Source organism: Haloferula sp. A504 (genome assembly GCF_044385805.1).
Classification (GTDB): Bacteria; Verrucomicrobiota; Verrucomicrobiia; order Verrucomicrobiales; family Akkermansiaceae; genus Haloferula.
This window is the reverse complement of record NZ_JBISBU010000027.1, coordinates 1-57,671: the sequence shown is the minus strand read 5'-3', so window position 1 is coordinate 57,671 and position 57,671 is coordinate 1. Positions and strand designations below refer to the sequence as shown.

The 57,671-nt window shown below is 63.7% G+C and carries 35 protein-coding genes and 1 pseudogene (1 of these 36 running past the window's edge); 12 read left to right on the top strand and 24 right to left on the bottom strand.

Annotated features, from left to right (window positions below; translation table 11 throughout):
- The 7 genes and pseudogenes from ACG2LG_RS13505 to ACG2LG_RS13475 all read right to left on the bottom strand — a co-directional run.
- Positions 1 to 1,390, bottom strand: the 5' portion of a protein-coding gene (locus tag ACG2LG_RS13505) for a glycosyl hydrolase 53 family protein (protein ID WP_396259791.1). The gene continues 1,241 nt to the left of window position 1, outside the view; 1,390 of the gene's 2,631 nt are visible here — the first part of the coding sequence; it begins with the start codon at positions 1,388 to 1,390; its stop codon lies off the left edge, out of view.
- Between the two features lie 132 nt (positions 1,391 to 1,522).
- Complete coding sequence (locus tag ACG2LG_RS13500; protein ID WP_396259796.1) at positions 1,523 to 2,143, bottom strand: hypothetical protein; 621 nt, start codon at positions 2,141 to 2,143, stop codon at positions 1,523 to 1,525.
- 9 nt (positions 2,144 to 2,152) lie between these two features.
- Positions 2,153 to 2,269 (bottom strand): annotated as a pseudogene (locus tag ACG2LG_RS13495) (type II secretion system protein); the annotation flags it as partial.
- 89 nt (positions 2,270 to 2,358) lie between these two features.
- Positions 2,359 to 6,363, bottom strand: a complete 4,005-nt coding sequence (locus tag ACG2LG_RS13490; RefSeq protein ID WP_396259789.1) for a LamG-like jellyroll fold domain-containing protein — start codon at positions 6,361 to 6,363, stop codon at positions 2,359 to 2,361.
- Between the two features lie 107 nt (positions 6,364 to 6,470).
- The gene (locus ACG2LG_RS13485; RefSeq protein ID WP_396259787.1) at positions 6,471 to 7,130 is read right to left on the bottom strand and encodes a PEP-CTERM sorting domain-containing protein; all 660 of its coding nucleotides are present in this window, start codon (positions 7,128 to 7,130) and stop codon (positions 6,471 to 6,473) included.
- A gap of 34 nt (positions 7,131 to 7,164) precedes the next feature.
- The gene (locus tag ACG2LG_RS13480; protein WP_396259785.1) at positions 7,165 to 7,854 is read right to left on the bottom strand and encodes a hypothetical protein; all 690 of its coding nucleotides are present in this window, start codon (positions 7,852 to 7,854) and stop codon (positions 7,165 to 7,167) included.
- Positions 7,855 to 8,047: 193 nt separating this feature from the next.
- Positions 8,048 to 9,019 carry a hypothetical protein gene (locus tag ACG2LG_RS13475; protein ID WP_396259783.1) on the bottom strand — a complete coding sequence of 324 codons (972 nt, stop codon included), beginning with the start codon at positions 9,017 to 9,019 and terminating at the stop codon, positions 8,048 to 8,050.
- 251 nt (positions 9,020 to 9,270) lie between these two features.
- On the opposite strand from ACG2LG_RS13475, the gene ACG2LG_RS13470 reads away from it, so the two are divergent.
- Together ACG2LG_RS13470 and ACG2LG_RS13465 are read left to right on the top strand one after the other, a co-directional pair.
- Positions 9,271 to 9,810, top strand: coding sequence for a sigma-70 family RNA polymerase sigma factor (locus ACG2LG_RS13470; protein ID WP_396259781.1), 540 nt, complete (start codon positions 9,271 to 9,273; stop codon positions 9,808 to 9,810).
- Complete coding sequence (locus ACG2LG_RS13465; protein ID WP_396259779.1) at positions 9,807 to 11,300, top strand: LamG-like jellyroll fold domain-containing protein; 1,494 nt, start codon at positions 9,807 to 9,809, stop codon at positions 11,298 to 11,300. The genes ACG2LG_RS13470 and ACG2LG_RS13465 overlap by 4 nt, the downstream gene beginning before the upstream one ends.
- Before the next feature lie 31 nt (positions 11,301 to 11,331).
- Here the strand turns inward: ACG2LG_RS13465 and ACG2LG_RS13460 are convergent, their stop codons facing one another.
- The 5 genes from ACG2LG_RS13460 to ACG2LG_RS13440 all read right to left on the bottom strand — a co-directional run bounded on the left by ACG2LG_RS13460 (position 11,332) and on the right by ACG2LG_RS13440 (position 18,646).
- Positions 11,332 to 14,133, bottom strand: coding sequence for a family 78 glycoside hydrolase catalytic domain (locus tag ACG2LG_RS13460; protein ID WP_396259778.1), 2,802 nt, complete (start codon positions 14,131 to 14,133; stop codon positions 11,332 to 11,334).
- A 35-nt stretch (positions 14,134 to 14,168) separates the two neighbouring features.
- A complete protein-coding gene (locus ACG2LG_RS13455; RefSeq protein WP_396259776.1) occupies positions 14,169 to 15,278 on the bottom strand; it encodes a hypothetical protein in 1,110 nt (369 codons plus the stop codon).
- Positions 15,279 to 15,281: 3 nt separating this feature from the next.
- Positions 15,282 to 16,037: a hypothetical protein gene (locus ACG2LG_RS13450; protein WP_396259774.1), complete on the bottom strand. Its 756-nt coding sequence runs from the start codon at positions 16,035 to 16,037 to the stop codon at positions 15,282 to 15,284.
- 59 nt (positions 16,038 to 16,096) lie between these two features.
- Complete coding sequence (locus tag ACG2LG_RS13445) at positions 16,097 to 17,389, bottom strand: MotA/TolQ/ExbB proton channel family protein (protein WP_396259772.1); 1,293 nt, start codon at positions 17,387 to 17,389, stop codon at positions 16,097 to 16,099.
- A 168-nt stretch (positions 17,390 to 17,557) separates the two neighbouring features.
- A complete protein-coding gene (locus ACG2LG_RS13440; RefSeq protein ID WP_396259770.1) occupies positions 17,558 to 18,646 on the bottom strand; it encodes a helix-turn-helix domain-containing protein in 1,089 nt (362 codons plus the stop codon).
- Positions 18,647 to 18,788: 142 nt separating this feature from the next.
- On the opposite strand from ACG2LG_RS13440, the gene ACG2LG_RS13435 reads away from it, so the two are divergent.
- The 8 genes from ACG2LG_RS13435 (at position 18,789) to cls (ending at position 35,551) form a co-directional block, all read left to right on the top strand.
- The gene (locus ACG2LG_RS13435) at positions 18,789 to 21,521 is read left to right on the top strand and encodes a beta strand repeat-containing protein (RefSeq protein ID WP_396259768.1); all 2,733 of its coding nucleotides are present in this window, start codon (positions 18,789 to 18,791) and stop codon (positions 21,519 to 21,521) included.
- A 61-nt stretch (positions 21,522 to 21,582) separates the two neighbouring features.
- The gene (locus ACG2LG_RS13430; protein WP_396259766.1) at positions 21,583 to 21,918 is read left to right on the top strand and encodes a hypothetical protein; all 336 of its coding nucleotides are present in this window, start codon (positions 21,583 to 21,585) and stop codon (positions 21,916 to 21,918) included.
- Positions 21,915 to 23,714, top strand: a complete 1,800-nt coding sequence (locus ACG2LG_RS13425; RefSeq protein WP_396259765.1) for a fibronectin type III domain-containing protein — start codon at positions 21,915 to 21,917, stop codon at positions 23,712 to 23,714. The genes ACG2LG_RS13430 and ACG2LG_RS13425 overlap by 4 nt, the downstream gene beginning before the upstream one ends.
- 29 nt (positions 23,715 to 23,743) lie before the next feature.
- Positions 23,744 to 25,249: an arylsulfatase gene (locus tag ACG2LG_RS13420; RefSeq protein WP_396259763.1), complete on the top strand. Its 1,506-nt coding sequence runs from the start codon at positions 23,744 to 23,746 to the stop codon at positions 25,247 to 25,249.
- A 152-nt stretch (positions 25,250 to 25,401) separates the two neighbouring features.
- Positions 25,402 to 26,979: an SLC5 family protein gene (locus ACG2LG_RS13415; protein WP_396259761.1), complete on the top strand. Its 1,578-nt coding sequence runs from the start codon at positions 25,402 to 25,404 to the stop codon at positions 26,977 to 26,979.
- A gap of 37 nt (positions 26,980 to 27,016) precedes the next feature.
- Positions 27,017 to 31,102 (top strand): DUF5107 domain-containing protein, encoded by a 4,086-nt coding sequence (locus ACG2LG_RS13410; protein WP_396259759.1) that lies wholly within the window; start codon positions 27,017 to 27,019, stop codon positions 31,100 to 31,102.
- A 42-nt stretch (positions 31,103 to 31,144) separates the two neighbouring features.
- A complete protein-coding gene (locus ACG2LG_RS13405; RefSeq protein ID WP_396259758.1) occupies positions 31,145 to 33,988 on the top strand; it encodes a sugar-binding domain-containing protein in 2,844 nt (947 codons plus the stop codon).
- A 57-nt stretch (positions 33,989 to 34,045) separates the two neighbouring features.
- Positions 34,046 to 35,551, top strand: coding sequence for a cardiolipin synthase (cls, locus tag ACG2LG_RS13400; protein WP_396259757.1), 1,506 nt, complete (start codon positions 34,046 to 34,048; stop codon positions 35,549 to 35,551).
- A gap of 389 nt (positions 35,552 to 35,940) precedes the next feature.
- Here the strand turns inward: cls and ACG2LG_RS13395 are convergent, their stop codons facing one another.
- The 11 genes from ACG2LG_RS13395 to ACG2LG_RS13345 form a co-directional block, all read right to left on the bottom strand.
- A complete protein-coding gene (locus ACG2LG_RS13395; protein WP_396259755.1) occupies positions 35,941 to 36,939 on the bottom strand; it encodes a sialate O-acetylesterase in 999 nt (332 codons plus the stop codon).
- Between the two features lie 150 nt (positions 36,940 to 37,089).
- The gene (locus tag ACG2LG_RS13390; protein ID WP_396259754.1) at positions 37,090 to 38,181 is read right to left on the bottom strand and encodes a sulfatase; all 1,092 of its coding nucleotides are present in this window, start codon (positions 38,179 to 38,181) and stop codon (positions 37,090 to 37,092) included.
- 39 nt (positions 38,182 to 38,220) lie between these two features.
- A complete protein-coding gene (locus ACG2LG_RS13385) occupies positions 38,221 to 38,910 on the bottom strand; it encodes a hypothetical protein (RefSeq protein ID WP_396259752.1) in 690 nt (229 codons plus the stop codon).
- Between the two features lie 51 nt (positions 38,911 to 38,961).
- Entirely contained in the window at positions 38,962 to 40,743 is a 1,782-nt protein-coding gene (locus ACG2LG_RS13380; RefSeq protein ID WP_396259751.1) for a hypothetical protein, read from the bottom strand.
- Between the two features lie 153 nt (positions 40,744 to 40,896).
- Positions 40,897 to 42,432, bottom strand: a complete 1,536-nt coding sequence (locus ACG2LG_RS13375; RefSeq protein ID WP_396259750.1) for a hypothetical protein — start codon at positions 42,430 to 42,432, stop codon at positions 40,897 to 40,899.
- 220 nt (positions 42,433 to 42,652) lie between these two features.
- Complete coding sequence (locus tag ACG2LG_RS13370; RefSeq protein ID WP_396259749.1) at positions 42,653 to 44,062, bottom strand: sulfatase-like hydrolase/transferase; 1,410 nt, start codon at positions 44,060 to 44,062, stop codon at positions 42,653 to 42,655.
- A 1-nt stretch (position 44,063) separates the two neighbouring features.
- Complete coding sequence (locus ACG2LG_RS13365; protein WP_396259747.1) at positions 44,064 to 44,822, bottom strand: metallopeptidase; 759 nt, start codon at positions 44,820 to 44,822, stop codon at positions 44,064 to 44,066.
- Between the two features lie 19 nt (positions 44,823 to 44,841).
- Positions 44,842 to 48,186, bottom strand: a complete 3,345-nt coding sequence (locus ACG2LG_RS13360) for a DUF6797 domain-containing protein (protein ID WP_396259745.1) — start codon at positions 48,184 to 48,186, stop codon at positions 44,842 to 44,844.
- A 68-nt stretch (positions 48,187 to 48,254) separates the two neighbouring features.
- On the bottom strand, positions 48,255 to 49,880 hold the full coding sequence (locus ACG2LG_RS13355; protein WP_396259743.1) for an L-serine ammonia-lyase, iron-sulfur-dependent, subunit alpha: 1,626 nt from the start codon (positions 49,878 to 49,880) through the stop codon (positions 48,255 to 48,257).
- 140 nt (positions 49,881 to 50,020) lie between these two features.
- Positions 50,021 to 50,665 (bottom strand): DUF1080 domain-containing protein, encoded by a 645-nt coding sequence (locus tag ACG2LG_RS13350; RefSeq protein WP_396259741.1) that lies wholly within the window; start codon positions 50,663 to 50,665, stop codon positions 50,021 to 50,023.
- A 235-nt stretch (positions 50,666 to 50,900) separates the two neighbouring features.
- The gene (locus tag ACG2LG_RS13345; RefSeq protein WP_396259740.1) at positions 50,901 to 51,716 is read right to left on the bottom strand and encodes a YdjY domain-containing protein; all 816 of its coding nucleotides are present in this window, start codon (positions 51,714 to 51,716) and stop codon (positions 50,901 to 50,903) included.
- A 217-nt stretch (positions 51,717 to 51,933) separates the two neighbouring features.
- On the opposite strand from ACG2LG_RS13345, the gene ACG2LG_RS13340 reads away from it, so the two are divergent.
- Positions 51,934 to 54,708: a family 78 glycoside hydrolase catalytic domain gene (locus ACG2LG_RS13340; RefSeq protein WP_396259739.1), complete on the top strand. Its 2,775-nt coding sequence runs from the start codon at positions 51,934 to 51,936 to the stop codon at positions 54,706 to 54,708.
- 77 nt (positions 54,709 to 54,785) lie between these two features.
- On the opposite strand, the gene ACG2LG_RS13335 is transcribed toward ACG2LG_RS13340, so the two are convergent.
- The gene (locus ACG2LG_RS13335) at positions 54,786 to 55,964 is read right to left on the bottom strand and encodes a M24 family metallopeptidase (protein WP_396259737.1); all 1,179 of its coding nucleotides are present in this window, start codon (positions 55,962 to 55,964) and stop codon (positions 54,786 to 54,788) included.
- A 218-nt stretch (positions 55,965 to 56,182) separates the two neighbouring features.
- On the opposite strand from ACG2LG_RS13335, the gene ACG2LG_RS13330 reads away from it, so the two are divergent.
- Positions 56,183 to 57,604 (top strand): aminopeptidase C, encoded by a 1,422-nt coding sequence (locus ACG2LG_RS13330; RefSeq protein ID WP_396259736.1) that lies wholly within the window; start codon positions 56,183 to 56,185, stop codon positions 57,602 to 57,604.
- Positions 57,605 to 57,671: the final 67 nt, after the last annotated feature.

The following is a 57,671-nucleotide window of genomic DNA, read 5'->3' as shown; positions in this document are numbered from 1 at the left end:
TTTTCAGCAGTGCGGGAAACACCGTAGTGCCAGGTCGCATGGAGTAGCCGTAGTCGGCCAGACCGAGGTGGCCGGTTTGGTGGGGGTATTGTCCCGAAAAAAGGCTTGCCCGGGATGGACTGCAAGTGGCCGAAGCGCAGTAAGCGTTCTCAAAAACCGTGCCTTCCCTCGCCAGACGATCGAGCCCTGGAGTGGGAATTTGCGCTTCCCCATATGGCCCGACCTGCAGGCCCAGATCCTCGGCAAAGATCAGCAGAATATTCAACGGCTCCGTGGTTTTCGAATGGGCCACGACAACTTGCGCCGCCTCGGCAGCCAGCAATTCCTCCTCATGCCGCATCGCATGGATGGCCGGCAAAGCGGCACCTTTCCGGTCGAAGAGCGCGTTTTTTCCACCATGCCACTGATGTTGGATTCCTTCGGGGAACCAGTAGAATATCCCGCGACCATTCGGAAACGAGGCCACCATGCGGGTCAGGTCCCGCAGATAGCGATACTGTCCCCCCGGCGAGTGGCTGTAGCCGGTGGAATGCAATCCATCCTTCTGCGGAAGCGGGGTGTGCGGGTGCGCCGTCTCGACCACCATGAAAGGCAGTTTCAATTCCTCATCGATGTAAGCGAATGATTCGCGAAGGTCTTCCATCGTGTTGTGAAGAAACGGATAGTGGCTCAGTCCGATGATCTCAAAGTCCACATCATGCGGCAGCAGACCGGTGAAGAACCATTTCACGACCGCCTTTCTTCCTCCCCGGTCGATATGGATCATGCGTTCCGGGGTATTGTCGGGAATCGCCGCAGGGACGGCGCTTGAGGCTGCCTGAAGCAGTCGGGCGAATTGGGCCCACTGTTTTCCATCTTGGAATCCCTCGCCGCCAACCCGCCCGTCGGGCCAGAGCATCCCCGGAGTGATTTCGTTGCCGAGTTGGACCATCCTTGGAACCACTCCAGCCTCCTTGAATTCGATCAGCACCTCCCTGGTGTAATCGTGGACTTGCTTGACCAGCGAGTCGAAGTCGAGTCCGGCCCATGCTTTGGGCTTGCTCTGATTTCCTGGATCCGCCCACGTGTCCGAATAGTGCAGCGCAAGAAGAATGGGGAAACCCGCCTGCTTCACGCGCTGCGCAAGAGCAAGGGTATGCTTCAGGTCATTGACCGCACCCCAGCGCCCATCGGCCTCGACGAAAAGCCGCAATCGCACCATTTCAAATCCAGCTTCATGGATGATCTCGAGCACGGGAAGCTGCTTCCCGGCGAGTTGGTAGTTTGCTCCACGGCGCTCCATCTCAGGGATGCCGGACAAGTCCACTCCCCGGATCAGATCCCGTCCATCCACAAGTTGGCAGGCAAGCAGTCCGGCAAGTAGGATGGCGGAGATGAATTTTGGATTCATGTGCATAACAGCGTTTGGGAGGATGAAGGCCGTTGAAAGAGTCGTGCCACCACGGGTTGGAACGACAGCCCGGCCAAGTCGCAAGCGTCATCACTTCGCTGCATCTGGCGGTGGCAGGTGACGGCCGGAGAATCAGTAGTTGATCGAGAAGTGCTTCGCTTTCAACTCTCCCTTCTTGAAGGCTTGGATGTGTCCATCGACGAAGACCATGTGGGCCTTACCTCTGTTCCGGTATTCCGGTTGCCCGGCCTCCGCACCGGTATGGAAGGTGGCGGTTTGCCGTCCTGCGGCAGGGGTGTCCGCAGCGAGCGTCGCGCTTGTCGGAGTGAAGTTCGCATGCCCGTTCTTGTGAGGCGTGAACTCGGCGCCGGCCTTGGTGGTCACATCGCCAAGCAGAACCACTTCGCCGGCACGCCTGATGTTTGCAGGACGCACGCGTCGCCCTCCGGTCCGGTAGCACACGGCGACATTTGCGGCGTAGTTCAACGGCTGCCACGTCAGCTCCGGCTGAAACACCGATCGCTTGGTGGGAGATAAATACTCTTCCCTGGGCGGTTTCGCACCGGAGTCCTCCATCAGGATCTCCGGCCAGCGGTTCGTGGCAAAGCCGGAGGTGGCAGGAAAGTTCTTGTCGAATCCCGGAGGAAAATACCCGTGGTCCGCCGCAAAGCTTTGCATCTGGGTGGCCAGCGAGCGGAGGTTTGCCATGTTGCGGGAGGCGTTGGCGGAATCAATGGCCCTGCGGGACATCATGAAGACGATCACGGCAAGGACTGCGATAATGGTGATCGTGACAAGGATCTCGACGAGCGTGAAGCCCCTCTCTCGGGCGGAACGGCTGAGGGAGACTCTCCGAGGGCGTCCCCTCGACGCGCCCATCACGGAGGGGGCGTGCCATCGTCTTGCAAAGCGATCGTCTTGGGAATCTTGAGGCCGTTTCACATGAAGAAATGTTGGACGATCATTCCCTACGGAGTTTCGGTGAGGCGGTAGAAGCGGCGGCCCGGGAGGGAGTCGTAGGTGAGGACGTGGGTCGTGGAAGCCCCTTGGGATGGGACGCTTTCGCCACCGGGTTCGGGATCCCAGCCGGAGAAGTCGTCGGAGCCCTCGATCAAATAGCTTGCGCCGGGCAGCGAGTTCCAGGTGAGGGTGACTTGTTTCCCGACCGTGTTCATCGTGGGAATGTCCGCGCGCAGGGAGCGCTGGAAGGCGTCGGGCTGGGTGGTCATGCCGGCGCCTGCGGCGAGTGGGGTGAGAAAGTCCCCATCGAGATCATAGGCCGTGCCGGGTGCGCCGCGCAGGTCGGCACCCACGTAGAACCAGGTGGTGCCGTCGATCTCGACACCCTCGCCACGGCGGAAAGCCTTGAGCAGCGGGTCGGCCTTGGCGACATCATAGGCGAGGCTCGAAGAGCCGAAGGCGTGGAGGAGCGAGATCTCGGCGGTCGAAAGCGCGCGTCCCCAGATCACGAAGTCATCAAGCTCCCCCACGAACGGTGAGTCGTTGTTCAAGGTGTGGCGACCGATCCGAAGCTTCCCCTTGGAGGATGTCGTCTTGGTGAAGATGTTGATGTCCGGGTTGCTGGTCTCGGCCGGATAGGCGACGCCGTCGACCTGGAAAAGCACCTCGCCCAGTGTGGATTGGTCCCAGGCGGGAACAACGATCGCACAGTGGTGCCAGTTGCCATCATTGATCACCGGAGCACCGAGAGCGACGGCGGTGTAGGCACCGATGTCGAGTTGCAGGCGCCCGTCGGAGGCGACCTGCGCTCCGAATTCGCCGTAGAATCTCTCGATGTCACCGAACCCCGCGATGTTCATGAAGCCGCTCTGGGAAGTCTTGATCCAGAAGGCCATGGTGCGGGGCTTGTTGATCGGAGTCGGGCATTCCCCTGCATAGATTTCGTCGGGATCACCCGTGACGCCTGCGAAGCGAAGGGAGTTCCCGAACTTGCCCGCGACAAAGTCCTGAGGCGAGAGCCAGGCCGCATCAAGATCGCCGCGCCACTTCCTCTGCCCGTCGGCATTCACATCGGGCAGGCTCCCTTCGTTGGACATCTGACGGGTTCCGGAAGGATGATCGAAAGAGTAGTGGAGCAGGTAGTCGTCGTGCTCGATGTTGGCCAGAAATCCCGTGCCCTCCGAAATCACGTCTTCAGGACCGGACTTGTCGATCACGATGGCACCCGCCGGCTTGAATGATTCACGCATCTCGGCGAAGCCGGCCCGGTTGTCGCCGCTCTGGGGCTGCCAGTAGGGGATGGAAGTGTCGCGATGTTGACGACCTGTCTTGATCGTGCAGTCGAGCTTGTCCGGATGCACGCGGACGACCAGGTGGTTCAGGACGCGGGAGCCCGGCGGCGAGCCGTGCACGATCTGCTGCACCCCCATGTGCCGGGAGGCGGCGATGTCGTGAACCTCACCGGAGAAATGAAGATCCACACCATGCGCGGCCATCGCTTGGAACAACGCGCTGGATTCCCCATTCGCATAGGTCATCCCCGAAGACGCCGTGGTCAGCACCGGTTGAAGAATCGGGGGGTGGCACTGGGTGACGATGTGCCGAATGCCCGGGTCCGCCTCCGCCTCGGCGAGCAGGCTCTGCACCCAGGCAAGCTGGCCGGCCTCAAGCTCGGGCTTCACCGTGATGCCGTAGGGGTAGAGTTCGGTCGAGGGATCCGTGTGCTGGAAGACATCCATCGAAATGATGAGCGTGTCCTTGTGGCGGACGGCGAAGGCGGTCTGCTCGTGAGGCGAACCGACGGGGCGATCCGGATAGATCAGCGGGGCCGGCGTGTCGCCGAAATCGGGAGACGTGCGATCCGGTCGGCCGAGCGGCGTGTAGGTAGACCACTGACCGATCGGAAAGCGCGTGAACCAGCGCGAGAACTCGTTGCGCATGGTCGGAATGAGCTTGGTGTTGACGCCATTGAGGGGCCAGTCGTTGTCGCCCAGCTCGTGGTCGCCGACGCAGGCGATCACCCTCAGGCCGTTGGCCTGGAACCACGCGTTCTGGTAGTGACCGTAGTAGTAGTAAGAGCCTTCGATGAAGGCGATCTCACGATTGGCATCCGTGTCCACCGGGCCGATCACCTGGCGCCCGGCGGCATCCTTGAACCACTCGCCTTCAACAAGGTCACCGGCGACGAGGAATAGATCGGGCGCTTCGGAGGTCATCGACTGGAAGAACGCGAGAAAGCTGTCTTCGATCTCCGCAGTGGTGCCGTTCTGTCCCCCATCCCAGCCGGAGCTGGCAGGCACGCCGGTGATGGCACCGGACATGTCCGCGATGTCCGCATTGGTGAAATCGGGCGCGGAAACAAAGGTCCACGGCTCGCTGTCGGGGTCGAGCGGATGGCCGGCGAGTTCGAGCCGGTCGAGCAACACGGTCTGATCCTCGTCGTCGGCCGAGAAATCGATGAAGAACCCGAGGTTGGTGATTGGCCCGGAGAGATCGGACGCCGGCGCGGCCCCAAGCGTCGCCGAATTCTCCCCAAGGGCGACTGCGAGCCAGCTGGAAGCGGCGGGGTTGAAGGAGATCGTCTCGGTGGCGAAGGGCGAGCTGTCGCCCGCAACGGGAAACGCCGTGGCCGAAGCGAACCACTGGCCGCCGACTTCGACCATGGGCCGCACGGCGGTGTTGGCACCGTTGGCACCGCCAGCCTGCTCCCAGCGGAGTTCGAGACCGGTGTAGCTTGCGGGGTCGTGGTCGATGAAATCCTCCTCGGTGGAGACGACCGCCTTGCCGTTGCCTTCCCCTTGCGCGGCGAAGACTTCGACGTAGTCGTCCCCAAAGACGCCGGCGATGTGAGCGGTGGATGCACCGGAGGCCGAAGCGGCACGATAGGTGATCGAAGGAATCCCCACTCCTCCGGCACCGCCGTTCGCGGTGTCGCAACGGACATTCAGAGCGCTGACGACGACGGAATTGGCAAAGGTCACCGAGGCTAGGGAACTGAAGCTGGTGGAGGTCAAGGTGACGGAATCACCGCTGAAGGCGGCGGTGCCATTGTCCAGGCTGGCACCGGGGTCGGCGGGAAATCCGCCGAGCACCACGGGCGAATCCGAGGGGCCGAAGCCGGAGATCGTGACCGCATCCACGACCAGTGAGTCGGCGGCGGTAACCTCGAAATTCTCGCCTTGGCTCAGGGTCGTGTCCTTGAAGGAGCCAAGCGTTCCCAGCGACAGGATCCCCCCCTCGGAACCAACGAAGAGGTTGCCGGAGTTGCTGGTGAAGGTGAGCCCACCCGCGGCAACGCTTGCACCGAGATCTCCGCTGCCCAGGGTGCTGGCCGAAACCACGGTCTGGGTCGGCGAGATGGTTGCTCCAGAGTTTGTATTGATCGCAGCGGCGCCATCCCATCCGCAATCCTCGAGAGGTCGCGCGCTGCGCATGCCATTGGGGAATTCCTCGCGGTAGAGCACCTGTGGCTGCGGCGTGTGATCGAGGCGGGCAAGGGCCACGCCATTGGCACCGGCTGAGGGGTTGGGAGCAGACAAGGCAATCATGTCGCAGGCCTGCGGACTCGAGAACGAAACGGTGGCAGAACTTGCGAAGCTGGTCGCAGTCAAGCTGAGGGTGCCGTTGGCGAAGCTCGCACTGCCGTTGGACAGCGATGCACCCGGATCTGCCGGAAAGCCGGAGACCAGGAACGGAGAATCACTGACTCCGAAATCGCTGATTTCGAGCGAGTCGATCCGACTTTTTCGATCAAAGGAAATCGTCAGGACTTCCGCGCCCGATACGGTGCGGTCATCCAGGCCTCCCGTGACGCCAAGACTGGGAACTCCGCTTAGATTGCCTCGATAAAGGTTTCCGCCGCCGGGCGCATAGATGCGGAGCGTCTCGTGGCGAATGACCTGGGGCAATACGCCCGATGAACCGAGGTCCGCAGGCAGCAGGGTATCTGCCGCCACCGGTAGGGCAAAGGGCCAGAAGACCGCCAGCGTTTTGAAGAATCGGGACTGGTTCATGGGAAGCCGGGTTTTGGAACCGTGCGACGACAATGGCCGCAGTACGCCAAGTTCGACTGCCGAGCAGGAACCTGGCAGCCGACACTTTCCGGACCGAGTCGCTGTGACTAGCGCCGGCGGCGAAGCAGGCAGAGCACTCCGAGACCACCGACCAGAGCGCTGGAGGGCTCGGGGACGTAGGTGACATCTACAAAACCAACACCAGCCGCGCCCCCCGTCACGTTAGAGGCAGTGATCTCAAGGGAAGTGACATCCACCGTAGAAGCGAAATTCACCGTGTAGGTTTGCAGGTACCCACTGTTGCCGTTCGAATCGATGGACACCGCACCGGCAGCGTAAGATACCGTCCAACCCGCCGGCAGACCGGTGACAGACGCGCCTGGATCACTCGAGAAACCACTGATGACGGCATCATTGTCGTTCGCTCCGTGGTCGCCCAGCGAAAGCGAAACCAGGCTGACGGGGCTGGTGAAGCTGAGAGTCAATTGCTCGCCCCCCTCGACAGTCCGTCCTAAATTGATGCCCGTCGTGCCGATGAACTCCGGATTGCTGCCGAAGGCGCCCCAGCCGAGGTTTCCCGCGGTTCCCGTCGACGCGATCGTGAAGTCTCCGATTGTGATCGAGACATCACCGAGATTTGCCGTGTCGGGATTGGTCGCCGCAGCGGAAATATCACCGGAAGTGACAATGGTTGCGCCGTGAAGCGAGGATGTCCCGGTGCAGAGGATCGCAACGCCAGGAAGGATGTGCTTGTATGATATTTTCATATGGTTGGTTGTTAGATATTGTTTCTTGGGAATTTTACGTTGATTTTCTTCGATGTTTCAGACGAGGAGATGTCCGGAATCGGCGGCGAAGGAACAGAAGAGCGCCGATGCCGCCAAGGAGGGCGGTGGAGGACTCGGGGATGACAGTCAGTGATACATCATCAATCACGGGGAAGGATCCACCGGCTTCTGGTTCAAACATGATCCCGACCTTCGTTCCGTCCATCGCGGCAGTCGCCGTACCGGTCAGGGTGACCTCCTGGAAAATGCCGGTAAGATTGCCTTGCGTGGCTCTATCCCAGACAAAATCATCGGTGGCTAGGACCTGGGACGTGTTGCCGTAGATCAAAGAATAGCCAAATCTGGTGTCTTGTCCATCCCATGTCGTGGAAGCATAGAAAGTCAGTGTGAATGTTTCACCGATCGTAATCGTGTGGTCAGTCAACTGGTAGAACCCTCCGCCACCAGCTGAACTGTTCATCTTGCCGGCGAAGCTACCTGTCCGCTTTACTTCGTTCGTGATGCCGGAGTCGTCGTCAATCGGAGTGAGGCCCGTCCAAGCTGCAACGTCAGCCCATGCGTCGCCAGCAGTCTTGATCGTTACAGAGCCGGTGTCTTCAAAACCCGCGTCAGCTACCGAGATGCTGGCGGCATTGGCCGATCCGGCGGTGAGGGCGGCAAGCGCAAGGGCGGTTAGGCAGGCAGGGATTGACGTTTTCGTCATCTTCACAAGGTTCTATTCAGGTGTCTTGATTCAACTACTGTCGGGAGCAGAATATTGGGCCCCTCCGGCTACTGCAGGAATTTGCTTCTGAGGCAGGCGCCTGAAACAGCCGTTGGGCCGGACCGGAGGACGGGGAAAAGGGGGTTGAGACTGGTTACCAGGATTTTTCTTTCGGTGTGAATTCAGCGGGTCATCACTCGGATACCACCACCTTGAGGCGGGTGAAGATTCTGCCGGAGGCTCCGATCATCGAACGCTTGAGTTTGACCACCACCGTGTCTTTCGGTGAGGCATCGGTCACGGCGATGATCACATCATCGCCATCGTCCACCGCCGGGGTCCAGCCAACAAGGTCGTTGCCGTATTCCACACTGATGGCGGTGCTGGGGTCGGCCTCTGCAAGATCGCTGCGCTCGAAGGTGAAAATCATGTAGGTCGGGTCGCTGGTGTTGTCCAGGGTCGGCAAAAGTCCGATGGCGTTTTCGTTGACATTTGCCGCGCCCAGCGCCCAGGCCACCGCGTTTCTCACGCCGTCGCCGTTCGTGTCGGTGTCTGCGTCGGCACCGCCGGACCAATCGGCGTAGGTGGTCATCGCCGTGAAATCGACCGAGAAGTTGTCGAAGGCGTAGCCTTTCTGTGTAGCGGGGTCGTCACCCGTGTAGAACTTCGCCCAAAAGCCGAGATCCTGGCCGATGACCGAGGCACCTGGAGCTACGGTGTAGGTGAGCGTCCAAGTCTCAAAGCCTTCCCCCGTCGGGGTGGGAGTGCTGGAGACCAATGAAACATCGCCAGCGTCGAGGGTGTCGAGGAGGCGCGCGCCGTCATCGCCGTTGATATTGGCCGACGAACTCAAATTTCCTGTCAGGCCGATGATCGGGGTGATCCGGTCCGCAAAAGCAAAGTCGCTCCTGATGCCGATGTCGAAGGTGACGACGTAGGTGCCGGCTGCGACCTGATGAGTGCCGAGAGCGGCGTCGTAGAAGCCGCGTTGATTAAGATTGTCTGTCGTTGCAGCCAAATAGGCACTTCCCGCTGTCGGGCTGGGATTGGTTGAGGGATAGAAGCCCCCGAAGATCCGAGTCCAAGTCCCGTTATCCTCGACGGCGTCGCTGTAGATCACGGTGCCATGCGCCAGCGTCACCGAGCACGAGACGGCGCCGATCATCGAAAATACGGAGGATTGGCTCGGTTTCATCAGTCGTTCGTGGAGAGCACCCATCCTGAGGGGTAATGCTCGGGACGACGCATTCGTTTCGAACTTTTTTCTCCTGATGGTCAATAGAATCGCTTTCCCCAGGACTCGGGCTCTTGGGGACCTCCGGTCTGCGGTTCCGATTGCCCTTGGATGGGATACGATACATTAGAAGAGAAACGTTTCCGCTTCCCGAGGCATTCCTCGGTGAGCGATCGCTTGTAATGGACGAAGAACCAGTGGACCCGATGCGCGAATTCGTTCGCGAGTTGACCGAGCACCAGCAGGCGCTGCGGACCTTCGTCGATTACCTGATGATGGGCGCTCCGGGGGCGTCCGACGTGGCTCAGGAGGTCAACCTGTTGCTATGGGAGAAGCGGGCGCAGTTCAAGCCGGGGACGAACTTCCGGGCGTGGGCTTTCACCATGGCGCGTTACGTGGCCCTCGGCCACCGGCGCAAGCTGCGGCGGGACGGGGCACTGGTGTTCGACCCGGACCTGATCGAGCGACTGGCGGACGAGTGGGAGGCCGAGCCCGATGAGCGGGAGCGGAAACTCGCCGCTCTCGATCACTGCTTGGAGCAGCTTCCGGATGAGGATCTCAAGCTGGTGCGTGCCCGCTACGGGAGCCACGGGGAAATCGAGCGCCTCGCAGGAGAAATCGGCAAGACCTCTGGCAGCCTGCGGCTGCGATTGTTCCGGCTGCGGGCGGCGCTCAAGCAGTGCGTGCGCGCCGAACTCAAGCTGGAAGGAGGCTTGGGATGAGCCGCAAGGAACTCGAGCGCCTGGTGCAGGCGATGGCGGACGGCACCTTGAGCGAGACGGAATTCGCCACCCTGCAGGAGGAATTGGCCGCGAGTGCCGAAGCACGGGCATTCTTCCGGGAGTCCATGGAAATCGAACTGCTTCTGCGGAGTTCCATCGGCACGAAATTCTCGCTGCCGGCCTCGGGTCACCGAATGGAGGCGCTCCTCCGTCGCCAGCAGCGCTCGCACCTGCGCCTGGCGCTGGTTGCCGCCGTCATCGCCTTGATCGTCTCGGCCGCGGTCTTCCACCGCGTTTTCATCAAGGTTCCCGACTCGAGCGTGCGGATCGCCTTCACTTCCGGCACCTCGTGGACCGGTGAGATCGAGGGTGACGCCCTCGAACACGGAAGAACGATGCAGGTGGAGTTCGGTGTCGCCGAAGTGACCTTGCCACAAGGGGTTCGGGGCATCATCGAGGGACCCGCCCGCTTCCGGGTTGGAAACGCCAACGACATGGAACTGCTCGAGGGACGGGCGTGGTTCCGGGTCGAAGAAGCGGCCCGCGGTTTCCGGCTGCGCACGCCACAGGTCGAAGTCACGGACTTGGGCACGGAGTTCGCAGTCGTCACCCGGGACAATGAACTCGATGTCGTGCACGTATTCCAGGGACGGGTGCGGGCAGCGGCACGCTTCGGGCTGAAAATGGAATGCGCGTTGAGCAAGGGAGAGGCCGCGGAAGTCTCGCCGGTCGGGCGCTGGATTGAGCGCGAATCAGACGACAGCGGCTTTTTGACCACCCTTCCCCCCGAGTTGCCCGGCATCCGCTTCGGCTTCAACAGCGAGAATCCCCTGAGGGCCGAAGGAGCCCATCCCGCCGTGGACTCGATGGTGGTCACGAGGATTGGCGGCGGAATGCCCGAACTGGTCGATGGCGTTCGCGGCAAAGCACTGGCGGTGCGGTCCTTTGAAGATGTCATCACCACCGACTGGCCCGGCATCGGAGGGGTCGAGCCGCGAACGATTGCCTGCTGGATCCGTCGAAACCCGGATGCCAGTGACTACGCGAGCGTCGTTTCCTGGGGAGTGCCCGACGAGGACCTGCCCGGCCGCTGCAAACTGTTGGTGGCGGAATCGCCCGGTCGCGGACACGCTGTACTGAGGTTCTCGCTGGGACACCATGTGCACTTCTCCGGATCCACCCCGCTCCAAGCGGATCGGTGGCATCACATCGCGGTGGTATTCCGCGGACTTCACAGTGACCGAGGTGAAATGGTTGAACTCTACGTCGATGGTCAAAAGGAACGGGTCGATCCCGAGTTTTCACAGCCACCACGGGAGGATCAAAAGCTCGGAACCATCATCGACTCCAAGAACTCCTCTCCCCTGCGTATCGGCACGGGGCCGGAAACGGACGCCCCTCATCCCTTCCTTGGAGAGATCGACGACGTCTACGTCTTGCCGCGGGCGCTCGTCCCTCGAGAAGTGCAGGCATTGATGGCGCTCGAATAAAACCCGGACTCAAGCCCCCAGGCGCCACTCCCTAATTCACCTCGAAGCGGTGCGCGCCGGGGCTCAGATGCAGTGTCTGCTCCCCACCCACATCACCGCTCCACGGCGAACGCTTCGGCAGGATGAGTTCGGCCGTCGTGTTCGGCGGGACGGTCGCCTCGTAGAGCAAGGATCCATCATCCTGCCGCTTCCAGTGGATCGCGATGCGACCATGCGGCGAGTCGTGGTGCGCCTTGATCCACGAGATCGTGTCGGTTTCCGAAGTGGCATCGACCGACGGAAAATGCGGCTTGAGCCGGATCTTCGAGTAGCCCGGTTCGGCCGGTGCGATTCCCGCGAGATCCCTGAACATCCACTCGGTCACCGCACCGAAGGCGTAGTGCGAGAACGAATTCATTGCGGCGTTCATCTTGCCATTGGGCCCGCCGAAGCCATGTTCCTCGGTGTAGGAATTCCAGCGCTCCCAGATGGTGGTCGCGCCGTTCTTCACCTCGTAGCCCCACGACGGATACTTGCGCGACTGGAGCGTCGCCACCGCCAGGTCGAGATGGCCCGTGTCGGCGAGCACCGGCAGCAAGGGCTTGGTGCCCAGGAAACCGGTGGTCATGCCGGTGCTTTTCGGACCGGCCTTGGCGCGGATGAGTTCCGCCAACCGCGCCCCGGCCCGCTGCCGCTCCGCAGGATCGGTGAGCAGGTCGCAGTCGAGCGCCATAACGTAGGCGGATTGTGACTCGGGCCGGATCGTGCCATCGGCCTGCAGGTACTGCCTGCGGAAATTCGCCCGTAGGGTTTCGGTCCAATCCCGGTATTTCGCAACCTCCTCTCCGCTCTTCGCTGCGGCCGCCATCTCCATCATCATCCGCGTGCACTTGGCGAAGTAGGCGAGCTCGACGTAGGGATGCGGTGTCGGATCGTCGAGGTTGAGCCAGTCGCCCCACGGCGCGCCGAAGGCCTTGCCCTCGAGCTTCGGATCCTGGGCCTTGCGAGCTTCCATGAAGCGGGTCATCGCCTTCCAGTGGTCGCGGAAGAACGAATCGTCGCCGGTGGCCATCCACAACGCGTGGGGCACGATGATCCCGGCATCCGACCAGGCACTGCCATGCACGCCGCCACCGTGGCCGAAGGGGTAAGGCGCGTAGGACGGATAGTAGCCCTCCGGAGTCACGTCATCTTCCAGCTCGCGCAGCCACTTGCGGAAAAAGGCGGCGACATCGGCATGGATCGCGGCCGAGGCGGCGTAGATCTGCGCGTCGCCGGTCCAGCCCATCCGTTCGTCCCGCTGCGGACAGTCGGTCGGGAGATCGATCCAGTTGCCACGCTGGGTCCAGATCGCATTCTGCCAGATCTTGTTGACCACCGGATCGGAGCACTCGAAGCCGGAGGTCATCGGGGTGTCCGAATGCAGGACCAACCCAGTGATCGTGTCCAGCGGCGGCTTCTCCTCGAGCCCGGTCAGTTCCACAAACTGGAACCCGTGAAAGGTGAAGCGCGGCGTCCAAGTCTCGCCCGCCGGATCGCCCTTGCAGATGTAGGTGTCCGTCGCGCGGGCCTGGCGCAGGTTCTCGGTCATCAGGCGACCGTCCGGATGCAGCATCTCGCCGTAGCGCAGGACGATCTTCTGCCCTGGCTTGCCCTTCACCTCGAGGCGGATGTTGCCGGCGATGTTCTGGCCGAGATCGAAGATGAAGACCCCGGGCTTGTGCTCGGTCACCGACTTGGCGGGAAGCTCCTCGATGATCCGCACCGGCTGCGCGGGGTAAGCCTGAAGCACCGGCGGGCGCACGAAGCCGAACTCGCGCTTGTCGTTCTTCACGAACTTGTCGCTGAAGGGCTCGATCACGGAGCCGTTCTTCTCGGCGAGGATCGCCGGCTCCCAGTTGGAGTCGTCGAAGCCGGCCGTCGACCAGCCGGGGATCTCCTTCCGTGCGTCGTAGCCCTCGCCCATCAGGAAGTCCGCCTCGAACTCCGGGCCGGTCGAGGTCTTCCAGTCTTCGCCGGTCCGCACCACCTCGCTGGTGCCGTCGTCGTAGGTCAGGTGCAGTTCGACCATCACCGCGGGCGTCTTGCCGTAGATGTTGCGGCCGGTTTTGTGCGGGCCGTAGCCGACCAGCTTGCCGTAGCCGACGTAGCCGGCATACCAGCCGTCGGCAACCACCGCGCCGATGCCGTTCATTCCGTCCTTGATAAGCGGCGTCAGGTCGAAGGTGTTGTAGTAGGCACGCTTGCGGTAGTTCGTCCAACCCGGCGCAAAGAAGACATCGCCGACCTTCGCTCCGTTGACGTGCAACTCGTAGATCCCGAGCGCGGTGGCGTGGGCCACCGCCCGCACCACCTTCCTGTCCGGCTTGAACGTTGTCCGGTAGTAGCGCGCCGGCGGCAGGTGCAACTTGTTCCGCTGCTTGTGGAAGGGCGCGGTGTCCTTGAACGAGATGTAGGGGGCGGACGGCGCCCCGCCGATGATGCTCGTCACCACGCGTTGGGGCTCGCTCCACTCCGAAGCCTCTCCACCGCTCCAGGTACGGACCTTCCAATGGAACTCGGAGGACGAAGGCAGCGTCTCACCCTCATACCCGACCCATGCCCTAGGAGAAGCCAACTGGCCGCTGTCCCAGAGATCCGCCTTTCCGGGCTCCAGCCATCCGGGCTTCGTCGCCACGAGCACCTGGCAGGCGGTTTGTGCCAGTTCCGCGGTGTCGCCCTCAAGCCGCCACGACAGGCGCGGAGCGGAGTCGTCCATCCCGACCGGCGCCTCCCGGTGCTCAATCTCGAGTCCAACGGTCAGGTGTGCCAGTGCCAGGTTGGCGCTGAAGAACAGAAGCAGGACAATCTTCATAGGCAGGCGGACTCAGTCTTCTCCGTGTCCGGGCTTCAGTCGAGCGTCGGATCCAGTTTGGGAGGCTGGGGACCCTTCGGGGGCCCACCCGCCGGCTCGGGCGGCTTGGCGGTCGGCTTGATGCTCAGGTCCGGGATCACAAATTCGTAGGTCTTCCCCCACCATGCCTCCCAGCCCGCCGGCAGGTTCACGATATCGGCAAGCGGTCGCGCCGCGAGGTAGGTATCGAAGGAGTTCGGGTGGACCCGGAACATCAGCACCGCATTCCTCACCCGTGCGAGGGATTTGACCGCCTGATGGAAGGGCGAGTTTCGGTCGGCCAGCTCCTCGGTCGTCGTTCCGCCGCTGGAGGCGTTGGGCGTGATCCGGATCCTGAGGTGGCCCCAGTGGGGCTGGGAGACCAGCTCCACCTTCTGCCCGCGCCGGTTGCCCCAATCGAAGCCCTTGAAATGGTTCATGATGCGGCCCGCGCTGTATCGATAAACGTCCGCGCCGGGCCGCTTGATCCGCTGGACCTCCCAGTCGTTCTTCTCCATCCGAAACTCCCGCTCAAAGAGGTCGAGCGGCGTGAACGGATCGATCAGGTGGACGCGTCCGTCGAACACGTAGGCGTAGTAAATCTTGGCCCCTTCGGGAATCGGCCGACTCGCCGGGATCGTCACGACATCGGGCTTGCTCACCTTCACCGGTGTCGCATCGAGCATCGCCTCGAGCTTCGCAATCTGCTCCTGCAGCTTGTCGGTCTTCTGCTTCTCGGCATTCCGGTCCTGGCGAAGCTTCTGCTCGAGCTTCACCACTTGCTGGCGGTCGGCGAGAAGCTTCCTGTTGTCTCCCACCTCCTTCTCAAGAAGCGCCAGCTCCCGCTTCTCCTGTTCGATGGCCCTCGGGTCGGGCGCGGCCGCCTCCAGGATCTCCAATCGGTTTTGTCTCTTGTCCTTCAGGCTCACCACCCGTTGCCGGGCCTGCTCGACCTCCTCGGGGGTGGCCGGTTTCAAATCGTCGATGAAGCGCTGAACCGTCTGGGAGACGTCTGCCTGCACCAACACCAGCACCAAAATCAACACCGCGACCACATTGGTCATCGCGTCCATGAGCGAGTCGAGACTGACCCCTCCCTCGGATCCGTTGCGGCGTCGGCGTGCCATGATTCAGTCGAAAAGGGTGAGGTCGATCGGCCCGTTGTTGGGCAAGGGGAGCTTGCCGGTCCGCAGCTCGAACTTCTCCTGGGCTTCGTGGGCGGCCCATCGGTAGGGGTTGTAGCCTTCTTTTCGTATCAAGAAGAGAACCATTGGATTGCGCTCTTTTTTTACGCGCGCAAGGAAAGCCTTGAACTCGGCACTGTTCGGGATGGCGGCGGTCGTCACACGGACCGGTTTCTTCCCCCTATCGAGCAGATTCAGCCCCGTGGAGTGGCATTCCACGAAATAGATGACCGATGCCATGTCCAGGCCGGTGCCGCCCGGGCGGACCTGCACGGATTTCGGCGGCTCGGGGGCCTCCTTCCGCTCCTTGAGCTGCTGCTGCAGATCGGCGAGCTGCCTGGCCAGCGCGGGTTGCTCCTGCTTCAGCGCGGCGAGTTCGCGGCGGAGCAGTTCCGCCTGCTTCTGGAGTTCGACGTCCGTTGCCCCCTTGGCCTTGGTCAGATCCTCCAACTGGTCGCGCAGCACGATCTGGCGGTCCTTGAGCTTCTCGAGTTCCGCGGCGCTGGCACGTTCGGTCTTCATCCGCTCATCCAGCTTCGCGATCTCCTGCTCCAGCTTCTTCGCCTCGGCCACCAGATCCCGGCGTGCCACCGCCCTCGCCATTTCCTCCTCGGTCTTGCCCTCCTGATCCATCTCCTTGAGGCGGCTCATCACGCTGATCATGAGCGTCAGGATCCCGATCAGGCACGCAAGGATGCTCATGAAGGGGAACAGGGAGACCCCTCCATCGTCGCTGATCCTGCGTCGTCCCATGGCCTTGTCTAACGTCGGAAGATCCCCTTCCGCTTCTTGCCGGGGTTCGGCAATTGCTTCTCACCGAGGTCACGCAGCGCCTGGTTCATCAGGTCGATGCCATTGGCGAGGTTCTCAAAGGTCCGGTTCAACTCGCGATCGGAGCGGATGAAGATCTCGCTGCTGGTGTCCGACAGCTTCTTGACCGCGTCCTCGAAACCCTTCTCCACCGTCGAACGATGCTCGTCGAGCCCCTCGCGCAGCGCCTTTCCACTCTCTGCAAGCTGCTTCGTGCTCTCGTTGAGATTCTCGAGGAAGGTCTCGTGGGCATGCGCCAGCGAGGACACCAGCTGCGGAATGCTCTCCGCCTTCTCCAGCAACTTGTCGGTGCCGGCGTGCTTGCTGTCGTTGAGCTTCGGCAGGACCTTCTCGTTGCAGAAGGCGTCGATGATCGTGAGCGTCTCGTCCTCACGCTTCTGCACGGCTGCCATCGGAAAGCTCATCAGGATGCTGAGAATCAGGCCGAGCAGGGTCGTGTCGAAGGCCAGGCCGAGACCGCCGGTGAGACTGTTGATCGCTGCCTTGAGAGCCTCGGGATCGGAATTGTCTCCCATCGAGAGCGAGCCGACCGCCGTCGAGAGGCCGATCACCGTCCCGATGAAACCCAGGATCGGAATCGCCCAAAGGAAGACCTTGATCAGGGCGTAAGAGCCGGTCGAGCGGTTGGCATCGAGCTCCGACTGGGTGTTCAGGAAAGTCGCGACTTCGGTGTTGTTCGGGCGCGCCTCGAAGAGTTCGAGCGCCTTGCGGATGCGGTTCACGATCAGGCTGTCCCGCAGGCTCAGGGGCACCTTGTAGATGTTGTCGATGAAGCCGGAGACGGTCTGGCGGTTGATTTCCCGTCCCAGCCGCTGCGGAAAGAGGTCGAGCAGCGCCGCGCGTTCCTGACGCTGGTTCATCCGCCACTTCATCGCGAGGATGGCCAGCCCCCAGAAGAAGAGGAAAGTCTCGGCGTAGTTGACCCACCCGCGGTCGAGGAAGATCCCGCCCAGGCGCGTGTCCCGGAAGGGAACCATCAGCACCAGGAAGACCGCCGTGACCCCGATCCCGATGCCCAGGCTGGCTCCGAAGTTCGGATTGGCGTGATCCTTCTCGTGCCAGCCCTCGCGCTCCGGCCTGGTCGGCTCTCCACCGGTCGATGCCTTTTCTTCCGGAGGCGAGACGGTCAGCTTGCCCTTGCAGGCGGGACATTGGACGGTTTGGCCAAAATGTTCCGGCGCAATGTCGAGGCCGGTTTGACAGTGGGGGCAGTTGATGAGCATGGCTTCGAGGTGGCGTCCTCTAGGGAACGCGATGGTTCTCGCAGGGACGGCGTTCCGTCACAAGAAGTTAACACCCGCGGCTCCCGCTCCCAGGTTCCCCGTCGCCCGCGGTCATCATTCCCTCGAAGACCCAACCGCGGGGAGTCGAAACTTCCGGACGATGAAGGCCTACCCCCGCCTTTCACTCCGGAATGCTCCCGGCGTCACGCCCACCTCGCGCTTGAAGGCGGTGGTGAAGTAGTGGACCGAGGAAAAGCCACACTCGATCGCCACCTCGGTCACGGTCCGCTTCGCGCTGCCCAGCAGCCGCTTTGCTTCATCCATCCGGAGCTTCGTTTGCAGCGCGTGAAGGGTCATCCCCGTCTCCCGCCGGAACCGCATCTCAAGGGTCCGCCGCGACACGCCGGCGAGCCGCGCAAGTTCCGCCACGCCGAGCGTTCGTCCCGCGGACTCTCCAAGCAGGTGAATGACCTTGGCCACCACTGGATCACGGCTCCCCGCCACCCCCGTGCTCTCGCGCCGGACCACTCCCACCGGCGGCACCCGGCGGATCGAGCAGCTTCGCGCCTCCCCGATAATCATCCGGTGGAGCAGCCCGGCCGCCTCGTAACCCTGCTGCCAGAAGTCCGGCACGATCCCCGTGAACGGGACCGGCGCGAGTTCGGCGTTCCGCTGCGGATCCTTGTCGACCACGATCATCGCCAGGTCCTGCGGCACCCTCACCCCCCGCTGCACCAGCAGGTCGAGCAAGTCGATCATCCCCCCGGCATGGGGAAGGAAGAGCCCGCACGGAAACCGCAGGGCCGCCACGGCGTTCGCCAACCCCTCCACCGCCGACGTCCAGTCGACCCCCTTTCGCCCCGGCGGGAGATCGATGAACTCCAGCCCCTCGCGCCTCGCGCCAACCCGCAGTCCCCGATAGGCACGCCAGTCGATGCTGCTCCGCACGCCGTTCCTTCCGACCACCCGGCTGAGCCCGAGCCGCCGGAACTCCTCGGCCGCCAGCACCCCGCACGCCGCATAATCGCACTCGACCCGCGGCAACGCGCGCTCCGCGAACCAACCACTGAGGTGCACCATCGGCACCCCGAGCGCTGCCGCCCGCAGGTAGGCGCTTTCCATATCCACCAGGTGCACCAGCACGCCATCCCAGCCCGGATGCTCGGGCATCCAGTCCGCCCGAACGCTCCACCGCGCATCCAGCCGCAAGCCATGCTGGCGCGCATACGCCCCCGCACCGTCGATGATCGCCGGCATCAAGAAATCCATCAGCAACCCGACAACCGGCACCCTGCCCATGCGGTGCTTTTCCCAGCTTTCGGACGACTGCGCAATTTCAAACCAGAATCACGCAAGATCGAAAAGACAGAGGCCCGATTCCTGATACGCTCACCGGATCATGAAAATGCCCAACCGTTTGCTCTTGTCCGCCATCGTCGCCCACCTCGTGGTCACCGCCCCGGCGGCCGAACTTGCCCTGGAGCCATTCAACGGGACGGCAGGCACCCCGCTCTCCGGCACCGGTGGGGGCACGGGGTGGGCCGCGGCCAGCACCTGGAGCGGGCCCTCCGCCACCACCTACTCGACGGGCAACGCGTTCATCGCATCCGGCACCAACTCGGTTGGTGTCGTCACCTCTTCCGATCAGTCCGCCGCGCTCACGAGCGGCAACGACCATGCCCGGACGCTCGGCGCCGTCTACACCGTCGGAAACGACACGGGAGCCGGAGAATACCCGGTGCTCTATTTGTCCTTCCTTCTCGAAAATCCGGGACCCATTGCCGCTGGACATGCCCACAACGTCCGCCTCCGCACCGGCACGACCGATGTCCTGACCTTCGGCAAGAGGATCAACGCCCGCTGGGTCCTCGAGGACAGTGATCAGACGGTCAACTTCACGACCAACACCGGCAGCTCGAATCTCGGCAACTGGTTTGCCGTCGTGAAACTCGAATACGACGGCACCGACACGGTCGTCACCGGATACCTCGCCGAGGACTCCGATGCCAACCTCGACCTCACCAACCTCGCAAGCTATGCCCGCACCGGCAGCGTCACCATCCCGGGCAAGGCCAGTTTCGACTCGGTCTACATCGAGTCCCACAACACCTCCTCGGCGAAGGTCGACGAGATCCGCATCGGCGACGATCTGGCGAACGTGAGTGCCACTCCCGATCCCCTGCTGGTCGTCGACGACCCCGCCACGTTCACGACCGCGGACACGGCCACCGATCTCGATCTCGCATTGTCGAACGCCGGGGCGACCAACGACCTGACGATCACGGCCGTCACGCCGGGCGGCACCGACGGGTCCGCGCTCTCCGTCGATCCACTCGACCTGCCGCTGACCATTCCAGTTGGTGGAGACGACATCCTCCCCATCACCTTCACTCCTTTCGGCACCTATCAGGCCAGCTATTCCGCCACCCTTGAAATCGTCTCGAATGAGTCCGCTTCGCCCAGGACCATCAACATCGACATCTCGAACAACCCGGACCCCTGGATCCAGGCCGCCGCCACGGTAAATCTTTCCAACAACGGGGCCGCCGATTCCTATTCGATCCCCGTTTCCAACATCGGTGTGAACGAAACGCTCAACATCTCGGGCGTCACCGTCGATGGACCGGATGCAGAGACCGTCTCCGGACTGACCTTCCCCGCCGCAATCGACCCCGGACTCTCCGGCAACATCGACTTCACTTTCACCCCCGACCTCGGTCTCGGGGCCTACGACTTCACGCTGACCGTTGCCTCCGACGATCCGGCCACTCCGTCCACGCTCATCAACGTTACCGTCACGGTCGCCGAACCGCTGATCTCGGTCGCCATCGGAACCCTGGATTTCGGACTCCTCGCCAACAATCCGGGACCGGTTGATCTGCCGGTCACGATCACCAACACGGGGGGAACCCTCGACCTGAACATCAGCAACACCACGGCCATCACCGGCAGTGGAACCTTCAGCATCCTGTCCCCGGCCCTTCCGGTCGCCATCAGCCCCGGCGGCAGCACCGACCTCGTCGTCCGCTTCGACCCCGGGACTGCGGGTGGTCGTTTCTCCGGAACGCTCACGATTCAGTCGGATGACAGCAACAGCACCGTTCCCACCGTCGCTCTGGAGGCCTTCGTCGATCCTGCCGGCACCGTCGTGTCGCGCTTCGACTTCGACCCGAACCAGCAAAGCGGCACCGTCGTCGATGTCGACGGATCGAGCCAGACCGCCTGGACCACCGGTGATTTCGTCGATGAGGCCACCGGCACCGGTGCCATCGGTGCCAGCAACCAAGCCACCGCAAACCGCGACCGCACTCCCGGCTTGAACGGAACCTACCTCAACTTCTCGTGCGCCCGCGAAAGCGACGCCCAGACGCCCGTGCTCGCGGGCGGCAACAACGAGTCCACCTGGACCACCTTCACCGTCACGCCGGATGCCGGCGGCGGCGAGATCGACTTCACCGGCGGCGCCGCAGTGGTCGACACCTACGCCAACACCGACCAGGGCTCCAACACCGCCGCCGACTGGACGCTCTACTATTCTACCGACGGCGGCACTAGCTGGACCTCGCTCGGCACCCAGACGGGGCAGGCGACCGCGGTCAACGGCACCTTCGGCCCCCTTGGACTGAGCTGGGACCTCACTCCGGTCGGCATCCGCACCGCACCGGTCGACTTCATCCTCGACCCGGTGGCGACCGGCGCCACCAACGGGATCACCAGCCAGCGCGGGGTCGGCTTCGACAACCTCGTGATCACCGCCGGCTCGGTCACTCCCGGCGCGGCGAACTTCGCCAGTTGGGCCTCCGGCTTCGGCATTCCGAACGACCCGGACTACGACGGCTCCGACTTCGACGGCATCCCGGCCCTCGTGGAATACGCGCTGGGCCTCTCGCCCCTCGTCGCGGAGGGCTCGCCCGGCACACTGACCGGTGGGGTGCTGAGCTTCTCCAAGGGAACAGAAGCCGTGACCAACGGCGACATCACCTATGCCATCGAGGAATCCGACGATCTCGGCGTCGGTGATGCGTGGGATACCGTCACCCCGGATGTGAACGACGCGAGCGAGATTTCCTACACCCTGCCGATCGGCCAGCCCCGGATCTTCGCACGGCTGGCCGTGACGCAGAATCCCTGAGCCAATCCGTCGGACCGACGGAGTCGACGTCACCCGGGCACCGATCCGTCGGCTCCCTTGCATGAATCCGGTTCTCGCCATTCTCCGTCGACCTTTGTGTGCCGCGCTCGGCATGCTCTTGACCGGGGCGGCCGAGTCGGCCAGCCAACCCGAGCCGCCGGTCGAGATCATCGAGATCGGCACATGGAACATTGAGATCTTCCTCGACAGCCCCAGCAGCGGCGTCGAGTTGATCCTGCGCGTCGGCACCATCTATCAGATCCAGACCTCCACCGACCTCGGGATCGTGGATCCGAGGACTGCGGTCGTCCCCGACATCAATGACCTTGATCGGATTCAGGACGAACTACCCCCGGGTGGAAGCCGTCGCTTCGCCCGCCTCGCCGTCACCCCATGACCCGCACCCCGATGCTCCTGCTCCTGATGACCTGCGGGCTTCATGCCGATGCCGGCCCCGTTCTGCTCGATCCACCCGTCGAGTTCCCGTCGGCCGGACCCGGGTCGCCCTCCCTCGTCCGCTATCTCGGCCAGCCCGCGAAGGACGGCCGCATTGATCTCACCGCCACCAACGGCTTCTTCGACCGCTGCTTCCGCGCCGAAGACCAAGGCCCCGTGCTGCCCGGCGACGAGGGGCTGATCTCCGCGGCCTTCGACCACCTCCGCGGGTCCGGGTCGGGCGGCGGCACCGCCCGCTGGCACCTGTGGTGTCCCGAGCCCGGCGAGTTCCACGCCACCTTCCACCTCACCGTGCCCACCACCGACAACGGTCACCAGTGGACGATCCGTTTCGACGGCCAGTCGCAGACCTTCACCGCAAGCCCGGAGGCCCGACCATCTCTCACCTTCCACGTCACCCGGCCCGGCACGCACGTCATGACGATCGATGCCACCGCAACCCCGCCGCCGCCCGGCACCCGGATCCATTTCGTCACCCTCGACGGTCCGGCCATCGCCAGCGTCCACCTGCTGCGCGCCCGCTGGCGCCCGGCGGCCGTCCACCAGAGCTTCGAGGCCCCGCCGGAATGCGGGCAACCCAACCTGTGGGTCTTCGAAACCCGCGCCGTCGCCGCACCCCCGAGCTACTCGCCGCTCACCACCCCGTTTGGCTACTACGGAACCAGTTTCAACGCGGAAGGCAAGGTATCGCCCGGGGCTTCGTTCAACTTCTCCATGTGGCTGGCACGCCGCGGTGCCGAGCACCCCCCGCCGATCGACCGCATGCCTCGGATCCTCGCCACTGGACTTCCGGACGCCACGTTCGGATGGTTCTCGCACGAGGGCACCGGCGTGAAACTACGCGGTGCCGTCGCCTACCCGGATGGTGCCGACCGCACGATCCAGGCCCTGCGGGTCGAGCATGCCGATGGTCTGTGGACCTACTACGGCTACTTCTACGACGAGGGCGCGGAGCGCTGGAAACTCTTCGCGGCCGGACGCCAGCTGGCGAAGTTCGGTCGGGCTCCCGACCCCTCCCACGACCTTCTCCGCCGCACCGGGTCGTTCTGCGAGATTCCCGGGCCACCCGCCCGCGAGCGCTCCGGCGACCTCGTCCGGGTGATCAAGCGCCGTGGCTGGTTCCTCGGTCCCGACCGCATTCCTCACCGCGCCGTCATGAGCGCGCCCCGGACCGGAAGAACCAAACCTCTCGCGCGACCTCAGAGGACCTACTACGCGGACGACTATCAGACGCAGGGCTGGATGGTCATGGCCACCGGCGGCATCGAACACTTTCTTCCCACTCCCCCCGGCGACGCCCCTACCGCGGACACACCGGAACAGACGGCACCCCTCCCCGACTATCTTGCGCCCGAAAAGCTTGCCCAACTCGACTCGCTCCCCGTGCGCTTCGGAGAGCCCGCGGTGACAGGGATCTCAACCAGCCGTGCCGTCATCGACTATCCGCTGACTGAGACCGGCCCGAATTCCAAGGCGAGCCTCTACTACGGTACCATCGACGCCATCACCTACCCTGCCACGAAGATCAACGGGGGCTCTCCCGCGGTTCGGGAGATGTTCGCACCCGAGCGCACCTGGCAGCACGCGACTCCGTCCGCTCCCGTCAACGCAGGTCCGAACCGTTTCCAACTTGATCAACTCAAACCCGACACGACCTATCACTTCCGCCTGCGGGTGGAGCACGATCACGGCAAGAGCTGGGACTTCCGATCGGCAAGCTTCCGCACCCGACCGTGAAGGACCCATTCGCTGAAGAATTCAAATTCATGAAAGTCCGATCCATTCACCTCACGGCCGTGTTCCTGCTCGGTCTCGCCTGCCTCGGCCCTCCGGCCGCCGCCGCTCCGAGAAACGTCGTCTTCATCCTCGCCGACGACCTCGGCTGGGGGGAACTCGGCTGCTACGGACAGCAGAAGATCCGCACCCCGCACATCGACCGGCTCGCCGCCGAGGGAACCCGCTTCACCCGCCACTATTCCGGAGCTCCGGTCTGCGCGCCCGCGCGCTGCGTCCTGCTCACCGGAAAGCACCTCGGGCACGCCGAAATCCGAGGCAACCGGCAGGCGCACCTTTCGTTCCCCCGATTCAAGGAAGGCCAGCATCCCATCTCGTCTGCGACCGTGACCCTCGCCGAGGTGTTCCGCGACGCCGGGTTTGCCACGGGAGCCATGGGCAAGTGGGGACTGGGTCCGGTCGACTCGACGGGCGACCCCAATTCCCAGGGCTTCGACCTGTTCTTCGGCTACAACTGCCAGGCCGTCGCGCATTCGTTCTATCCGAGGTTCCTGTGGCGGAACGACCGGCAGGTCGAGATCAACCCACATCCGATTCCCGGACACGGCAAGCAAGCGGAGGGCGAGGTGAAGATGGAGGACTGGATTGGCGAAACCTATGCCTCCATCCCGATCCGCGAGGCGGCACTCAAGTTCATCCGCGACAACAAGGACCGGCGCTTTTTCCTCTACCTTCCCTTCACCGAACCCCATGTCGCCATGCACCCGCCCGTCGGGTCGGTCGACGAGTACCCAGAGGAATGGGACGACCGTCCCTACCGCGGCCAGTGTGCCTACCTGCCGCACCCGCGGCCCCGGGCCGGATATGCCGCGATGATCTCGGATCTCGACCGACACGTCGGAGACGTGGTCAATGAACTGAGAGGCACCGGCATCCTCGATGAAACCCTGATCATCTTCACCTCCGACAACGGCACTACCCATCGCTGCCGCAACGGGGAAGAGAAGCAGTTCGGCATCGGCGGGGTCGACGCCGACTTCTTCCACTCCACCGGCGGCCTGCGCGGCTTCAAGGGAAGCGTCTATGAAGGCGGCCTGCGGGTCCCCATGATCGCCCGCCTTCCCGGGACCGTGCCGGCCGGTGCCACCAACGATGTGCCCTCGTATTTCGCCGACTGGTTCCCCACGCTCTGCTCCGCCTTCGGGCTCGAGAACACGACGGCGCACGATGGCGATGACCTGTGGCCCGTGATCGGCGGCAAGGCTTCCTCGAAACCGCGCAAGCCGATGGTCTGGGTCTATCCGGAGTACGGTGGCCAGGTCGCCGTCAACTTCGGCGAGATGAAGGTCGTCCGGCAACGACTGAACTCCCGCAATCCCGGACCCTGGGAGGTCTACGACCTCGCCAAGGACCCAGCTGAAACCACCAACATCGCCGACGAGAACCCTGAAATCGTCGCCAAGGCCGTGGCCGTCCTCAAGAGGGAGACGAACGCGAACGACCTCTTTCCCCTGACCATTCCGGGGGTGAACGACTGAGGCCCGGGAGCACCGGGGTGGAGCCGGATTGGAGCCACGAGCCGAAATAACCCCTCGATCCACGCCTTGGATCGGCATAAAAACCGGCAACCCATCCGATCAAACAGACCATCGCGCTCCCCCGATGGTCTGGATCACCATTTTCCGCACCCGTGGAACCGCTCACCCTCACCACCTTTGTTCTCTTCTTCGTCATCGTCGTCGGCTTCTCGATGTGGAAGAGCCGACGCCGGCCCGGGGTCGCCGAGGACGAATCCGGATACTTCCTCGGCGGACGTTCGCTGACCTGGCCCATCATCGGCATTTCCATCGTCGCGGCGAACATCTCGTCGGAGCAGATGGTCGGCATGGCCGGTGCCGGCGCCGCCAACCAGGGCCTCGCGGTTGCCGCCTGGCAGCTGATGGGCTCGGTGTTCATCGCGATCATCGCGATCACGCTGCTGCCAAAGTTTCTCCGGGCCGGGATCTACACCATGCCCGAGTTCCTCGAGTACCGCTACGATGCGCTCACCCGCAGCGTGATGGCCTTCCTGACGGTGGTCATCTACGTCGGCGTGCTGCTCACCGCGGTCCTCTACACCGGGGCCACCGCCCTCAAGATCCTCGTCGGCATCGAAATGGGAGTCGGGGTCTGGATCATCGGCGCGATCGGCACGCTCTACGCCGCGACCGGCGGACTCAAGGCCATCGCCTACGCCGACCTCATCCAGGGTCTCGCGCTGCTGATCGGCGGAATGGTGATCTTCTTCCTCGGCCTCAACGCCTCCGGCGGCTGGGAGGATTTCTCCACCCAGAATGCGGACAAGCTGAAGCTGCTGCTGTTCAAGGGTCACCCGGGCTATGACGAGCTGCCCTGGCACACGGTATTCAGCAGCATGTGGATCGTGATGCTCTACTACTGCGGCCTGAACCAGTTCATCGTGCAGCGAAACCTCGCCGCCAAGACCCTTAAAGACGGCCAACTTGGGATGGTTTTCGCCGGGGCGCTGTGGCTGCTGGTTCCCTTCGCCATCGTCATGCCCGGGATCATGGCCGCGAACCTCTTCCCGGAACAGATCGCCCAGAAGGCCGACGGTGCCTACCCGATCCTGATCCGCGAGCTCGTCGGACCGGGCCTGCGGGGCTTCATCTTTGCCGCCATCGCGGGCGCCATCGTGTCCACCCTCGCCTCGCTGCTCAACTCGTCGTCCACCATCGCCTCCATCGACATCTATCAGCGGCTGATTCGCCCGAAAGCTTCGCAGGGGTCGATCGTCCTGCTCGGGCGCATCCTCACGGTGGTCTTCGTGATCATCGGCTGCATCACCGCCCCCCTTCTCACCGATGGGGTGTTCACCTTCATCCAGCAGTTCCAGGGGTTCATCTGGCCGGGTGTGGTCGCCGCCTTCCTCGGGGCCTTTCTGCTGCCACGGGCTCCGGCCATGGCAGGCTTCGTCGCGCTCATCCTCGGGCCGATCGCCTACTCCTTCTTCCAGATCGCAACGCAGCAGGGACTCTTCTCCAAGGTCCTCAAGGAGCCCTGGTTCGAAATGCACTACCTCACCCAGGTGCTGTGCTCGTTTGGGGTGGTTTTCGGAACCATGATCCTGCTCACGCTGATCAAGCCGCTTCCCGAACCCCGCAAGCTCCCGGTCCGCGACGACATCGCCCTCCAAACCGAACCCGTCGTCAAGATCGCCGCCTTCGCGGTCATCGCCGGCGTCGCCGCCCTCTTCCTCATCTTCCGCTGACCGATTTCTGACTCCTGATCCCCGACCCCTGACTCCTGTGCCTGTCATTGCCCGCCTCGAACCCCGCGTCATTCCCACCTATCCGGTCGGTGCACCGGAAAGGAATCCCGTCTTCTTCGAGAAACGCGTCTATCAGGGCAGCAACGGCAAGGTCTATCCGGTGCCTTTCATCGACAAGGTCCACGACGACCCCGTCGACATCACTTACCAGTCGGCGCTCCTTGAGAACGACTACGTCCGACTCGTGATGCTGCCCGAGATCGGCGGACGAATCTTCCTCGGTCAGGACAAGACCAACGCCGACTACGACTTCTTCTACCGTCAGGATGTCATCAAGCCGGCGCTGGTCGGCCTCGCAGGCCCCTGGATCTCCGGCGGGGTCGAGTTCAACTGGCCGCAGCACCACCGGCCCGGCACCTTCATGCCGGCCGATGTCCACATCGAGGACGAGGGCGACGGCGCGTTCACGGTCTGGATGTCCGAGCACGACCCGATCCACCGCCTCAAGGGCATGCACGGCATCCGCCTGCGGCCCGGTTCGTCGCGGGTCGAACTGCGGGCCCGGCTCTACAACCGCACCCCCTTCGTCCACACCTTCCTGTGGTGGGCCAACGTTGCCGCCCGCGTGCACGACCAGTACCAGTCCTTTTTCCCGCCCGACGTCCACTACGTCGCCGATCATGCGGTGCGGGCGATGTCATCCTTCCCGGTCGCGGAGAATCCCTACTACGGCATCGACTACCAGAACCGTCCCGGCTCCAACGACCTGTCGTGGTACAAGAACATCCCGGTGCCGACCTCCTACATGGTCTGCCAGACGGCATTCGACTTCTTCGGCGGTTACGATTTCTCGAAGAACGGCGGCTTCGTCCACGTCGCCAACCGCCACATCGCTCCCGGGAAGAAGCAGTGGACCTGGGGCAACGACCGCTTCGGCTACGCATGGGACCGCGAGCTGACCGATGCCAACGGTCCCTACGTCGAACTCATGGCCGGCGTCTACACCGACAACCAGCCGGACTTCTCCTACCTTCTTCCCTACGAAACCAAGACCTTCTCCCAGTCGTGGTGGCCGATCCAGAACATCGGCCCGGTCCAGCAGGCCAACGAACGGGCCGCACTCGCCCTCTCGATCCGCGAGGACCGGCGCATTAAACTCGGCCTCTGCGTCTCCGAGCCCTTCGAGGGCGAACTCCTGCTTTCGAGAAACGGCGAGACCGTCGCACTCATCCCCATCGATCTCGAACCCGGAGATTCCTTCGAGAACGCCGACACCCCCTTCGCCGGCGAGAACGCCCACGAGTTGGTGGCCGAGTTGCGCGACACCAGCGGGGCGCTCCTGCTGGCCTACCGGCCGGTGGAGGTTTCCACCCTTGCCCGCGACCGCACGGTCGCGACCGAGCCGGCCGCGCCGGCGGAGGTGACTTCGAATGATGAACTCTTCCTAACCGGCGAGCACCTCGAGCAGTACCGCCACCCGACCCGTTCGCCCGAGCCCTACTGGGAAGAGGCCCTGCGCCGCGATCCCGGCGACGCCCGCTGCCACACCGCCCTCGGCAAGCGCGCCCTGCTGCGGGGGGAGTTCTCGCAGGCCTGCGATCACTTCGAGGCCGCCGTGGCCCGGCTCACCAGCCGCCATCCCAATCCGGTCACCGGCGAGGCGCACTATCACCTCGGCCTCGCGCTGCGATTCCTCGGCGACGAGCACCGGGCTTACGCGGCTTTCTACAAGGCCACCTGGAACTACGAGTGGCGCAGTGGCTCCTACTACCAGCTTGCAACCCTCGACTGCCGGCGCGGCGACTGGACGGCCGCCCTTGAGCACCTCGACGACTCGCTCGCTGCGAATCGCGACCACCAGAAGGCGTCCACGCTCAAGGCCCTCGTCCTCGGGAAGCTCGGAAGCCGCGACGACGCCATGGATCTCCTTGAGTCCGTGCTCGCGACCGACCCACTCGACCACTGGGCGCAAGTGGCAGCGGATTTCATCCGCCAGGCCAAGATCACGACCCCCACCAACTCCCGCAACGACGCCCAAACCATCCTCGACCTCGCCTTCGACTTCTCCGAAGCCGGTTTCCGCGACGAGGCCATCGCCCTCCTCGACGCGCACCACGATACTCCGGTCGATCCCGTCGCGGTTCCCAATCCGCTCGAGCGCAGCCCCATGACCCACTACGTCCGCGCCTGGCTCAGTGGTCAGCCCGATGACCTCGCCGCCGCTCGCGCGCAATCCGCCGATCACTTCTTCCCTTCCCGCTTGGAGGAGATGGAGGTCCTCGAATGGGCTGTGGCCGGGGCTTCCAGCCCCGTCGCCCACCCATCTGAAATGGCTACGGGGCTGGAAGCCCCGGCCACATCCAGCCCCACCTTCACCCCAACCTACCTCGCTCAGGAGGGCGAGGTGGAGAAATACCGCAACTGCCTGCCCCACTGGCAAAAGCCGAATGCGACCTACGCGGTGACCTTCCGCCTCGCCGACTCGCTGGCTCAGTCAGTCCTGCAGGCCTACAGGCTGCAAAAGGAAGCGCTCGAGCACCAACTCAAGGCCGCGCGGGCCAAGCAAAACACTCCCCTTGTCCATGCCTTCGAACAACGACTCGATGACCTCTACCGCGATCACATCGAGGCGGCCCTCGACCAGGGAACAGGCGCCTGCCACCTCCGCGACCCGCGTGTCGCCCAAGTCGTCGCCGACGCCATTCGGCACTTCGACGGGATCCGCTACGACCTCGCGGCCTGGTGCGTGATGCCGAACCACGTGCACCTCATCCTCCGTCCGCTCGGCGAACACCCGCTGCAGGACATCCTCGCCAGTATCAAATCCTACTCCGCGCAGCAGGCAAACCAACTCCTTGGACGGAGCGGTGCCTTCTGGAAGAGCGAGAGCTACGACCACATCATCCGCGACTCCAAGGATTTCTGGAATCAACTGGCCTACCTGAAGCGCAATCCCGGGGTCGCCAAGCTCGGTGACTGGCCCTGGATCGATGCGAAACCGGTAGCATCGGAGGTGGCCGGGCCTTCCAGGCCCGTCGCCCCTCCCTCTGAAATGGCGACGGGACTGGAAGCCCCGGCCACATCCCCAGACCCCCTCGCGGCCTACGGTCTCGGCAACCTGCTCTTCGACAAGCGCCGTCATGCCGATGCCATTTCCGCCTGGGAGCGCGCCCTTGCCGACGGTTCTTCGATCCCCCAGGTCCAGCGCAACCTCGGCATCGCCATCTGGAACCTGCATCGCGACGGCGAACGCGCCGCGGCCTGCTACTCGCAAGCCCGGAAACTCGACCCCGACGACGCCCGGCTCGTCAGCGAATCCGACCAACTCGCCAAGAAACGCAACCGCCCGATCGAGGAACGCCTCGCGTTTCTCGAAGCCCACCGTGAGCTGGTGCTCAAACGCGACGACGCCACGGTCGAACTCGCAAGCCTGCTCAACCTCAGCGGTCGACCGCAGGAAGCGCTCGATCTCCTTCTTTCGCGTCGATTCCACCCTTGGGAGGGCGGCGAGGGGGCGGTGCTGCGCCAGTACACCCTTGCCCGCCTCCTTCTCGGTCAACAGGCACTCGACCAAGGCGGGGCCGAAGAGGCCCACCGCCAGTTCTCCCTCGCGATGGAGACGCCGGACTCGCTCGGCGAGGCGTATCACCCGCTCCAGGCCAAGGCTGATGTCAACTACTGGACCGGCCGTAGTCTGAAAGCCCTAGGACGGTATGAGGAGGCCACCGCCGCGTTCGAGGCCTGCGCCTCGGAGTCCGGCGACTTCACCGAAATGGCCGTCGCCGAACACTCACCCCTGTCGTGGTTCCGGGGCCTCGCCCTGCGCGAACTCGGGCGCGAAGAGGAAGCCCTCGCGGTTTTCCGCAGCATGCTGGAATATGCCGGAGCACAAAAGAACAAGCCGGCAACCATCGACTACTTCGCCACCAGCCTGCCGAACCTCCTGGTCTTCGAGGAAGACCTCCAGGCGCGACGGGACGCGGAAGCTGAGTTGCTCGCCGCGCTCGCCCATGACGGTCTGGGTGAATCCGATGCAGCACTTGATGCCATCGACCGGGTGACGAAATTCGATCGTTCGCAACCTGAGGCCGTCACCCTGCGTAAGAGTCTCCCATCCGGCTGATTCCCTGACAGATCCCTCTGCCCATCACCCCGGAAACGCACCATGAAACGCTTGCTACTCCTTGCCCTGCTCGTCGCCTCCGCCCACGCCGCCGACACGCTCCCCCTCGCCGGCGAGTGGCGCTTCCAACTCGATCCCGACAACACCGGGATCGGAGAGAAATGGCAGACCCAGGCACTCGATGACACCATCCCGCTGCCCGGGACGACCGATGAGGCGAAGAAAGGAATCGAGCGCGACGAGCATCCCATCGACCGGCTCGCCCGTCCCTGGTACTGGAAAGGCGCCGCCTGGTATCAGCGGGACTTCACCCTCCCCGACGACTGGTCCGGCAAGCGCGTCACGCTTTTCCTTGAGCGCACCAAGAACTGCCAGGTCTGGATCAACGATACCTATGCCGGCTGGGACGACACGCTCAGCGCCCCGCACATCCACGACCTGACCCCGGGAATCCGGCGCGGCCGCAACACCATTACCCTGCTGGTCGACAACTCGAAGCTGCCGCCGGTCGGCCCCTCGCACCAGGTCGACGAACGCACCCAGACGAACTGGAACGGCGTGGTCGGAAGCATCGAGCTTCGTGCCGACGACCCGGTTTGGATCGAAGATGTCCAGGTCTATCCCGACGCCGCGAAACGGGAGGCGAAGGTCCGGGTCATCATCCGCAACGCCACCAGTCAGCCGGCCGCCGGCGAGCTGAAGCTCAAGTGCCGCAGCGACAACGTCGAGGTAGCCGACGAGTTCGCTCCGATGACGCTCGAGGTCGAAATCAAGGAGAAGGAGAAGGTCCTGGAGTTCACCTACCAACCCGGCGGCGATGTCCCGCTGTGGGATGAATTCAATCCGGTGATGCTGAAGCTCGACCTCGAGCTGTCCACCATCGCCGGCAGCGCCGAGACACGGGATGCGCAATCGGTCCGCTTCGGCATGCGTGACTTCACCGCCGACTACAACCAACTGAAGAACAACGGCACCGCGATCTTCCTGCGCGGCCGGCTCGACTGTGCCAACTACCCGTTGACCGGCTACGCGCCGATGGACAAGGCCGAATGGCTCCGGATTTACACGATCCTCCGGCAATGGGGCCTCAACCACGTCCGCTTCCACTCGTGGTGCCCGCCGAAGGCCGCCTTCGAGGCCGCCGACGAGCTGGGCCTCTACCTCCAGCCCGAGCTGCCGAACAAACGCAGCGGCTTCAATGCCCCGGAAGACCAGAATGCCGCCTACCGCAACATCGACCGGCTCGACGTCGAGACCACGGACACCGAGACCAACCTCTACGACTACGGCAAGCGCGAGGGAGAGTTGATCCTCCGCGAGTTCGGCAATCACCCGTCGTTCGTCATGTTCACCCTCGGCAACGAACTCGGTCGCAACCAGGGGATGTTCGACCTGGTCGAGCACTTCAAGCAGACCGACCCGCGCCATCTCTACGCCCAGGGGGCGAACAACATGCACTGGAAACCCAGTCTCGCGGAGGGTGACGACTTCTGGGTCACCGGCAAGGTCGGCGACGACATCCGCCCGATCCGTGGCTCGTTCTACATCCACGACTACCGTCACGGCTCGATCGACACCTTCCCTCCGGGGACGCTCGACGACTTCAGCGCCTCGATCCGGGGCGTGCCGGTTCCGCTGATCGGCCACGAAACCGGCCAGTACCAGGTTTATCCCGACTTCCGCGACATCGACAAATTCACCGGCGTGCTGAAAGGGCGCAACTACGAGATTTTCCGCGACCGCCTGGAGGAGGCCGGCATGCTCGACCAGGCGCAGGACTTCGTTCGAGCCTCCGGCGCGCTGGCCGCCCTCTGCTACCGCGAGGACATCGAAATGGCGCTGCGCACCCCCGGCTTCGGGGGCATTCAGCTCCTCGACATCATGGACTTCCCCGGCCAGAGCACCGCGCTCGTCGGCATGCTCAATGTCTTCATGGAATCCAAGGGGGTCATCGAAGCGGAAAAGTGGCGCGAATTCTGTTCGGAGACCGTCCCGCTGCTGCGGATCAAGAAGCACGCCTGGACCTCCGACGAGGTCCTCGTGGGGCGAATCGAGGTCGCCCACTACGGCCCGGAGGACCTTGCGGATGCCCGGATCCTCTGGACTCTCACCGACAGCGCGGGAAAGACGGTCTCCAGCCATCGCTTTGATCCCGTGGTGCTGCTCCGCGGCGAACTCAATGAGGTCGATTTCTTCCTTTGGCCGCTGGCCCAGATCAAGGGTCCGGAACGGCTCGACCTCACCCTCAGCATCGAAGGAACCCCCTACCGCAACAGCTATCCGATCTGGGTCTATCCACCGGAAGTCGATACCGAGCCGAGCGACGGCGTGATCGTCAGCCGTCGTTTCACCGACCCCAAGACCAAGGATCACCTCGCCAAGGGCGGAAAGGTCCTGCTGCTGCCGGAACTCGACTCCCTCCCCGAGAGCGTCGGCGGAGGTTTCCAGACCGAATTCTGGTCCCCGATGTTCGCCAAGAGTGCGCGCAAGCGGGGGCTTGAGGAACCTCCGGGCACGCTCGGCCACCTCTGCGATCCCGATCATCCGGCACTCGCCGCCTTCCCCACCGAGTTTCACAGCAACTGGCAGTGGTGGCACCTCGTGAAGCATTCGCGGCCGATCGTCCTCGACGACACCCCCGACGACTACCGGCCCATCGTCCAGGTCATCGACAACTTCGACCGAAACAACAAGCTCGGGCTGCTTTTCGAAACCAAGGTCGGCAAGGGCGCGATGCTCGTCTGCCCGATCGACCTGCCCGCCATTCAGGATCAGCCGGAAGGCCGCCAGTTCCTCCACGGCCTGTTACGATACCTCGAGTCCGACGACTTCGCTCCCGAGACGGAGCTTGATGGTGAACTGCTTGGCACGCTCTTCCCCGGATGAGCGCTGACCGTGTGAATTGACTCGACACTTCCCGTGCCTTCGAGCGAAGGCTTGGGGATGAGAGTTGGTCACCAATGCCGGCAGTGGATTGCTCGCCATGACAAACTGGACCGGATCTGGCGTTTCCTCGGCCGCCACCGACGCAAGCTGACCGGCTGCTTCGTCCTCGTCGCCCACCTGCTCGGTGCCCTCACTTCCGTGAAGGCCATCATGGAGACGCGCACCTCCCAGGGCGCGATCGCCTGGGCCATCTCGCTCAACACCATCCCCTACGTCGCGGTGCCCGCCTACTGGGTGTTCGGTCGCAGCAATTTCAACGGCTACGTCACCGCACGGCGCACCGAAAGAAGGCATTTCGAGGAATTCTGGGACGATTTCAGCGCCCGCCTGATGGAGCGGGATCTGATCGCAACACCCGAGCGAAAGGGTCCGTTCGTCACCGAACAACTCGCCAGCCTTCCCGCCACCAGTGGCAACGACGCCGAGTTGCTCGTCGACGGGGATGAAACCTTCCCGTCGATCCTCGAGGGCATCGCACGTGCGAAGCACTACGTGCTCGTCCAATTCTACATCGTCCGGGACGATCCGACCGGTCGCGAACTCAAGGACGCGTTGATTGCAAAGGCGAATGCCGGCGTCCGGTGCCTGTTCCTTTACGACGAAATCGGGAGCCGTCTCCCCGACAGCTACCTTGATCCGCTGGTGGCGGCGGGCGTCCAGGTCCGCCCCTTCAATACCACCCAGGGAGACGCCAACCGCTTTCAGATCAACTTCCGCAACCACCGCAAGATCGTCGTGGTCGATGGGACGGAAGCATGGGTTGGCGGTCTCAATGTCGGCGACGAATACAAGGGCCTCGACCCCGAGGTCGGCTTCTGGCGAGACACGCACATGCGCGTCGAGGGGCCGGTCGTGCAGAGTGTGCAGGTCTCTTTCGCCGAGGACTGGTACTGGGCCGCCAGGGAGATTCTCGACGAACTCAACTGGGATCCCCAGCGAGCCGCCAGCGGCGAGAATAAGCGGATGCTGTGCCTGCCGTCCGGCCCGGTCGACCCGCTCGAGACCTGCACCCTCTTCTTTCTTCACGCGATCAATGAAGCGGAAGAACGCCTGTGGATCGCCAGCCCCTATTTCGTCCCCGATCCGCAGTTCATCAGTGCCTTGCAACTCGCCGCACTGCGCGGCGTCGAGGTCCGCATCCTGATCCCCGACGAAGGTGACAGCACGATGGTCGACCTCTCCGCCTGGTCCTTTCTTCCCGAGCTTCACGACGCCGGGATCGAGGTTTACCGCTACACCAAGGGCTTCATGCATCACAAGGTGGTGGTGATTGACGACCGCTACTGCACGATCGGCACCGCCAACTTCGACAATCGTTCCTTCCGCCTGAACTTCGAGATCACGATGGGGGTCGATGACGAAGCCTTCACCGCCGAGGTTGCGGAGATGCTCGAGGAGGACTTCGCCAACTCCAGGCAGGTTGCGGTCGGCGAGTTCGATGACAAGAGCGCGTGGTTCCGCTTCTGGGCCCGGGTGTCCCGGCTCGCCGCCCCGGTCCAGTAGAAGGGGGCGACACAAGACACGAACGACTCCAAGACATTCACCTGAGGACCTTCCCGCCCTCTTCGTCAAGACCGGTGGTGGTGATCACCGTGACGCCGTTGAGCATGTCCGAACCTCTGCGAGACCGTGCCGCGGTGCCCCGGGTGGGGATGCGCGGTCGGCTTCCGCCAAAGCTGCTGCCGCCAAACCGAAAAGGAAAAGGGCCGAAGCGCCGACCCGGGGACCAAAACAGGGAATCATAAGGCAATCAAAGTTCTGGATTCAGACTCGCCCTTCCGGCACCCCGGAAATAATGACTCAAAACACCGGGAAAGTCCGCACGGGCGAAAGCAAGGCGGCCGACCCGGTGTTCCGGGCCGGCCGCAGGAAGTCGAGAAGCAGGGAATGCCCTACTTCTTGATCAATTCCGCCATCTTCTCACCCAGGGCCAGGCCCACGTTCATGTAGGTCTTGGCATTGCCGCCGTAGTGGCCGCTCGAGCTGCTCGGGGCGTCGAGCAGGGGCTTGGAGTAAACAAAGCCGATGTCGTCGCTGCTGTCGGCGAAGCTCTTCATGGCCTGCATGAGCTTGCCGTGACCGGACTCGGTGTCGCTTTCGTCGGTCTGACCGAGCGAGGCGCAGACGAAGGGTGCCTCGGGGGCGTTGAAGTCCTTGCGCAGGGCCGCAAGCAGGCGTCCGAGGTTCTTCTCATACTCGGCAACGTGCCCGGGATTGCGCATGTCCTTGTCGCCTTGCCACCAGATGATCCCGGCGAGTTCCCACTCCTTGGCGTCGGGATAGTAGGTGCCGAGGTCGTCGAGGATCTTCTTGGCGTTGGCGACGTCGTCGTCGTACTGCTTGCCGGCATACCATTGCAGCATGTCACCGCCTTCCTCATACTTGACGATCGTGCTGTCCTGCTTGCTCTTCACCGTTTCCTTGTATCCCGGATACTCCTTGCCGTCGTGGGAATAGCGGGGCGTTCCCGGAGGCAGCAGGTCCCAGCCGAGGCTGCGGTTGCCGATCGAGCTCTTGAGGATCATCACCGGGGCATCGATGGCGTTGCCGAGTTGGTGGCCGATGCCCATCTCGATGCCGATCTTGCCCTTGCCTTCCACCGTCATCCATTCGTTGCGGTAGACGCCCTTCCTTCCGGTCATCACGGAAACGTTGCGCACATCCTGACGGGTGCTCCAGCCGTCGCCGTCGGCGAGGAACGGGTAGGCCGACTTGAGTTCGTCGGAGACTTTACCGAACTCAAGGGTGTTCGACTGGCCCATGATCAGGAAGACCTGAACGGGCTTCGACATGTCGGCAGGCTTGCCGTCGGGAGCCGGCAGGTCGGCGGCTGTGGCCAGTCCCGCAAGAACGAGAGAGGCGGCTCCAATGATGTAATTCTTTTTCTTCATGGTTTGGCTTCGTGGTTGAAGTTACGAGGGGGCTTACACCGTGAAATTTGGTGAAATTTCATCAAACAGGGCCGTTCTTGGCGGATTCTTCGCGATCCCCCGGACATCCTGGCCAGCCTGGCTGCCTAGGGTGCCGTCCAGGCCCCGGCCTCAGCCTGTCGCTCCTAGAGGAAACCCCGCATCTTCGCAAGCGCCTGCTTGTAAGCGGGTTCCCCAGCGACATTCCGATTTTCCCGGAACCCGGATGATCAGCGGCACCCGGGTCGCCAGATGCATGGTGTTGTGCTTGCCCCAGAAGTCGTGCTCGCCGAGGTGCCACCCGTGATCGCCCCAGATCACGACAACCGTCTCTTCCGCGAGCCCGAGCTGGTCCAGTTCCGCCAGCACGTCACCGGTCAGCTTGTCGACGTAGCTCGTGCTGGCGTAGTAGCCATGGCGCATCATCCGGTGCCACGCGCCCGAATTCACTTCGTAGTCGGCGAGGTGATACGAACTGAACTCTCGACTCCCACGCAGGGCCTTGGGCGCGCCCTGCGGACGATGCCGGTTGCCGGCGATCTCGATCTTCTCGCGGTCATAGAGATCCCAGTAGCGCTTGGGCGCATAGAACGGGAGGTGCGGGCGGATGAATCCGCAGGCAAGGAAGAATGGCTTCCCCTGCTCCTTGAACCTCCGCAGGTCCTCGATCGTCTTCCGCGCGACAAGACCATCGGGGTAGGCGTCGTCCGCCACTTCGGGACCCTCGAAGATGCGTCCGCGCTGCTTGCTTTTCGAGAGTCTGCGCGTCGTTTCCGGATCGTGGCTCTGCATGTGGCTCATGCCGGGCTTCCACGGTTTCTCGCTCCAGCTCCGCTCCGCAGTGTCGTCGGTGTGGTGGAAGATCTTGCCATTGGAAACGGTCGCGTAGCCGGCCTTGCGGAACACCTCAGGCAGGGTCGCGACACCGGGTGTGTCCTTCTCCACATGGCACGCACCCACGAAACGGGTGGCGGTCGGCAGGATCCCCGTCATCAGGCAAGCCCGCGAGCCCATGCAGATCGGCACCTGGCAGTAGGCGCGATCAAACCTCAACGCCTCCGCCGCGAAGCGATCGATGTGCGGCGTCTGCACCTGCGGACTACCGTAGCACCCCAGTTCCGGCCGCAGGTCGTCGATGGCGATGAAGAGGACGTTCGGCCCGTCGGCGGCGAAGCCGGAAAGCACGGCCATCGCCCCGATCAGGACGCGGTGGATCAAGCTCATGAATGAAAGTCCAGCACCGCCGGGATCCGGGACCAAGTCCTAAGGCTCCGCCACCGGATCCTCATACCGGAAGTCGGAAAAGGCCTGGACCCTCGGAGCCCGGCGCTTTCCCTCGTCGTAGACGAAGACAATGCTGCGCGCCCGGGGATCGTGGTTCCACTGGCTTTCGATCAGGGGATGGGTGCGCTCGTCGCCGGGAACGCGGAAGTAGATCTCCACCGGATAGTTGCCGAGTTCCCGTGCCGGTTCCTTGACGAGCGCCATCTTCTTCGGCGGGAGTTCGAGGGACGCACGCCCAAGCGTGCCCTTCACGAATTTCGGGGTCAGGTTGAACCAGAGCATCTCACCGCGGCCGATGCGATCGTAGTTCGCATTCACCGCCTGCATCCTGAGCGGCACGACCTCGTTGGAGGGATCGCGGGAAATGAGCAGATAGAAGTCCCGCATGGCGGCCGGAATCGTGACGGCGGGTGAACCCTCCGGCACTTCCTCAATCCGGGAGACCGGCGAGGTCAGCAGTGTGATCCTAAGGTCCCCCGCGGGAAGCTCGTAGACCGGCGAAAGGCTCATGCGGGGGAACCTGACTTCCCGGCAGTTCGTTCCATCGAACAGGAAATACTTGCTTGCCGCCCGTTGAGGCCCGTTCAGGAAAAGGGTGCGGAAGGTGCGCTCCCGCTCCTGGGCTCCGAGGAGGGGGAAAAGCGTCAGGAGGATCAGGAGTATTCTCATAGTTGGGTGTACGCGGTCTTCGGGTGTCGGTTCTGCCGGTCTCCTGGCCCGCTAGACTTCCTCCGAGTTCAGCCAGCGGAAGGATAGGACCTTGAAGCGCCTTCCAAAGATCCGATTGGTCGCCGACAAGGGTTCGGTCGTGATGTCGGCGGCATCCTGAGGATCACAGTAATCGCGGGTTCGCTGAACCGTGGCCTCACACCACGCGCGCGCCTGCACGGTCCCGTCGGACGCCCGGGATTCACCATAGCCCCGGATGGTGAAGGTGTCGTCACGGGCGGAGAGAATCGGAGCAAGAGGACGCAGGATGTCCGCCTGGCGCGTCCACCCGGGCAGACCATAGGTATTGTGCCCCACGGCGGCTTCCGGGAAGACGTAACCCGAGTCCGCACCTCCGCCAAACGGATCGGCCACCGACTCGACCGATTCATTCTGCAGGGTCTCGAAGGGATTGAGGCTGGAGTTGTCAGCGAGGGCGTTAAGAGCTGCCTGGAGCGCCCCGGCCAGGGCGAGGTCCGTCTCACTGGAGAGCTGGCGGTTCACGAACTCCGAGAACGACAGGAAGGGCCCCCGGAGACGAACCTGCTCGACGATCTGCTCGGCGAGGTAATCCAGCCTGTCGTCGGAAAAGACGCGGTAGCCGGTGAACTCGGTGGTATCGGCATACTCTCCCGCGACCTGGGGCGGCTCGCCGGCCGCCCGGTCGCCGGCGACACTGGTGCGGCTGACGGCGTAGTCGGTCGCATCGGAGCGATCGATGGAACCGCGGGTCTCGGTGTAGGGGATCTCCTGATTCCGGGCATGGCCGAGCAGCGCCCGCCAGGCCTTCACCGAGGTGGAGTTCACGTTGAACATGCCTTCCACTTCGAGCCTGGAGGCGATCGTCTTCCATGAATCCGCGGGTTGAACCTCTTCCGAATAGATGTCTCCGGCTTCACCCTCGTCGCTCACCAGATCTTCAGGGATCGGTCGGTAGGCGCGGTTGGTGAGCGGATCGGAACCCGCCAGGAATTCGGTGTAGTTCTCCTCCAGGCTTTGACCGCTGGCGCTGCCGAAGCCCTCCGGCTCCGGAGCGATGGACGAGAAGAACCAGTCGTCGAAGAGGATCTGGTTCGCGCAATAGGAATCATCCTGCTGTTCGTTGTCGCGCCGATTGGCCCGGCTGTTGCCCGAGGTATTGACCACATTGTCCTTCGGGATGAGTGGAGACGCGTCCGAGTTGCCGACGATGTTCGCGGCATACGGCGGAGTCGGGTTCAATGCCCGGATCTGCATGTGGGTCAGGTCGCCCAGGGACGCAAGGGGCCGGGTGGGCAACTCGGCGGCAACGATTCGCGAGACCCCCTCGGCCTTGCGTACGCCGGTCACGATGTAGCTGCTGTCGCTTTGATTATCGACATTGGGGAGCATGTCGCCTCCTCCCGACGGATGCTCGACCACACTGAAGTCCCAGGGTGTGTTGAGGAGCGTGTCGTTGCCGGGATACTCGTCGGTGAACCTGGGCTCGCCGTTCGATGAGAAGAAGTCCACGACCGGATTGGCCTGGACGACTCCCTTGGTCGCGGTGGCCCGGTGATTGGCGATCCGGGAACCCAGCGTCATGGACAAAAAGGGCATCGGCGATCCGGCACACTGCGCGAGTGACGCCGATGCCAGCCCCTCGATCGGAGGATACAGGACATCCGCGTCCTCGTAGTCGTAGAAGATCTGAAACCAGCTGTGGGAGCGACCGGAGCCGAAACTGTCCACAAACCACTGATAGGCGCTGCCGCAGACGGGACGCCCGCCGTAATTCCGGGACGCCACATCAAACTTGGCATCGACCTCCATCACGGCTCCGCCGGAGAACGAGATCTTCTGCGGATCAGGGGGATTGTTCAGGTCAAACCGCCGATCCAGGCCGAAGTAGAACCCAACCCCGGTCCGAACTCCCGGCTGGAGATCAATCCTGATCCTCGATGTGCCGGTTTCATCCCTTCGATAATCCTAGGAAGGACTGAAAATCCGTGTTTCCCCCGGCTCCAGGATCATGGGGTTCTGGACGAGACTGAAGACCATGTCCGCAAACCACCCCCCTGCCTTGCCAAGGCATTTGCTCCGATAGTCACCCGAGGTTCCGCCATGCTGAACCGCCCAATACTCGTCGGGCAGACTCGCGCCACTCAACCGGTGATTCAGTGCCAGGGGCCATGTGTAAGCCGGACTGATCCTGAGGGTGCCATTGAAGGTCAGGCGGGTGTTGTAGGGATTCCACACCGTGACGTAAGGCGTGTAGAGGACGGCCGGACGGAATTTCCCGGAGGCCGCACCCGAGGTGGTGGCGTAGTGGGAGACCACCATCTGCAACCTGGCCATCTGGGGCAGCAGCCGGATGTTGTGGAAGGTCTCGTGCGCGTTCTCCGGGGTCCCGTTGTCCACCCAGCTCTGGTATTGGATGTTCGGAGCCCTCGAGGTGGTGGCCGACATCTGTTTGTAGAGGGTCGCGTAGCGCTGGATCTTGGCCCAACTGGCGATGGGGCCCCGGCGGGCCCAGAACTCCCTCAGGTTCGAAGCGCGGTAGTCGGCCCAGTGATACAGCATGCTGTTCGCCGGCCGGTAATCGGCATCGTTGGCCGGTCGCGTGTATTCGAGATGCTCGGTCGGGCTGAGTTTGTAGAACTCCAATCCGGAGGTGGGCTGGGCAGCCCAATTCTCGGTAAGCAGGGAAAGGTCCTTCCTCCAGCCGCCGGTGGCGACGTTCGTGAGCAGGCCGACCGAACCGGTGGAAAGATCATGGAAGCTCTGGGTCGGACTGATCGCATCGTCCGGGCCATCGGCGATGAAGCTTGCCGTGGGCAAGGTCACGGCCTTTTCGGCGAGTTCGGGATTGGTGAGAAGCGGCTCCAGGAAGAAGGGCCGGGGATCGGCCACGGCATGGCTGCGAATCCGGTCGGACCAATCCGCGGTCGAGCTTCGGCTCTCGTCGTAGGGTCGCGGCAGGCGGGCTTTCTGGTTCTCGCCCGAAACCCACCACGCGAAGGCCCCATCAGCCGCCACCTCCCGGGGCGGTAGATGCACTTGACGGCCGTCGGTCGAGGCCAGCGTTCCTTCTGCCAACAGGGCTGCTGTTCCGGGCGATGGGGTTTTCTGGACGAGCCCGGAAGCATCGTCGGGAGAGGATGTCTGCCCCGCCCCGGAAACCAGCCACGAAACGAATCGTCCGCCTTCGGAGGCGGCCTCGGTCTTGGAATCGTAATCCGGCACGGTCGGTCTCCCCTTGAGATTTCCGGTGGCTTGATTGTTGGACCCCTCCCAACTGCGCCAAACGCCGAGAAGTGGGGCCAGCTCCGCATCGAGGATGTCGGCGGGGGCCGTGACACGCGTGTCGGGGCCCGCGTGCTTCTGGAGTTCAGCCACGGCCATGACCAGCGCCAGACGGGCATTGGCGCGCGCCTCGGACTGGCTCGTGGCCCGGTCGGCGGTCCTCAGGCTCACCACCGAGAGATTCAGGATCCCGAGACACAACAACGATAGAAGCACCATCAGGCTGATAGTGACGATCAGCGAAAAACCTGAGCGGAGCCTCCGCTTTCGCCCTCCGATTACAATGTCCATACACCGTGGAATCTGTCGACAATCTTCCCGCCGACCGCTCAGCTCAACGAAAATAATCACCGCGACTAGCCTTCTCGAGAGGATAGAAGCCCTCGCTCGACATCCGTCCCGGCTCCCGGGCCCATGGACCGTTCGGACCGCTCCGATCCTACTCGGGCACGGGTGTATGGATCTTGAGGGTGGGAGGCGATTTCAGAGCCCCGATCAGCTTGGCCCCCTCGGCCAGCATTTTCTCGACCCTTTCGGGGTGGGCCCCGCTCAGATCACGAAGCTCCCCGGAATCCTCGGCAAGATTGAACAGCATCGGTGGCGAGGGCTCGGCCTTCTTCACGGCATCGCGATACTCCTTGAGGCGGCTGGTCTGCTCCTTGGTTTCCTGATCGGTTCCCGGTCCCACCAGGGCATCGCGCCCATCGAAAAAAAGCTTCCAGTCCCCGATCCGCACGGCCTGGGGCTCGGCGTGCATCCCGTGCCAATAAAGCAGGGAGTTCCGGGGATGCTCCCCACCCTTCCCGGTCAACGTGGCCAGAACGTCCACTCCATCGATCGGGGGGCTGCCTGTGCTCTTCTTCTTCCAGTCGATCCCACAGGCACTGGAAAGCGTCGGCAGCAGGTCGATCGCACTGATCAACTCGTCGCTCACCCGACCGGCGGGAATCCGGCCAGGCCATCGGATGATGCACGGGACGCGGGTGCCGCCTTCGAGCGCACTCCATTTCGCTCCGCGGAAGGGATAGGCCGACGAGCCCTGGCCCTTCTGTGGTCCGTTGTCCGAGGTGAAGATGAAGATCGTCCGGTCCTCCAATTCCAGCTCGTCGAGCAAAGCCAGAATCTCTCCGATCCGAGAATCCATCTCCTCGGTCTGGTCGCCGTAAACGCCGAAGTCCGAGTGATCCTTCCACTCCGGATGCGGCTCGACCGGGAAATGAACCGCCGAGTAGGGCAGATAGAGAAAGAAGGGCTCGTCGCGGTGATCGCGGATGAAGCCCATCGCCTCGTTGGTGAACTGTTCGGTCAGCTTGCGATTGTCAAAGGGCTTCTCGGCCACCTCGTCTCCACGATAGAGCGTCTTCGTCTGATTGTTGCTGTGGGAGATGTAGTAGCTCCAGTCGAAGCCCTGGGCACCCGGCAGGGTCTCCGGCTGATCCCCGATGTGCCACTTGCCGGACATGCCGGTGGCATAGCCCTCCGACTTGAAGATCTCGGCGATGGTGAGCGCCTTGGGGCTCATCCCGTCATGGAAACCCATCTTGTAGCCGCAGACCCCCTCGGTCCAGCCGAGGCGAACCGGGTAGGCGCCGGTCAGCAAGGCCATGCGCGATGGAGTGCAGACCGTGGCGCCGGCATGGTAGCCCGTGAGCCGGATCCCCTGCTCGGCTAGCCCATCGAGCACCGGGGTCTTGATCTTCGGATGCCCGTAGCACGCGAGATCATGATAGCCGAGATCGTCGGCCATGATCAGGATGACGTTCGGGCGAGGCTCATCTTCCGCGCGAACCGGTGCGACCAACAGAAAGGCCACGAAAAATGATGCGAAGAGGCGTTGGAGCGATTTCATGTCAGTGCTTCCCCCAGGTTTCCTGCATGATGCGGTAGGCTTCCGAATCGTGCTCCCTCAACTCAGCGGCCACGAATGGATAAAAGTCGTTCCGATAGAGGTAGGCCTCGGTGGCCTCGGCGAAGTATTCCTTGTGATCCGTGGTGGCGTAGTGCTTCACCTTCTTCCCGGTGTAGAGCATGACCTCGTCGTAGTCACCGCGCTCCATCGCCGCCTCGTAGGCCTTGACGATGCCGGGCTCGTCGAAGCCGAGAATCTGGTCGTGGTAGGCATGAGCCAGCTCGTGCAGGATCACCGCCGGGTGCTTCAGCAACTGATCGCGCGACAGCAGGTTCGCCGCCCGCGGGATGTGCACCATCTTGTTGAGCTTCGGGTCGTAGCCACGCGACACCAGCCAGTCGGCACCCGGATGATACTGCATGTTGCCGAGTTCCGGATGGTGATGCTCGATGCGGATCCCGCAGGTCCGCATCTTCTTCAGCGGTTCCTCCGGCAGCAGGATCGCGATGCGCTGGAGGTGGTTCTCAAGCATCTTGAGGGCGGGTCCGCCGACTGCGGCATTCTTTCCGCCGGGCAGCAGCGAGACATCGACCGAAACGGTCCAGCCTTCCATCTGCCGGTCCTCCGTTTTCACCCATCCGATCGTCTTGGCGGGTGCTTCATTCTTCACAGGCATGATGCCGTCCGGACAGGCGGCCGAGGGAAGGGCGCAGGCGGCGAGGAGTGCCACACCGTGACAGAGGGTTCGGAACGTTTTCATGAGAGGATGGGATTGGAGTTCATTCGACGGAAAAGATCGACTGGTGCATCTCGCGTTGGACCGGTCGACCATCGGCACCACGCACTTGAATTTTCACCGACATGCCCCACGTCGGCTCAAGATCGGGGATCTTCAGGCTCACGGTCCTGCCGTCCTCCGAAAGCTTCGCGCTCTCGACCGGCCAGCTCCGTTCATTGAAATGCTTCGAGCCGTAGCGTTGGGTCCTCTCGAGGTCCCACGCGCGGATCTGCCAAGCGCCGGCCTCATTGATGGATGCCGCATCGAGCGGGTCGCTGAAGGTGATCTCAAGCTGCTCCGGTGACACCCCCAGTCCCACCGGTTGATGGGCCGGCTCGCCGGTGTATCGCAGCCGGTAGAACCCGCCGGGCTGATGACGATTGCCCGCCCAGGCGAACATGCCGAGGGCGTAGAGCTGCTTGTCCTTGGGACTGAAGCGCCCCCGCATCACACCGGTTGGAAACGGCTCGATCGGAAAGGCGCACATTCCCCCCTGCTTCCCGGCCGGGGTCTGCTCGAAGGGCACCGTGTAGATCCTTCCCGCCCCATAGGAAAGGTTGAGCAGGGATCCACGCAGCGGCACCCAGGCCGAATCCTCCGGCACCCACAGCAGTTCGCCCGGCGAGCGGTCGAAGGCGTTGGTGATCCAGCACAGCGGCTGGATCATCTTGTCGTCCGAGTCATCGGTGACCTCGTGGTAGCCCCACATGTTGCCGTAGAACTCGTGAGTGCCCCTGCCCGCGACCCAGTTGATCCGGTTCTTCGGGTTCCAGTTTCCCTCCTGGTCCGTGACCACGAAGCTGCCGTCCGGGTTCAGGCAAACGCCGTTCGCTGCGCGGAATCCCGTGGCGAGAATCTCGGTTGTCGAGCCATCGGCACTCACCTTGAGCAGGGTGCCGTGCTGCGGCACGACCGCCTGCTTCGCATGGCGGGCGGACTTGGCGTAGTAGAAGTTTCCTTCGTCATCCGCCTGCAGCCCCATCGCAAACTCGTGGAAGTGCTCGGTGACCTGGTGGTCGCTGTTGAAGTTCTCGATGACGTCGGTCTCCCGGTCGCCGTCCAGGTCGCGGAGCCTGGCGATCATGTCGCGACAGCCGACGTAAATCACGCCATCGACGATCTTCAGGCCGAGCGGCTGGAACAGCCCCGAACAAATCCGCTGCCAACTCAGCTCGCCCTCCTTTTGGCCGATCCCGTCCACGATCCAGACGTCGCCGTTCCACGTGCAGACGGCGGCGCTGTCGGCCCCTTCGAAGAAGTCAAAGCCCGTCACCCGCATCCACGACTGCCATGGGTTCTGGTCGGGCTCGGGGAGCTGGAACGCGTCGAGCGCCCACGGCCCTTCCGTCTCCGCCGACGGCTCGATGCGTGTCGTCAACCGGCCGGCAAAGCGTTTCGACGATGCCTTCTCCTTGAAGGCCGGATCCCCGGGACTGGAGAAGACCTCCGGTTCCCCAGCTCCGTAGCGGATGCCGAAGGCGACCGGAGTCTTTCCGAGTTGGACCTCGTGGGTGCGCCCGGCATCGATCTTCAGCACGAGTTTCCCCTCCCCGGGCCCGCACTCGATCCAGCGCTCGAATGCCCCTCCGGCTCCCATCCGCGGACGCTCCCTGATCTCGGTGGTGCCCACGGTGTATCTCAAGATCGGTTGATCCCCGTGGAGTTCGACACCCTTGAGGCGCACCCACTCGCGCGGAAGCGGCCCGTAGGGTCGGTCATCGCGACCGAGAATGCGCAGGTCCTTGAAATCCCCCGTCGCCGGATTGGCCCACATCGGTTGGTTCGGAAACACGAACGCCTTGTCGCCGGCGATGCTGGTGTGGGTGCCGTGGGAACCATCGAAGGCGATGCCACGCCAATCGACGAACTGGTCGCCGGTCCAGCAGGCGGCGAGACGCATCGTGTCGTGATCGTAGAGCATCCACGCCTTGCCCTTGGAGATTCCTCCAGGCCCCTCGTCGACGCGGATCGCGATCCCCTTCTGCGCGATGTTTCCCGGCTCCACCTGCAGGGTCCAGAAGAGGACATTGCCGAAATCCTGCAGAAGGTACTGCGGCACCTTCTTGCGCTTCGGTTCCTCGCGGCTGGTCGACTTTCCTCGAGGCAAGCGGTCGAGATACGCCTCATCGATCGCCACCAGCTGATCCTCATTCCGACCCTTGAAGAAGTGCTCCCGGATGTAGTGGATCACGTCGTACTTCTCGCTCGTCGAGTACTGCGCCTGGGCCACCATCTGCCCGTAGCCCTTCTCGAGCGTCTGGAACATGCGATACGGATCCGCCCCGTTCTTCAGGTCATCGAGATGAAAGCGCGGAGCCGTCGGCAGCGAACCGGGGGCCTCCCGCGTGCCGTGGCAGGTCACACACAACTGCTGATAGATGGCCTCGCCACGTTTGAGGCTCTCCGCGCCCCACCCCCGGACGATCTGGCCATGGTCGAACTTCGCCAGCGGCTGCAACGACGCACTCCGAAGCGTGAATCCTGCTTTCGCCTCCAGAACCGGAACCCGCCCGCCCGGCTCCTGCGGTCGCCAATCAAAGTCCGCCGTGTTGACCGCCGAAACCTCGCCGCTCGAAATCTGCGCCGTCTCTTTGGCAGTGAGCGCGCGGTTCCACACGCGCACCTCGCGAATCGCTCCACTGAATGGACCGCCGAAATTCGCCGCGGCCTCTCCAATCTTGAAGACGGCCCCCTCGGGATCCGGGGAGCGGAAGTCCCGACTTTCGCCGATCAGCCTGCCGTCGAGATGAAGCGTCGCCTTTCCGCCATCCGAAACCAGCACCGCGACATGCTCCTTGCCGGCGGAGACCTTGTCCCTGCCGGAGAGCTCCCCTTTCCAGCCGATATCGTAAATCAGTCTGCCGTCCCGGATGAAGAGTGCCTTGGCATCCGCCACCCATTTCCCCTCGGCCATGGCCTTGGCGAAGAGGGTGCCACCCTTGGCAGCGGCTTCAAAACGCACCATCGCCGTGAAGTCATCACCCAGACTGACCGGGGAATCGGCGGCAACAAAGGGAATCGACGCCGAACGCGCCGCCCGGAGCTTGCGTGGCTTCCCGATCCACTTGCCTTCCTGCCAGACCCGGAACAGGGCCGGCCCGTTCTCAGGCGCCTCCACCAGCACTTCGATCCGCTGTTCCCTGCCTTCGGGCAACTCGACGGTGGTCCCCTCAGCCAGCACGACCCGGGCCTCACTCCCCGGGCCGGCATCGTAGTCAAGGATCAGGCGGAACTCCGCGGGCACCTCGGCCGCCTGGGCCTCACCCGGAGCTTGAAAGCCCTCGAAGACCGGGCTCAGCGTCTGCTCCAGCGGGATCGAGGTCGGCGGCACCTCCGGTTCGGCCAAAGCCGATGGATGAAAAGCCAACCAGGCCCCACCAAGCGCGAGAACCCGGAACACTCGTCGGTGCAAAATCATTCGCCTGCTACGGCGGCCTCGGTGGGGTTCTTGCTCCCCGCGGCCTTGCCACAACCCCCACAACCACGGGAGGCCAGTTCTCCCGCGATTCGTTTCGAGGTCGCGGTCACGGCCAAGCCCCCCAGGCTTGTGCAGCAGTGCTCGCGCGGCATCGCATGCGCCACGTCGTTCATCGTCTGGATGACCTCATCCAGCGGCACCAGATGGCGGTAGCCCGCCAGCGCCATGTTGGCACAGGCCAGGGCATTGGTTCCGGCCATCACGTTCCGCCCGAGACACGGTGCCTCAACCCGGTTGCCCACCGGATCGCAGATCATCCCGAGATTGTTCTGCAGCGCCATCGAGGCCGCCGAGAGCGAGCGCTCGGCCGAACCGCCGACAAGGTAGACAATCGCCGCGGCGGCCATCGAAGATCCGGAGCCGCACTCCGCCATGCAGCCGCCTTCCTCGGCCGCGAATGTCGCATCGCGGGCGATGAAGACCCCGATCAATCCGGCGATCAGAAGCGCCCGGATCGTTTCGTCGTCACTCGCGCCGAGCGCCTCGGCGACCGCCAGCACCGTGCCGGGCATCGCCCCGCAGGATCCGGCGGTCGGCGCCGCGACGATGACGCCCATCGACGACTTCACCTCCATGATCGCCGAAATATAGCGGATGATCCGGTTGTTCACGTCCGCCGGAACCAGCTTGCCGGCCTGCTCGGCCGTGGTGAAGCCCGGCGACTGCGCCGGCAGGATGCGATCATCATACTCGGTGCCCGCGAGGCCGGTCTGCACCGCGGTGCGCATGACCCCCATGACTTCGCGCATCCGCTCGATCACCTCGTCAGGACCGACTCCGCCCCGTGCCGCCTCGTAGGCGATCGCCTGGTCGGCGATGCTGGAGCTTTCGAAATCCGCCTGCGCCACCATCTCGGCACAGGTTTCGAACGGGAGCGTGAGGTTGCGGCGGGAAAGGATCGGAAGCACGGCCTTGAGCACCCGCACCCGGCTGGCGCCGAGTTCCCTCGCAAACTCGTCCAGGTCCTCCAGCGCCCCGCGGCTGGAAAGCACCAGCAGACCTCCCTTGTCGCCCGGGTGCCACGAAACCTTCTCCGCCGCCTCGGCGATCGGATGTTGCGACCAGGCGGCTTCGCTCGGCGTTTCGGAAAGCCACAGCACGCTCAGGTCGAGATCCCCCGCCCCCGGCACCGGGACGCGATCGATGGCGACCAATTCGATCATCCCGCCACCGGTCGAGATCGCGTCGAAATAGTACCAGGTTCCGCTCTCACCCTTCAGTTCGAGACGGTAGAAGTTCGGATGGGGTGCGTCGTAGGACTCGTAGCGCACGTCGACCTCGATGCCTGCCTCCTTGAGGGCGGCCGGCCAGGTGGGAAGCCGCGCGTCCTCCGGCGGCCAGCCGAGCAGTCCGCTGTAGAGTCCGAGGTCCGAACCCTGGTCGGTGTGCGTGGTCACCAACGACCCGTTCGGATCGTAGCGGACGATCACTTCGTCGAAGGTTTCTCCCGCAAGATCCCGCGCCAGTCGACCGATGCGGTTGGCGGCGGCGCTGTGCGAGCTGCTCGGTCCCCGCATCACGGGGCCGACGACGTCGTTGAAGATGCTTGGAGGTAGTGCCATGACTTTCGTGGCGGCAGTATCGATCAACGAGCGGTGTTCTTCAACGACAGCTTGAAGGGATCCGGATTGAATTCATTCAGGCGGATCGGATTCGAAGGCGTCACATCGTCTTCACCAGGAGGTGACCCGGCCCGCGGACTTCAGCCATCCGTTTTCAATTCCTTGATCCGCACGTTGCGGTACCACACCCGCTTGGCCTCGTCCTGGAAGCCGATGTGCCCGCTCATCGGGCGGTCCTTGAGATCGGTCTTGCTGATGTCGAGATCCTGGATCTTCTCGCCATTGAGCACCACGGTCAGGTGGCTGCCCTTGAGGGTGATCGTGTAGCGGTTCCACTCACCGGCCGGCTTGACCATGTTCTTCGACGGGCCGGAGGTGCGGATGACCCCGCCGCAGTCGTGATGGCCGACGTTCTCCTTGCCGTGGGTGTCGAGGATCTGGACCTCGAAGCCCTTCTCGACCGGATCCTTGGGATCCGCCACCCGCATGAAGACCCCCGAGTTGCCCTTCGGCTCGAACTTGAACTCGAGGTCGAGAATGAAGTCGCCGTACTTCTTTTCGGTGAAAATGTAGTCGTCGAAGCGCTGCCAACCCCACTCGCCCTCGCGCGGCTTCAGGGTCAGGATGTTGCCCTCCTCGATCATCCAGTTGCCACTCGTCCGCCAGCCGGTCAGATCCTTGCCGTTGAACATCTCGACGAAGCCCTCGTCCTTGCCCTCGTCGGCCAGCGCCACACTGCCCGCCAGCAGCACGGCCATTCCTGTTGCGATTCGTTTCATCATCATGGGTGAGTTCATGCGGAGAGCATCGTCCCGAGAGCCGCCCGTCACAAGGCGAACCTGCGCCGACTTATCGCGAGGCTCCGTAGATATTTCACCGCCAAGACGCAAAGGACGCCAAGTTTGACATTTAAAGAATGAGTTCCGAAATCCCTTCCGCACCTGCCTTTCCGACCACCTCCCCCGGCCAAGCAAGAATCCATCTTTGCTTGGCGATCTTGGCGTCTTGGCGGTGAATTCCTTACTCGTCGGACTCTGGCACCGTCGGAGACTCAGGCGCAGGTTCTTTCTCGGCATCCGGTCGCACCGGTGCCAGGCGCAGGGTGATTTTCGTTCCCATCGCCGGAAGCTTGGTCGGATCGACCTCCCAGACCAGCGCTCCATTCTCCTTCGAATGGACCCCGGGCAATGCCAGCGTCTCGTCGCCGAAAGTCGCCAGCGAAATCAGGTTGCCGCTGTCGTCGGCAAGATACCGGGGCGGGCCTTCCTTCGGGCGAAAAAGCTGGGATCCGGTGAAGAGAAAACTGTCCGTCGGAAACGCCTCCGGCTCCTCGTCCCCGGCTTCCGGCATGTATTCGTCCACCGCACGGCGGATGAAGCGGCTGATCGGATGCTCCTCGATCTTCCCGTCCTCACCCGGCACCAGCAGGCTGACCCGGACCAGACCCCCACGGGGAGGGTATTCCCTCCAACGGGTCATTTCCTCGTCGATCGGCTTGCGCATCGCCGGATTTCCCGGGGTCGCTCCCAGCAACAGCAGGCCGGCGTGGATATGAGCCGCCTTGGCCTTCACCGCGATGATCGATTCGTGCTCCTTGGTCTGCTCCGTGCAGGCGACCAACTCGAGATAGCCTTCGACCAGGCAAACCTCCGCCTCGACGTCGAGGCACTGCTCTTCGACGTTGATTTTCATCCCCGGCAGCGCCAGCGGCTTGGGCGCGGCCTCTGCTTCGGCCGCCGGTCTCTCCCCTGATGGGGTCTCGGCCACCTCGTCCCCGACCAGCGGACCCGCCAGGCCACCCGCGATTGCAAGCAGGATGAGAAACGGCGCTGCCATTGAACGACGACCCCGCCAAGGCAGGCCAATGGCAGGAGCGGAGTGAGCTTGGTCTTTGATCATGACGTTGGCGGCATCCAACGTGGATGCCCTCACTATTCTTGCCGGACATCGGCCTTTTGCCACCGAAATCCCCGGATTCCCCTCATTGGGGCGGTCCGCGGGATCATGGCTGGTCATCCGGGCGGTTCCTGTGGCATCTCTCGCGGTGCCAGCCATGAATGTCCGTACCTTTCTCGCCGCCGCATTGCTCGCCACCCCGAACATTTTCGCGCTCCAGCCGGCCACCGACCTTCGGACCGAAGGAGCCGTCGACCCCCTCGGTGTGGGTGCCGCGCCGCGCCTGACCTGGCGCATCGAGTCGGAAGCCCGCGACGTGACCACCCGCGCGTTCCAGATCCTGGTCGCCACCAGTGAAGACACGCTGGCCAAGGATCAGGGTGACCTGTGGAACTTCCGCAACGCGGAGCCCGATCGCGAACCGGGAGCCATCTACGCCGGCAAGACTCTTTCCGCCGGCGACCGCTGCCACTGGAAGGTGCGCTGGTGGGGCGAGAGCGAGGCGCCCTCGCCGTGGAGTGAGCCCGCGGTCTGGGAGGTTGCCCCCTTGAAACCCGGCGACTGGCACGGAGCCAAGTGGATCGACGACGGCCGCGACCTTCCCGAAGCCGACGAGGATTTCTACAAGCCCGATCCCGCTCCCCTGATGCGGCATGAGTTCTCGATCGACAAGCCGGTCACCAGAGCGCGGCTCCACATCGCCGGCATCGGTCTCTGCCTGCCCAGTCTCAACGGGCGCGAAATTTCCGATCACGCCTTCGACCCGCCGTGGACGAATTTCGACAAGCGCATCCTCTTCCGCACCCACGACCTGACCGATCAGCTCGCGGAGGGCGCCAACTGCCTGGGCCTCGAACTCGGCAACGGTTGGTACAATCCCCTGCCCCTCCGGATGTGGGGGCACCGCAACATCCGCGGCTCGTTGCCGGTCGGGCGGCCCCGCGCCATCGCCTGCCTGGTGGTCGACCATCCGGACGGCAGCACCACGACCGTCACGACCGACTCCGATTGGAAGACCGCCCCGGGACCCGCGGTTCGAAACAGCATCTATCTCGGGGAGGAACACGACGCGCGGTTGACGGTCGATGGCTGGAACAAGCCGGCATTCGACGCGTCCGGCTGGAAGCCGGTCCACCTCGCCGACGCCCCGCTCGACCCGCTGCAACCCCTGCGCATGCCGCCGGTCCGGCTCCTCGAGCCGATCGCCGCGGAAAAGATCACGACGCCCACCGAAGGGATTCACATCGTGGACTTCGGCCAAAACTTCACCGGCGTCCCGGAGATCCGGATCGACGCACCCGCCGGCACCCGCGTCACCCTGCGCTTCGGCGAACTGCTCCACGAGGACGGCACGCTCAATCCGATGACCAGCGTGTGCGGCCAGATCAAGGGCATGAAGGACGGCCCCGACGGCACCAAGGTGCCCAAGGGCGGACCGGGCGCGCCGGAGATCGCCTGGCAGCAGAGCGTCTTCATCAGCGGCGGTGGCGGGCCGACACTGTTCCGCCCGCGCTTCACCTTCCACGCCTTCCGCTACATGGAAATTACCGGACTGCCCGAGGCACCCGCCCTCAAGGACTGCCGCGCATTCCCCCTGCACACCGACCTCGCCTCGGCGGGTTCCTTCGCCTGCTCCGACGACGGCCTCAACGCGATCCAGCGGATGTGCCGGCGGACCTTTCTCGCCAACGTCGTGAGCGTCCAGTCCGACTGCCCGCACCGCGAGCGCTTCGGCTACGGCGGCGACATCGTCGCCACCAGCGAGGCCTACCTCATGAACTTCGACATGGCCGGCTTCTACGCCAAGACCGTGCGCGACTGGTCCGACGCCGCCCTCCCCGACGGCAACTTCACCGACACCGCCCCCTTCGTCGGCATCCAGTACTGCGGGGTCGGCTGGGCGATGGTCCACCCGCTGCTGCTCGAACAACTCCACCAGCACTACGGCAAGCGGCGCTTGATCGAGGAGGAACTCCCCGCCGCCATCAAGTGGTTCAACCTCGAAGCCTCCAAGCGGGAAAACGGCCTCGTCATGAAGGGCCTCGGCGATCACGAGGCGCTGAAACGGATCGCCGGTCCGGTGATCACCACGCCGATGTTCATCGACACCGCGCGGCGCATGGCCCGGCTCTGCCGCCTGGTCGATGACGAGGCCAACGCCAAACGCTTCGATGAAATGGCCGCCGAGTCCGCCGAGGCCTGGGCCAAGGCCTTCGTGAACGAGCGGACCGGCCGGGTCGGCGAGGGCTCGCAGACCGAACAAACCCTCGCCCTCACCTGGGGCACGCTGCCCGGGCCGACCCGGGAGAAGGTCTTCGACACCCTCCTCGCGGACCTGAACCGCGAAGCCGGAGGGCCCTCACTGACCACCGGCATCTTCGGCACCCGCTCCCTGCTGGAGGAACTGAGCCGCCGCGATCGCCCCGATCTGGCCCACGGCCTCGCCACCCGCCGGACCTTTCCCTCGTGGGGATGGATGCTGGAAAACGGCGCCACCACCCTGTGGGAGGACTGGCAGGGCACCGACGGGGTGAAGTCCCACAACCACCCGATGTTCGGCTCGATCTCGGGGTGGTTCTTCCGCTGGCTCGGGGGCATCCAATGCGGCGACGACGCCGTTGCCTTCGACCGGATCGCCATCCGACCGCAGGTCGTCGACGGCCTTGACTGGGTGGAATCCTCCCACCAGTCGATCCGCGGCCCCATCGTCTCGAACTGGCGAACGGACGGCGACCTGCGCGTCTTCGACATCATGCTTCCTCCGGACAGCCGGGCCACCATCGAGCTCCCGCGCCGCGAGGGCGATCGATTGACCGAAAGCGGCCGCCCGATCGATCAGGCCGAGGGCGTCACGCGGGTCGAGGCCGACGGCGTCTTCCGCCTCGAGGCGGGCTCCGGCCGCTACCGCTTCGAGGTGGCGAAGAAGAAATAGACTGTGGCCGGGCCTTCCAGGCCCGGAGACATGACGCATGCAAGAGATGGGCGACGAGGCTGGAAGCCCCGGCCACATCACGCAATCTCCCAGCGATAGGGCGCCTTGGAGATCAGCTCGCAGCCGTCGGAGGTCACGTGGACCACGTCCTCGATGCGGCAACCGCCGAGACCCCGGTAGTAGAGACCGGGCTCGGTGGTGATCACCATGCCCTTGCGGAAGCGCCACTTCGAACCCCGGCGCATCACCGGATCCTCGTGAACCTCCAGGCCGATGCAGTGGCCGAGCGCATGGAAGAACCCGCGCGGCTGGTCGGAGTCGCGCACCGTCTCGTAGCCTTCCTTGGTGAAGAAGTCCTCGACCGCCTCGTGGACCGTGCCACCGGCGACTCCGGGCTTGATCATGTCGATCGAGAGCTTGTGGGCCTTGCGCACCGTCTTCACCAGCTTGTGCTGCGCGTCGCTGGCCTTGCCCTTGAGAAAGGTCCGGGTCATGTCACCCCAATAGCCGTCCGCCGCGCGCCGCGGAAAGATGTCGACCACGATCAGCTCGTTGGCCGGAATCGGTCCGGTGCCGGCATTGTGGCAGTCGCAGGCCTGTTCACCGGCCGCCGTGATCGTATGCAACGCGATCGCCCCCTTGCTCATCGTCGCCAGTTCGATCAGCTCGCGAAGCCGCTCCGCGGTCAGCACCTTGCCGTTGTGGTAGAGCTTGCCGTGCTTGATCTTCGATTCCGCGAGCGTCTTGGCCACGACCCGGAAGCCGGCCGCGCTGGCCTCGTTTCCCTTGCGCAGCAACTCGACCTCCTCCGCCGTCTTGATTTCCCGCTCCGGAAAGACCGGCCCATCGATGATCGGCACGACTTTCACGCCGGCGTCCTGGAGCTCGAAGGCAAGGCCTGCGGGAAACCGGTCGCTCACCCGGAACTCCTTGATCTTGTACTCCGCGGCAATCTGCCTCACCAACTGGGACCGGCTTGGCTTCTTGCCGTTGAGCTTGAAGCGCTTCTTCGCCTTGGCCTCGACCTCGTGCAGCAGGAGGATCTCATCGAAGTCCGACTCGGCGACCATCCGCCCGTATTCGAGGCTGCTCGTCAGGCCGATCTTCCGGCCCCTGTGAGAAAACGCGAGATAGGGATCCACCGCGTCGAAACGGCTGAAATACAGCATGTCCGGATCGGTCGCGTCCGCGTGAAACAGGACGGAGGATGGAGCTTTCGATGACTTCTTGCGAGAGGAGGATTTCTGTTTGGGCATGGTAGAGGCAGGCCGGATTGAGGAATGCAGGAGGGAGTCCAGCACCAGGATCGCCCTCGGTCGAGTCATATCCTTGCAGCAGCCATGCCCATTTTCGGGACAGCTCCGCGAGATACTTCTGCTTGACCAAACTGCCCGGGCCCTGCCGTCTTCGGGCGGCCTCCCGGATCGCGGGAGCGACGACTCGCACGATCGCAGGACCCACCACCCACCGTTTGATGAGCACCTCGACTGCTTCCATCGCCGAAGCAAAATCCCCGGAACCCGAAAGCCCGTCCGCGGGAGACCTCTCGACCGACTTCATCGCCGGGCTGCGGAAATCATTCCGGCTCGTCGAAGCCGACCGGGCCCGCCAGAACGCGGTCGCCCACAACGAGATCGAAGACCTCGCCCTCAACCACGCCGCCCTGGCCGGCCAGGACCGTCACTTCAGTCACGAGGTCCGGAGCCGCGGGGTCACCAACCAGCAGAAGTCCGGACGCTGCTGGATGTTCGCCGCGCTGAACACGCTGCGCCCCCACATCATCCGCGAGCACGGCATGGAGGAGTTCGAGTTCTCGGTCGCCTACCTTCAGTTCTGGGACAAGCTCGAACGCGCCAACCTGTTCTTCGAGGAGGTCATCGAGTTCCGCGACCGCGATTACCTCGACCGCGAGTGGGAGTGCCTCAACCAGCGGGCGATCCACGACGGCGGCTGGTGGAACTACGCCGCCGCCCTCGTCGGCAAGTACGGCGCGGTCCCGAGCGAGGCCATGCCCGAGACCAAGAGCAGTTCCAATACCGCCACACTCAACAAGGTCCTCCAGCGCCTGGTCCGCTCGCGCGCTGCAAGGATGCTCGAGCGCCATGCCGACGGCGCTGTGCTCGAAGAACTTCGCGAAATGAAGAATGGGGCGCTGGCCGAAGTTTACCGCCTGCTCGTCATCAGCCTCGGCGAACCGCCCGGCGAGTTCCGTTGGCGCTACGTGATCCGTCCCGAAGTACCGGGTGAGAATCGGAAGAACGACCTCGAAACGGCGACCACCGAAACCCTCTCGCCCGAGGAAACCTTCACCCCGATGAGCTTCTACCAGCGCTTCATCGGCCACTCGCTCGATGAGTTCGTCTGCCTCTACCACGACCCGAAGAATGAACCCGGTCGCCATTACCTCATGGACCGGGCCCGCAATGTTGCCGGCGGCGAGTGCATGGGATTCGTGAATGTCGGCATCGACACCCTCAAGCAGGTCGCCATTGAGTCGATTCTCGCCAACGAGTCGATGTGGTTCGCCGTGAACATGGGCATCGACCACTCGAAGAAGCACGGCGCCATGCACGACCAGTTGCTCGACTACGAGACCTTGTTCGGCATCGACCTCACGCTCAGCAAGGCCGACCGCGCCCGCTTCCACGAAGGCGCGTCGAACCACGCCATGGCGCTCGTCGGCGTCGATCTCGACGCCGATGGCCAACCGCGCAAGTGGCTCGCCGAGAACAGCTGGGGCAAGGAAGAGGTCGAGTCCGGCCGCTGGACCCTGAGCGATCCCTGGTTCGACGAGCACGTTTACACCATCATCGTCCACCGCAAGCATGTGCCCGAAGCGATCCTCGAACGCTTCAACGACGAACCGGTCCCCCTCCCCGCCTGGTATCCGGGTTGAACCCGGCGCCGGCTGACAGCCTGTGGCGGCGGATTGCATCCGCCACGCCCGGCACCAGTTCCCGAAT

Excerpts from the sequence above, each read along its gene's own strand:
- ACG2LG_RS13500 (WP_396259796.1), bottom strand. The coding sequence starts at position 2,143 with ATGATGTCCCGCAGGGCCATTGATTCCGCCAACGCCTCCCGCAACATG.
- ACG2LG_RS13490 (WP_396259789.1), bottom strand. The coding sequence starts at position 6,363 with ATGAACCAGTCCCGATTCTTCAAAACGCTGGCGGTCTTCTGGCCCTTT.
- ACG2LG_RS13485 (WP_396259787.1), bottom strand. The coding sequence starts at position 7,130 with ATGAAAATATCATACAAGCACATCCTTCCTGGCGTTGCGATCCTCTGC.
- ACG2LG_RS13480 (WP_396259785.1), bottom strand. The coding sequence starts at position 7,854 with ATGACGAAAACGTCAATCCCTGCCTGCCTAACCGCCCTTGCGCTTGCC.
- ACG2LG_RS13475 (WP_396259783.1), bottom strand. The coding sequence starts at position 9,019 with ATGATCGGCGCCGTCTCGTGCTCGGTGACGCTGGCGCATGGCACCGTG.
- ACG2LG_RS13470 (WP_396259781.1), top strand. The coding sequence starts at position 9,271 with ATGGACGAAGAACCAGTGGACCCGATGCGCGAATTCGTTCGCGAGTTG.
- ACG2LG_RS13465 (WP_396259779.1), top strand. The coding sequence starts at position 9,807 with ATGAGCCGCAAGGAACTCGAGCGCCTGGTGCAGGCGATGGCGGACGGC.
- ACG2LG_RS13460 (WP_396259778.1), bottom strand. The coding sequence starts at position 14,133 with ATGAAGATTGTCCTGCTTCTGTTCTTCAGCGCCAACCTGGCACTGGCA.
- ACG2LG_RS13455 (WP_396259776.1), bottom strand. The coding sequence starts at position 15,278 with ATGGCACGCCGACGCCGCAACGGATCCGAGGGAGGGGTCAGTCTCGAC.
- ACG2LG_RS13450 (WP_396259774.1), bottom strand. The coding sequence starts at position 16,037 with ATGAGCATCCTTGCGTGCCTGATCGGGATCCTGACGCTCATGATCAGC.
- ACG2LG_RS13445 (WP_396259772.1), bottom strand. The coding sequence starts at position 17,389 with ATGCTCATCAACTGCCCCCACTGTCAAACCGGCCTCGACATTGCGCCG.
- ACG2LG_RS13440 (WP_396259770.1), bottom strand. The coding sequence starts at position 18,646 with ATGCCGGCGATCATCGACGGTGCGGGGGCGTATGCGCGCCAGCATGGC.
- ACG2LG_RS13435 (WP_396259768.1), top strand. The coding sequence starts at position 18,789 with ATGAAAATGCCCAACCGTTTGCTCTTGTCCGCCATCGTCGCCCACCTC.
- ACG2LG_RS13430 (WP_396259766.1), top strand. The coding sequence starts at position 21,583 with ATGAATCCGGTTCTCGCCATTCTCCGTCGACCTTTGTGTGCCGCGCTC.
- ACG2LG_RS13425 (WP_396259765.1), top strand. The coding sequence starts at position 21,915 with ATGACCCGCACCCCGATGCTCCTGCTCCTGATGACCTGCGGGCTTCAT.
- ACG2LG_RS13420 (WP_396259763.1), top strand. The coding sequence starts at position 23,744 with ATGAAAGTCCGATCCATTCACCTCACGGCCGTGTTCCTGCTCGGTCTC.
- ACG2LG_RS13405 (WP_396259758.1), top strand. The coding sequence starts at position 31,145 with ATGAAACGCTTGCTACTCCTTGCCCTGCTCGTCGCCTCCGCCCACGCC.
- cls (WP_396259757.1), top strand. The coding sequence starts at position 34,046 with ATGAGAGTTGGTCACCAATGCCGGCAGTGGATTGCTCGCCATGACAAA.
- ACG2LG_RS13395 (WP_396259755.1), bottom strand. The coding sequence starts at position 36,939 with ATGAAGAAAAAGAATTACATCATTGGAGCCGCCTCTCTCGTTCTTGCG.
- ACG2LG_RS13390 (WP_396259754.1), bottom strand. The coding sequence starts at position 38,181 with ATGAGCTTGATCCACCGCGTCCTGATCGGGGCGATGGCCGTGCTTTCC.
- ACG2LG_RS13385 (WP_396259752.1), bottom strand. The coding sequence starts at position 38,910 with ATGAGAATACTCCTGATCCTCCTGACGCTTTTCCCCCTCCTCGGAGCC.
- ACG2LG_RS13375 (WP_396259750.1), bottom strand. The coding sequence starts at position 42,432 with ATGGTGCTTCTATCGTTGTTGTGTCTCGGGATCCTGAATCTCTCGGTG.
- ACG2LG_RS13370 (WP_396259749.1), bottom strand. The coding sequence starts at position 44,062 with ATGAAATCGCTCCAACGCCTCTTCGCATCATTTTTCGTGGCCTTTCTG.
- ACG2LG_RS13365 (WP_396259747.1), bottom strand. The coding sequence starts at position 44,822 with ATGAAAACGTTCCGAACCCTCTGTCACGGTGTGGCACTCCTCGCCGCC.
- ACG2LG_RS13355 (WP_396259743.1), bottom strand. The coding sequence starts at position 49,880 with ATGGCACTACCTCCAAGCATCTTCAACGACGTCGTCGGCCCCGTGATG.
- ACG2LG_RS13350 (WP_396259741.1), bottom strand. The coding sequence starts at position 50,665 with ATGATGATGAAACGAATCGCAACAGGAATGGCCGTGCTGCTGGCGGGC.
- ACG2LG_RS13345 (WP_396259740.1), bottom strand. The coding sequence starts at position 51,716 with ATGGCAGCGCCGTTTCTCATCCTGCTTGCAATCGCGGGTGGCCTGGCG.
- ACG2LG_RS13340 (WP_396259739.1), top strand. The coding sequence starts at position 51,934 with ATGAATGTCCGTACCTTTCTCGCCGCCGCATTGCTCGCCACCCCGAAC.
- ACG2LG_RS13335 (WP_396259737.1), bottom strand. The coding sequence starts at position 55,964 with ATGCCCAAACAGAAATCCTCCTCTCGCAAGAAGTCATCGAAAGCTCCA.
- ACG2LG_RS13330 (WP_396259736.1), top strand. The coding sequence starts at position 56,183 with ATGAGCACCTCGACTGCTTCCATCGCCGAAGCAAAATCCCCGGAACCC.